Below are 47,625 nucleotides of genomic sequence, written 5' to 3' on the forward strand. Positions count from 1 at the left end.
TGCCCCTGGTACGGGTCAGAGCAGTCTTGAGATGCGCTTCACCACCGCCCTGAAGGGCGGCGCACTGCGCAAGATCAGAGGTAGACCGGGGCCGCCCGGGACCGCGTTGTCAGTGCCGTGTGCGACGGTGGAGTCCCGGAGCCGAACCCGACCGGACACTCACCCGAACCGAAAGACGCGCGCCGTGAACCACGCTCAGCTGACCGCCCTGGGCCGCGCCCTCCGCCTCCTCGGCGAGCACGGCGAGGCCCTCACCGCCGACACCCCGGACGCCCGGCTGCACGAGATCAACGCCGATCTCAAGCGCGCCGTGGACCTGCTGGAGGAGAGCGTCACCGGCACCGCGCCCAGCACGCGCTGCCCGGAGCACCCCACCGGACCGGTCGACGAGAGCGCGCCCGACCTGTGCCTGCTGTGCGAGACCCGGCGCCGCGCGGCCCGCCGCGCCGAGTTCAACGGCCCGGTCCCGCGCCCGCACCCGGCCGACCCGGTCCCGTCCCGGTACGGGGTGAGCGGTGACCGCCCCCAGCCCCAGCAGCGCTGGCTGCCGGAGCTGTGGAACGGCCAGGCGTGGCAGCTGTGCGGCACCCCGCGCCGGGACCGCCGCGAGGCCGAGCAGTATCTCGCCGCCCAGCGGCGCGGCACCCGGCCCGCGATGGCCTACCGGCTCGTGCACGAGTTCACGGACTACGAGGTGCTGCGCGTGTGGGGCACGCCCGTGCGGATCGACATCGAGCCGATGGGCAACCTGTAGGCACGGCCGGGCGCGTCACGTCAGCAGCGGCAGCTCCGGGAAGTCGTACCCCTCCCACAGGCGGCGTGACGCCTCCTCCGGGTACGGCGTGACCTTCGGTTCGGCGTCCAGCACCTGCACCAGCCGCTGCTCCGGGCCGTACGCCGGCCAGCCTGGGTCGCCGCTCCGGGCGAACTCCGTCCAGGACGCGCGGAAGCGGGCCGACAGCGCCTCGCCCTCGGGTGTGGGCTCGCCGCCGGGGAACAGCAGGAGGCCGAGGTCGGCGGCGAACGTGCCGAAGAGCAGGGGGATGTCCAGGCCGTGGCAGGCGCCGAAGGCTCCGTCCTGGCCGGGGGCCGGCCAGGTCAGCTCGTAGACGTGGGCGTGTCCGCCGCCGGTCACCTGCGCCTCGGCCAGGTGGAGGGAGGGCATGCCGAACAGCCAGTCGGTCAGGACGCGTTCGTACAGCTCGCTCGGTGTGGCCCCGGGGTGGGCGGCGCGGTAGGCCCGGTCGCCGTCCGGGCCGGGGGCGAACAGGCGCAGGGTCGCCGTCGCCTCGTCGTCGGGGATCCGGCCGAGCTTGCCCGCGAGGGCGAGAAAGAGGCGGTACTCGTCGCGGTTGTGGCCGGTGACCAGGTCGATGTCCCGGGCCGACCCGGCCGCCAGCGCCCGCCACGGGGTGGCCGGCAGCACCTCGCCGTCGACCACCGGGGAGAAGGGGGTGACGGTGGGGGCGACCTGGCCCCAGCGGTCCTGGTACTGGAGCATCTTCGCGCTCAGCGCCTCGCCCGCCGCCGTCAGCCGGCGCGGGTCCACGGCCGACAGGTCGGCTGCGGTCGGGCGCAGGCCCGCCTCGGCGGCGAGGGCGGTGCCGATGTCCCGGGCCAGCTCGTCGGAGAAGTACGTCCCCGGCACACTCTGCGCGATCGCGCGCCGGAACAGGCCCGCCGCGCTCGGCATGGCCAGCAGCGCGGCGACGGACCCGGCGCCCGCCGACTCGCCGAACACGGTCACCTGCCCGGGGTCGCCGCCGAACGCCGTGATGTTGTCCCGCACCCACTCCAGGGCGGCCACCTGGTCGAGCAGGCCGCGGTTGGCGGGCGCCCCCTCGATGCGGGCGAAACCCTCCATGCCGACGCGGTAGTTGAGAGTGACGACGACCAGGTCGCCGTCGCGGGCGATCAGGCGGGCGTCGTAGCCGGGGCTGCCGGAGTGGCCGAGCTTGTAGGCACCGCCGTGGATCCACACCATGACCGGGCGGCGGGCGGCCGGGTCGGGGTCGGGGGTCCAGACGTTGACCGTCAGCCAGTCGTCGCCCTCCGGCGCGTCCAGGACGCCGGTACGGCCCTGGACGCCGGACTCCTGCGGGGGCGGCGGGCCGAAGGCGGACGCCTCCCGTACGCCGCCCCAGGCGGAGGCGGGACGCGGCGCGGCGAACCGGGCCTCCCCCACGGGCGGCTGGGCGAACGGGATCCCGCGGAACACCGCGAGTCCGTCCTCTTGCCGCCCGCGCACCGCACCGGCGGCGGTGCGCACGACGGGCTCGGCGGAGCCGGACTGCGGCGGGCGGGACTCGCTGGTCGTCATCGGGGCTCCTCACTACGGGAGTCCCACCGTAGTTGAGTTACTCAATCAAGGGGAGGTCAGCTCAGCGACTTCAGCGACGCCGGGTCGTACGCCCGCAGCTCGCCGAAGCGACCGCCCAGCACCTTCGCCGCCCACTCCGGGTCCTGCAGCAGCGCACGCCCCACCGCGACCAGCTCGAACTCGTCCCGCTCCAGCCGGTCGAGCAGGTTCTCGAGGCTGCCCACCTCCGACCCCTGCCCCTGGAACGCCTGGAGGAAGTCCCCGTCCAGTCCCACCGACCCGACCGTGATCGCGGCCTTGCCCGTCAGCTTCTTCGTCCAGCCCGCCAGGTTCAGGTCCGACCCCTCGAACTCCGGCAGCCAGTAGCGCCGCGTGGAGGCGTGGAAGGCGTCCACACCGGCCGCCGTAAGCGGGCTCAGGATCGCCTCCAGTTCCTCCGGGGTCCCGGCGAGCCGGGCGTCATAGGCGTCCTGCTTCCACTGCGAGTACCGGAAGATCACCGGAAACTCCGGGGAGACCGTCTCCCGTACGGCGGCGACGATCTCCGCCGCGAACTTCGTACGGGCCACGGGGTCGCCGCCGTAGGCGTCGGTGCGGCGGTTGGTGCCGGCCCACAGGAACTGGTCGACGAGGTAGCCGTGGGCGCCGTGGATCTCCACGCCGTCGAAGCCGATGCGCTCGGCGGCAGCGGCGGCCTCGGCGAACGCGCCGATCACGTCGTCCAGGTCGCGCTGGGTCATGGCCCTGCCGGTGCCCTCGGTGCCGTCGAGGCGCAGCCCGGAGGGGCCGAGGGCGGGCGCCTCGGGGTACGGCGGCTGGCCCTGCTCGCGCACCATGCCGATGTGCCACAGCTGCGGCACGATCGTGCCGCCCCCCGCGTGCACGGCCTCGGCGACCTTGGCCCACCCCGCGAACTGCTCCGCCCCGTGGAACCGCGGGACACTGTCGCTCTGCCCGGCAGACTCGTGCCCGACGTACGTGCCCTCGGTGACGATCAGACCGACGCCTGCGGCGGCGCGGCGGCCGTAGTACGACACGACATCCTCACCCGGGACGCCGCCCGGCGAGAACATCCGGGTCATCGGCGCCATCACGATGCGGTTCGGGACGGTCAGGCCGTTGATCGAGGCGGGCCGGGAGAGGATCTCGGCCGCGCGGTCAACGGCGGACTCGGAGGCGGTGACGGTCACTGGGCTCCTTCGGTGACGGACGTGGACCAGCCGGTATATGCACGCGCATAAAACGCGTCCACCGGGTCAACAGCCCCCACACACCGGTCATTCCAGCCCCACGGCGCCATCGCTGTGATCCTGGCCACGAGGCGGCCATTTACCCCTCCTCCGGCAACGCCCGAGGGCGGCACCCCCTGTCTCCAGGGAGTGCCGCCCTCGTACGAAGGACGGATCCGATCCTCGTGAGGATCAGAAGTCCATGTCGCCACCCGGCATGCCGCCGCCGGCCGGGGCGGCGCCCGCCTTCTCCGGCTTGTCGGCGATGACGGCCTCGGTGGTGAGGAACAGCGCGGCGATCGACGCGGCGTTCTGCAGGGCGGAACGCGTGACCTTCGCCGGGTCGATGATGCCCTCGGCGATCATGTCGACGTACTCACCGGTCGCGGCGTTCAGGCCGTGGCCGATCTGAAGGTTGCGGACCTTCTCCACGACGACGCCGCCCTCAAGACCACCGTTGACGGCGATCTGCTTGAGCGGGGCCTCCAGGGCGAGCTTCACGGCGTTGGCGCCGGTCGCCTCGTCACCCTCGAGGTCCAGCTTCTCGAAGACCGTGGCGGCCTGGAGCAGGGCCACGCCGCCACCGGCGACGATGCCCTCCTCGACGGCCGCCTTGGCGTTGCGCACCGCGTCCTCGATGCGGTGCTTGCGCTCCTTCAGCTCGACCTCGGTTGCGGCACCGGCCTTGATGACGGCCACGCCGCCCGCGAGCTTGGCCAGGCGCTCCTGGAGCTTCTCGCGGTCGTAGTCGGAGTCGCTGTTCTCGATCTCGGCGCGGATCTGGTTCACGCGGCCGGTGACCTGCTCGCTGGCGCCGGCACCGTCGACGATGGTGGTCTCGTCCTTGGTGATGACGACCTTGCGGGCCTTGCCCAGCAGGTCGATCGTGGCGTTCTCCAGCTTGAGGCCGACCTCCTCGGAGATGACCTCGCCGCCCGTGAGGATGGCGATGTCGCCGAGCATGGCCTTGCGGCGGTCACCGAAGCCCGGTGCCTTGACGGCGACGGACTTGAAGGTGCCGCGGATCTTGTTGACGACCAGGGTCGACAGGGCCTCGCCCTCGACGTCCTCGGCGATGATCAGCAGCGGCTTGCCCGACTGCATGACCTTCTCCAGGAGCGGGAGCAGGTCCTTGACGTTGGAGATCTTGGAGTTGGCGATCAGGATGTACGGGTCGTCGAGGACGGCCTCCATACGCTCCATGTCGGTGGCGAAGTACGCCGAGATGTAGCCCTTGTCGAAGCGCATGCCCTCGGTGAGCTCCAGCTCCAGACCGAAGGTCTGGGACTCCTCGACGGTGATGACGCCTTCCTTGCCGACCTTGTCCATGGCCTCGGCGATGAGCTCGCCGATCTGGGTGTCGGCGGCGGAGATGGACGCCGTGGAGGCGATCTGCTCCTTGGTCTCGACGTCCTTCGCCTGCTCCAGCAGGGCGGCGGAGACGGCCTCGACGGCACGCTCGATGCCGCGCTTGAGGGCCATCGGGTTGGCGCCGGCGGCGACGTTGCGCAGGCCCTCCTTGACCAGCGCCTGAGCCAGGACCGTAGCGGTCGTCGTGCCGTCACCGGCGACGTCGTCCGTCTTCTTCGCTACTTCCTTGACCAGCTCGGCGCCGATCTTCTCGTACGGGTCCTCGAGCTCGATCTCCTTGGCGATGGAGACGCCGTCGTTGGTGATCGTGGGGGCGCCCCACTTCTTCTCGAGGACGACGTTGCGGCCCTTCGGGCCGAGGGTCACCTTGACGGCGTCCGCGAGCTGGTTCATGCCGCGCTCGAGGCCGCGCCGCGCCTCCTCGTCGAACGCGATGATCTTGGCCATGTGAAGTGGTCCTCCCAGGACTGGGGGTGATTACTTCGGACCGCGCCCGCGCCCGCGACGGACGGCCCCGGCCGGTGGTTCCTTGCCCCACCCGGCCCGTGGCCTCACCGACCCGGTCCTTCCAGTTGTCACTCTCACCTTCAGAGTGCTAACGCCAATGATTAGCACTCGACCCCCTCGAGTGCAAGGCGCGCCCGCGAAGCGGGCTCGTTGAGGGGTGGCGGTCGGGCGACGGGTGGGCGCAAGGCGCGCCCGCGAAGCGGGCTCGTTGAGGGGTGGCGGTCGGGCGACGGGTGGGCGCAAGCGGGTCCGGTGTACTCCGCCCCGTCGGGGGCAGCGCGAAGGGCCCGCACCCGGTGGGTGCGGGCCCTTCGCTCCAGAACGTTCAGGCGGTGACGCGAACCATGTCGGCCTGCGGGCCCTTCTGGCCCTGCGAGATCTCGAACTCGACCCGCTGACCCTCTTCAAGGGTGCGGTACCCGTCCATCTGGATCGCGCTGTAGTGGACGAAGACGTCCGCACCACCGTCGACCGCGATGAAGCCGTACCCCTTCTCCGCGTTGAACCACTTGACGGTGCCCTGAGCCATGCCTAACTCCCCTATTACTGGCCCTTGCACAGATCCACACTTCGCGGATCCGGGTCAGACCTCACCCCCCAAATCGTTGGGGGCGTGCGCCGGAACGCGTCGACCGCGGCTGAATGTATCTGCCCAACTGCCGTCTGCAACAGGTCAATCGGACGAGAATTCCGGGCACACCGGGTCCGGAATCTACCGAGAATTCGCCAGACTTCCGGGCAAGTCGGACCCCGCAAAAGGGAACAAAAGACACAAAAGACCTGCACACTTTGGCTACTTCTTGTCGGCCATGGAGCAGGTTTCCGGGCGCTCACCCGCCTGATCGGCAACGCGTTCCCCAACTGTACCGCGCTCAACCATGCAGAATTGCCCCCTCCGTTTCTCTCACGGAGGGGGCACTGCATCGATTGCGGCTGCGCCGCGTGGGATGAACGCTCGGTAATCGCTGTTACCCACGGTTACTACTCGCGGGTATCACGCGCTGTCCCGGGTATCAGCAGCCTCCGGCGACCGCCGGAATGATGGACACGCCCGCACCCGCCGGGGTGGGGGTCTCCAGCCCCTGCTCGAAGCGGACGTCGTCGTCATTCACGTACACGTTGACGAACCGGCGCAGCTTGCCCTGGTCGTCCAGCACGCGGGCGGCGATGCCGGTGTGGTTCTTCTCCAGATCGGCGATGACCGCGGCGAGGGTCGCGCCCTCGGCGCTCACCTCGGCCTGGCCGCCGGTGTAGGTGCGCAGGATGGTGGGGATGCGGACGGTCACGCTCATGCGAGGGCAGCCTCTCGGAAGGAGTCCAGGTTCGGGCGGATGGTGGCGGTGAGGCCGGTGCCGGCCACCGCGTCGAGGGTCTTGAGGCCGTCGCCGGTGTTCAGGACGACGGTGGTCTTGGTGGGGTCGAGGACGCCGTTCTCGATGAGCTTGCGGGTCACGCCCACGGTCACACCGCCCGCCGTCTCGGCGAAGATGCCCTCGGTGCGGGCCAGCAGCTTGATCGCGTCGACCACCTGCTCGTCGGTCACGTCCTCCACCGCACCGCCGGTACGGCGCGCGATGTCGAGGACGTACGGCCCGTCGGCCGGGTTGCCGATGGCCAGCGACTTGGCGATGGTGTTCGGCTTCTGCGGCCGGACGACCTCGTGCCCGGCCTTGAAGGCGGTGGAAACCGGCGAGCAGCCCTCGGCCTGCGCGCCGAAGATCTTGTACGGCTTGTCCTCGACGAGCCCGAGCTTGATCAGCTCCTGCAGCCCCTTGTCGATCTTCGTGAGCTGCGAGCCGGAGGCGATCGGCACCACGAGCTGGTCGGGCAGCCGCCAGCCCAGCTGCTCGCAGATCTCGTACGCGAGGGTCTTGGATCCCTCCGCGTAGTACGGCCGCAGGTTGACGTTGACGAAGCCCCAGCCCTCACCGGCGGGGTCGCCGATCAGCTCGGAGCAGAAGCGGTTCACGTCGTCGTAGTTGCCTTCGATGCCGACGAGGTCGCCGCCGTAGACCGCGGCCATGACGACCTTGCCCTGCTCCAGGTCGTGCGGGATGAACACGCAGGAGCGGAAGCCGGCACGGGCGGCGGCGGCGCCGACGGCACCGGCGAGGTTGCCGGTGGAGGAGCAGGAGAGGGTGGTGAAGCCGAAGACGCGGGCGGCCTCCAGGGCCTGGGCGACGACCCGGTCCTTGAAGGAGTGCGTCGGGTTGCCGGAGTCGTCCTTCACGTAAAGGCCGCCGGTCACGCCCAGCTCGCGCGCGAGGTTGTCGGCCTGGACGAGCTTGGTCCAGCCGGGGTTGATGTTCGGCTTGGTCGCCACGTCCGCGGGGACGGGCAGCAGCGGCGCGTAGCGCCAGATGTTCGCGGGTCCAGCCTCGATGCGCCCCCGGAGCTCCTCGGTGTCGGCCTTCGAGTTGACCGAGAAGTCGTAGGCGATCTCCAGCGGGCCGAAACACTCCTCGCAGGCGAAGACCGGGCCGAGGGGTACCCGGTGACCGCACTCGCGGCAGGAGAGGGCGGCGGCGGGGCCCAGGTCAACGGAGTCGGTGGTGGTGCTTGCAACAGTCTGCACAGCCATGTGAGGCGAGGCCCTTTCTCCTCATCTTCCTCACGACGCATCTCGCCGTGAGACGGACTTGGCACCTTCCCTAGTCGGGAGCCTCGCTCCTGAACGAGAACCGACTGGAGGGTTGCCGGGGCTTCAACGGGCCGTATCCCTCTGCCCCTCTGGATGAGCTGTATGCGGTTGTCAACAACGGGCGACCCCGGACATGCGATGGTCATCCGCGTTGTTCAAGACTGTAACCGACGGCCAGGACAGTTGAGATAGTCGTCCGAACCGCGAGATGGATCACAGGGTGATCCTCGTGACTCCGAACAGTGAGGAGCCGCTGACCGTGCTGGAAGAAGTCGAGCGCTGGCTGCGCACCCGCTCCTGGTCCGTGACCGATCGCCCGCTCCATCAGATCATGGCGGCCAAACGCGCCACCGGCCAGTCGGTCAGCGTCGTGCTGCCCGCGCTCAACGAGGAGGGCACGGTCGGCGACATCGTCGCGATCATCCGCCACGACCTGATGCAGCAGGTGCCGCTGGTGGACGAGATCGTCGTCGTCGACTCCGGCTCCACCGACCGCACGTCCGAGGTGGCGGCGGCCGCCGGCGCGACGGTGGTCCACCGGGACGGGATCCTCCCCCGTATCCCCACGGTCCCCGGCAAGGGCGAGGTCCTCTGGCGCTCGCTGCTGGCCACCCGCGGGGACATCGTCTGCTTCATCGACGCGGACCTGAAGGAGTTCTCCTCCGACTTCGTCTCCGGCATCGTGGGCCCGCTGCTGACGACCCCCGGGGTCGACCTGGTGAAGGCGATGTACGACCGCCCCCTCGGCGCTGCCGCGGGCCAGGGCGGCCGCGTCACGGAACTCATGGCCCGCCCCCTGCTCAACATGCACTGGCCGCAGCTCGCGGGCTTCGTCCAGCCGCTGGGCGGCGAGTACGCGGCCCGCCGCACCCTCCTCGAACAGCTCCCGTTCCCCGTCGGCTACGGCGTGGAGCTGGGCATGCTGGTCGACGCCCTGCACCTGGTGGGCCTGGACTCCCTGGCCCAGGTCGACGTGGGCGTGCGCAAGCACCGTCACCAGGACGGCCAGGCCCTCGGCCGGATGTCCGCCGCGATCTACCGCACGGCCCAGCTCCGCCTGGCCCGCGGCCACCTCATCCGCCCCTCCCTCACCCAGTTCGAACGGGGCGAGGACGGCTTCGAGCCGCGGACGTACTCCGTGGACACCGAGGAGCGGCCGCCGATGATCGAGATCGCGGAGTACGCGGCACGGAAGGCGGCGTGAGGACGCAGGGGCGGGCAGGCCTGAGGCAATTGAGGGGCGCGTGTCAGCCGGGCCGGCCGTCCGACCACCGCCAGACGCCGGCGGAGTCCTGCTCGCAGGTCAGGTACACAACCCACAGGACGGTACTGCTGTCACACCGGGCGTACAGGAACCAGCCGACTCCCCCGCGAAGCCGCGCCGAACGTTTGAGCGTTTCGGGGCCGGGCTAGGTTGAGGCGTATGGCTTCCACACGCGGTGCTGATCAGAAGGCTCAGGTACTGGTCGCGTCCAACCGCGGCCCGGTGTCCTACGAGGTGCGCGAGGACGGATCGCTGCACGCCAAACGCGGCGGCGGCGGGCTGGTCTCCGGCCTCTCGGCGATCGGCGCCGACGCCGACGCGCTGTGGATCTGCTCGGCGCTGTCCGACGGCGACCGCGAGGCGGTCCGGCGCGGGGTCGGCGAGCGGGGCGTGCGCATGCTCGCCATCCCCGCGGACGTGCACGCGGACGCGTACAACGGCATCGCGAACTCGGTCCTGTGGTTCGTGCACCACATGCTCTACCAGACCCCGCTGGAGCCGGTCTTCGACGCGGAGTTCCGCCGCCAGTGGGCGTCGTACGAGACGTACAACCGCGCCTTCGCCGAAGCACTGGCGGAGGAGGCGGCGCAGGGGGCGTCGGTGGTGGTCCAGGACTACCACCTCACCCTGGTCCCCGGCATGCTCCGCGCCCTGCGCCCGGATCTCCGCATCGGCCACTTCTCCCACACGCCCTGGGCGCCCCCCGAGTACTTCCGGATGCTACCGGACGACGTGGCCGGCCAGGTCCTGCGAGGCATGCTGGGTGCCGACCGGCTGGGCTTCCTGACGCGCCGCTGGGCAGACGCGTTCGAGGCGTGCGCCACGGCGTTCGTGGGCGGCCTCGGGGACACGCGGGTCGGTGTGCACGGGCTGGGGGCCGACGCGGACTTCCTGCGGAAGCGTTCGCATGAGGCGGACGTCGAGGAGAGGCTGCCCACGCTGCGCGCCGAGATCGGTACGGGTCCCGACGGACGCCTGCGCCACACGATCGTCCGCGTCGACCGCACGGAACTCTCGAAGAACATCGCGCGAGGCCTACTGGCCTACCGAGAGTTGCTGGCGTCCCACCCGGAGTGGCACGAACGCGTCGTCCACGTCGCCTTCGCCTACCCCTCCCGGCAGGACCTCGCCGTGTACCGCGACTACACGGCGGAGGTGCAGCGGCTGGCGGAGTCGGTCAACGACGAGTACGGCACCCCGGACTGGCGCCCCGTCGTCCTCCACGTCCAGGACGACTTCGCCCGCTCCCTGGCCGCGTACCGGCTGGCCGACGTGGCGCTGGTGAATCCCATCCGGGACGGCATGAACCTCGTCGCCAAGGAGGTTCCGGTCGTCTCCGACGAGGGGTGCGTGCTGGTGCTGTCGCGGGAGGCCGGGGCGTGGGAGGAGCTGGCTGACGAGGCGATCGGGGTCAACCCGTACGACGTGACCGGTACGGCGGAGGCGTTGCGGGAGGCCTTGGCCGTGCCGGCGGAGGAGCGGGCCGAGCGCACGAAGAGGCTGGCCGCCGCCGCGACCCAGTTGCCGCCGACGCAGTGGTTCCTGGACCAGCTGGCCGCGCTGAACGACTGACCGGGGGCCGTGGGGTTTGAAGCCGCACAGGCCGCCGCAGGCATATGACACAACCCGCACCCGGCCGGAACTATCGGATGTGGGATGCCAGGGTGCGGAGGAAGGTCACCACGCCCTGCGGGCCGTCGACCACCACGTCGGCCCTCGTGCGCAGCTCGGCGACCTCTTCGCTGCCGCTGCAGACCAGGACGCCGGGGGTGCCGTTGGTGCGGAGTTCGTCGATGGCAGTGTAGGCGGGGAGGTCACCGAGGTCGTCGCCGGCGTAGAGGACGGAGGTGGCGGTGAGGTCGCGGACGTATTCGGTGAGGGCCACGCCCTTGTCCATGCCCGGGGGGCGGAGTTCCAGGACCATGCGGCCCGGTTCGAGGTGGAGACCGTGGTGGGCCGCTAGGTCTGCGAGAGGGGTGCGGAGGGCTTCGAAGGCTGCCTGGGGGTCCGCCGCCCGGCGCGTGTGAACCGCTACCGCCCGGCCGCCCTTCTCCTCGATCCAGACCCCCTCGTCCGCCGCCCCGGCTCTGCGCAGGACCCCCGGCAACTCCGCTCGCGTCGCTGCCACGCCGGGGTGGGGGGCGGGCGCCGTCACCTCACCCGTCGCGGCGTCCCAGCGCTCCGCGCCGTAGTGGCCCAGGACCACCAGGTGCTCCAGGCCCGGCACGCCCGCGAAGCCGCCGTAGCGGACCGCGACCTCCGCCGGCCGGCCGGTGATCACCGCCACCGCCGCCACCTTCGGCGCCAGCGCCGCCAGCGCCGGTACCGCCTCCGGGTGGGCCCGCGCCTGCTCGGGGTCCGGCACGATCGGCGCGAGCGTCCCGTCGAAGTCGAGGGCGATCACCGCGCGGGAGGGGCGGGTGAGGATCGCCTGCAGTCCGTCCCGGCCGGCCGCTGTCGTCGGTGCGGGGAGGGCGTTCTCGGTCGGGTCCTCGTGACTGGCCATACGGCGACCCTATCCACGGAACGGCGCCGGCACGCGCCCGTCCTCCGCCGCGTACGCCCTCACCGCTCCGCCCGCCGCCCCGCCCGCACCCTCCACAGCCGGTGCACCGTCACCGGATCCGCCTTCAGCGCACGCGGATCGTCCAGCAGGGCGTTGAGAAGCTGGTAATAGCGCACCGGCGCCAGCCCCAGCTCCTCCCGTATCGCCCGTTCCTTCGCCCCGAGCCCCGAAAACCCCCGCCGCTCCAGCGCCAGGATGTCCAGCTCCCCGCGCCCCAGCTGCTCCCGTCGCTCATCTCCCATGCCCGGCACCGTAACCCCCGCCACTGACACTCGACCGAGGCCGGGCCGACTGGGCCCGCTACTCCGCGCTCTCCTCCGTCGTAGCCGTCCGCTGGATCTGCCCCAGCACACTCGCCGGATCCCCGCCCGGCGCCACGGCCTGCCCGATGCGGTTCTTGATCTCCGCGCTGACGTCGGCCCACGACGTCTTGCCCACCGGATACAGCTCCGACAGCAACAGCTCGTCCAGGAACTGCTTCAGCGCCTTGTCCTGCTTGGCCCCGCTCATCTTCTCGGACGCGGAGCTGGTGACCGGCAGCAGGTCGTACTCGCGGGAGAACTTGAGCACGTTCTCGTCGTCGTACACGAAGTTGAGGAAGTCACCGATCTCGTCCTGACGGCCGTTCTTCTTGAACGCCATCATCCAGTCGGCGACGCCCAGCGTGGCCTTGCTCTCGCCGTTGATCCCGGGCGTCGGCACCATGCCGAACTTCACGCCCTTGTCGGCGGCCATCTTCATCAGTGACGGATGCCCGTTGAGCATCCCGACCTGACCGTCGGCGAACGCCGCGAACGCGGCCGCCCGGTTCAGCTTCCCCGGCGCCACCGGCCCGGTCAGCCCCTTGCCGACCAGCTCGTCCTTCAGCCAGCGGAACGTCTCGACGTTCTGCGCGGAGTCGATGTCGTACGTGCCGACGGTGTCGGTGTAGCCGCCCCCGCCGCTGAGCATCCACTGCATGGTCTCGGCCTGCGCCTCCTCGGGCCCGAGCGGCAGGGCGTACGGGTACTTCACGCCCTCCGCCTTCAGCGCCCGCGCGTCCGCGGCGAGGCCGGCCCAGGTCTTCGGCGGGGTGATGCCGGCCTTCTCGAACAGCGTCTTGTTGTAGAAGAGCACGCGCGTGGAGGCCGCGAACGGCATGCCGTACTGCACCCCCCTCACCTGCCCCGCGGCGGCCAGCTGCGAGACGAAGTTGGCCTGGGTGGGGATCGACAGCACGTCGTCGGCCCGGTACAGCAGCCCCTTCGCCGCGTAGGCCCCGTACGCGCCGATCTGCGCCAGGTCCGGCGGGTCGCCCGCGTCGACCATCTCCTTGACCTTGCGGTCGACGTCGTTCCAGGAGTACACGCTGACGTCGACGGTCACCCCGGGGTGCTTCTCCTCGTAGGCCTTGACCAACTCGTCCCAGTACTTCCGCGAGCTGTTGGCCGCGCTGTCGCCGTAGTCGGCGGCGACCAGCTTCAGGGTGGTGCCGCTGCCGGAGCCGCCGCCGTTCACTCCGCAGCCGCCGAGGACCACCGTCATGCCCAGTGCGGACACCACCGCGATCGTTCCAGTCCAACGCCGCTGCACAGTCATTGCCCCACCAAGTTCGAAACATTCGAAACGTCATACATAATGCTCTGCAGCTAAGGTCTACACCACACGAGTGGACTAGACCTCTCGCGGGTCCGCGGGCCACACTGTCTCCGTGAGACATGTCATCGCCCTCGACGTGGGCGGCACCGGGATGAAGGCCGCCCTGACCGGGGCCGACGGCGAACTGCTGCACCAGGCGCGCCTGGCCACCGGGCGGGAGCGCGGGCCCGAGGCCGTCGTCGAGGCCCTCCTCGGCTTCGCCGCCGAGCTGCACGCCCACGGCGAGCAGCGCTTCGGTGAGCCCGCGGCCGCCGTCGGCGTCGCGGTGCCCGGCATCGTCGACGAGGCGCGCGGCATCGCCGTCTACGCGGCCAACCTGGGCTGGCGCGACGTACCCCTGCGCGCCCTTCTCGCCGACAAGCTGGGCATCCCGGTCGCCCTCGGCCACGACGTACGCACCGGCGGCCTCGCCGAGGCCCGTGTCGGCGCGGGCCGGGGCGCCGACCGGTTCCTCTTCGTCGCCCTCGGCACCGGCATCGCGGGCGCGATCGGCGTCGACGGCCGGGTGGAGGCGGGTGCGCACGGCTTCGCGGGCGAGATCGGCCACATCGTCGTACGCCCCGGTGGGACCCCGTGCCCGTGCGGCCGGCACGGCTGCCTGGAGCGCTTCGCGTCGGCGGCGGCGGTCAGCGAGGCATGGGCAGCGGCAAGCGGGGACCCGGAAGCGGACGCGGCCGACTGCGCCAAGGCCGTCGCGTCCGGCGACCCGAACGCCGTACGAGTCTGGCAACACGCCGTAGCCGCCCTAGCGGACGGCCTGGTCACCGCCCTCACCCTCCTGGACCCCCGCACCCTGATCATCGGTGGCGGCCTGGCGGAGGCCGGGGAAACCTTGTTCACACCCCTGCGGACCGCCATCCAGCAGCGCCTCACTTTCCAGAAGCTGCCGGAGATCGTCCCGGCGGCCCTGGGCGACACGGCGGGATGCCTCGGCGCCGGGCAACTGGCCTGGGATCTCCTCAACCGAACCGACCGCAAGGAGGTAACTCGCTGATGGCCAACGCCCCAGGGGCGCGGGACGTGACATCTTGCGGCTCCGCCGCGTGTGCGCGACCAGCCCCCACGAGCCTGCACCCCGCAACGCACCGAACCCCCCTGGTGCTCTCCGGCGCAACGGCAGTCCTCCCCGCAGGAACCGTCCAAGACGCCCAAGTGATCGTCGACGGCACCCGCATCACCGGCACAGCTCCAGAAGACGCCCAGGTGATCGACCTCACCGGCCACTACGTGGTCCCCGGCTTCGTAGACATCCACAACCACGGCGGCGGCGGGGCTTCGTTCACTTCGGGCACGGCAGACGACGTGGTCAAGGGCATCCACACCCACCGTCTGCACGGGACCACCACCCTGGTCGCCTCCACGGTCACGGCCGACATGGACTTCCTCACCCAGCGCGCCGGTCTGCTCAGCGAACTCGCCGAGCAGGGCGACATCGCCGGCATCCACTTCGAGGGCCCGTTCATCTCCCCGTGCCGCAAGGGCGCCCATTCGGCGGACCTGCTGCGCGACCCGGACGCGGCGGAGGTGCGCAAGCTGATCGACGCCGCGCGCGGGAAGGCGAAGATGGTCACCCTCGCCACCGAACTGCCCGGCGGCATCGACTCCGTACGGCTGCTCGCTGAGCACGGCGTGATCGCGGCGGTGGGGCACACGGACGCGACGTACGAGCAGACGGTGGAGGCGATCGAGGCGGGCGCGACGGTGGCGACGCACCTGTTCAACGCGATGCCGCCGCTGGGCCACCGCGACCCCGGCCCGATCGCGGCCCTGCTGGAGGACGAGCGCGTCACGGTCGAGCTGATCAACGACGGCACGCATCTGCATCCGGCCGCCCTCCAGCTGGCGTTCCATCACGCGGGCGGGCGGCGGGTCGCGTTCATCACGGACGCGATGGACGCGGCCGGATTCGGCGACGGCCGCTACATGCTCGGCCCGCTGGAGGTCGAGGTGGAGGGCGGCGTGGCCCGGCTGGTGGAGGGCGACTCGATCGCGGGCTCCACGCTCACCCTGGACCGCGCCTTCCAGCGGGCGGTGACGATCGACCGGCTCCCGGTGGAGGACGTGGTGGCGGCCCTGTCGGCCAACCCGGCCCGGCTGCTGGGGATGGACGACGAGATCGGCTCCCTGGAGCCCGGCAAGTACGCCGACCTGGTCGTGCTGGACGCCGGCTTCGGCCTCAAGGGCGTGATGCGGCGCGGCGAATGGGTGGTCGATCCCCAACTGGGCTGAGCCACCCGGCAGTAGAGAATCCGCCGTGCGCACGTTGGCCGACGGCGGGGCTGGGCCGACCGCCGTCTCTTTGGCATGATCGAACCTCCGGAACTTACGGCAAGCACATTTTCGGGGGAGGTCGGGCCAGGTGATCCTCACGGTCACGCTGAACACCGCTCTCGACATCACGTACCGCGTGCGGTCCCTCACGCCGCACGCCTCCCACCGGGTCTCCGAGGTGACGGAACGGCCCGGTGGCAAGGGTGTCAACGTGGCCCGGGTCCTGGCGGCCCTCGGGCACGAGGTGACGGTCACCGGCTTCACGGGCGGCGCGACCGGGAGGGTCGTACAGGACCGCCTCAGGGCCGTGCCGGGTGTGGTGGACGCACTGGTACCGGTCGGCGGCGCGACCCGGCGCACCATCGCGGTCGTGGACGAGCGGACCGGCGACACGACCCAGCTCAACGAGCCGGGGCCGACCATCTCGCCCGCCGAGTGGGGCGCCTTCCAGGAGGCGTACGAGGATCTGCTCGCCGGTGCCTCCGCGGTGGCCCTGTGCGGCAGCCTGCCGCCGGGTGTGCCGGTGGGCGCGTACGCCGGGCTGGTGCGGATTGCTCGCGCCGCCGCGGTCCCGGTGCTGCTGGACACCAGCGGGGAGGCGCTGCGCCGGGGGGTCGCCGCCCGGCCGGACCTGGTGAAGCCGAACGCGGAGGAGCTGGCGGAGCTCACCGGTTCGCACGAGCCGCTGCGGGCCACGCAGGACGCCCGCAGGCGCGGCGCCCGGGCCGTGGTCGCCTCGCTGGGCACGGAGGGGCTGCTCGCGGTGACCCCGGAAGGCCGCTGGCGCGCCGCTCCGCCCACCGCTGTCCGGGGCAACCCGACGGGCGCCGGCGACTCGGTGGTCGCGGGCCTGCTCTCGGGCCTGGTGGAACGCCTGCCGTGGCAGGAGCGGGTGTCCCGTGCGATGGCCCTGTCCATGGCGACCGTACTGGCGCCGACGGCGGGGGAGTTCAGATTCAGCGTCTACGAAGACCTGTTGCCGCAGATCACCGTCACCGACCCGTCCGAGGCGGCCTGAGGGAACGTCGGTCGCCGCTGCCCGTCCTGCCGCGCCCGGCGGATCAGCTATTGACCCACCCCTTCACCAGCCACAGCTGGTCGATGAGGGCATCGCACTGATTGCCCTCCTCACACGAGAGCTTGATGGTGTTCGTGTTCTTGTTGAGCTGGATCCAGTTGTAGGTCTTCGTCCAGCCCTTCTCGTAGTCGCCCTCGGGAGCCTTCGCGTAGTTCTTCAGGTTGACCGGCGAGTTGGCGGCAGTGCCGTTGACCGTGAGCGTGGCGGTGGCGTCCTTGCCCGGGACGCTGTAGCCGACGTAGACGCTGTACTTGCCGGACTTCGGGATGCGGTTGACGGTCCAGGTGACCGAGGAGCCGACCTGGTTGAAGCCCGCGACGTAGAACCCGCCGTCCGCCTTGGCGCCCTTGACGTCGGACGCCACGGTCGCGCCGCCGTCCAGGCGCAGCGCCTTCGCGTCGACCGTCGGCAGCTTCACCTCGGCCTGGCTGTCGCTGGGCGACGGGCTCGGCTTGTTCTCCTGCGACTGCTCGGGGGTGGCGCCGGCCTCGCTGCCGGAGCCGCTGTCCTTGTTGTTGCCGCCCAGCATCGCCACACCGATACCGATCACCACCGCGGCGACCACGGCGACGGCGCCGATCAGCAGTCCCTTGGTGTTGGGGCCGCGGCTCCGGCCGCCGCCGCCCGGTACGGACTGCTGGGTCGTGGGCGCCCCGCCCGGGAACGTCTCCGGCGCCGCGTAGTGCGCGTTCGGCTGGCCGTAGGCGCCCTGCTGCTGCGGCGCCTGACCGTACGCGGCGGTCGCCCCGGGCTGCGCGGGCTGGCCGGCGTTCGGGCCGGGCTGGCCGTACTGGCGTGTGCCGACCGTATGCACTCTGTTGACCGAGTTCGGATAGCCGTAGCCCCCGGAGGGCGGCTGGGCCCCGTTGGCCTGACCGTCGGCGTAGAGATAGCCGAACGGGTCGTCGTCCTCGGGCGTGCTCGCGCCGTTGTTGCCGGGCGTCATCCCTTGGTCTCCTCAACAGGTGCGGTGGTGATGCGGTACGAGTGGTGAGAGGGCGAGCCTACCCGCTCTTCCTGAGCCAAACGGGTGACTCGCACCGCATCGATGCGCTGACCTGGGGGTCATCCGGCACGGCGGTGCTGTTTGGGACGAGATCGTTTCTCGACGTACATCCGCTCGTCAGCGGATTTCAACACTTCGTCCGCAGTCATGCCGCAGTGTGCCCAGCCGATCCCGAAGCTGGCGCCGACCCGCACGGCCCGTCCCTCGGCCCGGATGGGCTGGATGATCTCGTTGCGCAGCCGCACGGCGAGATCCTGGGCGTCGGCCCGGCCGAGCCCGTCGGCGAGGATCACGAACTCGTCGCCGCCGAGCCGGGCGACGGTGTCGCCGTCGCGCACGCCGCCGGAGAGCCTGCGCGCGACCTCGATGAGGACGGCGTCGCCGGCGTTGTGCCCGAACCGGTCGTTGATCGACTTGAAGCCGTCGAGGTCGCAGAAGAGGACCGCGAGGCCCTTGGTGCCGTCGTCCCGGTCGGCGGGCGGGGTGACGGTGTGCACATGGTGGTCGTAGGCGTCGTACGGCTCGCTGCCCGGCCGGAAGTCGAAGCCGTGGCCGCCGTGGGCGGGGTGGCCGTAGGCGGCGTCGATGGAGTCGACCGCGGCCGGGTGCGGGAACTGCGGGCGCCGGCACAGGCGGGCGGACAGACGCGAGCGCAGCTCGGCGGAGTTGGGCAGGCCGGTGAGCGAGTCGTGCGAGGCGCGGTGGGCGAGCTGCAGCTCGCGGCGCTTGCGCTCCTCGATGTCCTCGACGTGGGTGAGCAGGAAGCGGGGACCGTCGGCGGCGTCGGCGACGACGGAGTTGCGCAGGGACACCCACACGTACGTGCCGTCGCGGCGGCCCAGGCGCAGCTCGGCGCGGCCGCCCTCGGCGGAGGTCCGCAGCAGCGTGCCGATGTCCTCGGGGTGGACGAGGTCGGAGAAGGAGTAGCGGCGCATCGCGGAGGCGGGGCGGCCCAGCAGCCGGCACAGGGCGTCGTTGGTGCGCAGGATCCGGCCGTGCTGTTCGCCGCCCATCTCGGCGATGGCCATGCCGGAGGGGGCGTACTCGAAGGCCTGCCGGAAGCTCTCCTCGCTCGCCCGCAGGGCCTGCTGCTCCCGCTCCAGGCGGACCAGGGCGCGCTGCATGTTGGACCGCAGGCGGGCGTTGCTGATCGCGATGGCGGCCTGGAAGGCGTACATCTGGAGGGCCTCGCGGCCCCAGGCGCCGGGCCGCCGGCCGTTGCGCGGCCGGTCCACGGACAGCACGCCGATCAGCTCGCCGCTGGATCCGCCGCCCTGGGGTCCGGGCGCGTACATCGGGGCGAAGAGCCGGTCGGCCGGGTGCCACTCGTCCTCGAAGCGGGGCGCGGGGCCGTCGGTGTACCACTGCGGGACGTCGTCGTCGTCGAGGATCCAGCCTTCGGTGTGGGGTATGAACACCAGGTCGCCCCACTGCTCGCCCATGGCCAGGCGCCGTTCCCAGGAATCGCGGGAGCCGACCCGGCCGGTGATGAGGGCCTCGGCTGCCGGGTTGCCGGCGAGGGCGGCGACGACCAGGTCGCCGTCGGGGCGGACGAGGTTGACGCATGCGAGCTCGTACCCGAGGCCGTCGACCACGCCGTCGGCGACGGTCTGCAGTGTGTCCGCCAGGCTGCGGGCCGTGTTCATGTCCGCCATGACCTGGTGCAGCTGTCGCAAGGAGGCAAGACGGACGTACGGCTCCGACTCGGTCTCCATGCTCGCCCTCCCCCCGAGACCTCGTAGCGAATCAAGGGTTCTCTTCGGCGCCTTTACTGGGTGTGCCCTATCAGCTTCCCCGCCACTGAATCACAGCGCGCTGCCCACTCGGTACACAGGGTCAACAATTCTCGCCCCTTGTGACTCAAGTCACATGCGACCAGGAGCAATTGAGTGGAGTTTCCACGGACTTCCGGTGTACTTACCGAACGCAAACTTTGTGGGGTTCCGCCAGGAGTCCTAGGTCCCGCTCGGGAGTCCTAGGACCCGATTCGGGCCGTAGGCCGATGCGGGGCGCGCAAGGCGGGGACTAGCGTCTCCGGCGTGCCGAACACTCCCCCTTTCCCCCTCCCGCCCATCACCGCCGCGCCCGCCGCCGGGCATGCTGTGGGGGTGAGCAACGACGAGTTCCGCGCCGCCATGTCCCGGCTGGCCGCGGGCGTGGTCCTGGTGACCGCGCAGGAGCCGCCGCTCGACCCGGACGACCCGAGCGCACCGGGCAGCGAGGACGTGGGCATGACGGCCACGGCCTTCATGTCGGTGTCCCTGGATCCGCCCCTGGTGCTGGTCAGCCTGCGCGACGGCTCCCGTATGGACGACCTGCTGGCCGAGCAGCCGCTGTGGGCGGTCTCGGTGCTCTCGCAGAGCCAGCGGCACATCGCCGGCCGCTTCGCGATGAAGGGCCGGCTCAGCGACCGGCTGCTGTTCCAGGACATCCCGTACGTCCGCGGCGAGCACTCCGGGGCCCCGCTGGTCGGCGGCGCCCTGGCCGTCCTGGAATGCCGCACCGAGCAGCGGGTGCCGGCCGGGGACCACACGCTGGTGATCGGCCGGGTGCTGAGCGCGCGGGTGCCGAGTTCGGACGGGAGGCCGTTGGCTTATTTCCGGGGGCGGTACCGGCAGTTGGGGTGAGCCGGTAATCCCGTGGCCCGCCGCCGGTCGGCGCGCCTAGGGTGCGCGGGTGACGGCACCCACTCTGGAAGAGATCACTCCCGCAAACCTCGACGCCGCCGTCGGCATCCGGGTCCGCCCCGACCAGGAACACGCGGTCTCACCGGTCGTGCAGACCCTCGCGGAGGCGTACGTCCATCCCGCCGACGTCGCCTGGCCCCGCCTGATCGTCGACGGGGGCCGCGCGGCCGGCTTTCTGATGGCCTTCTTCAACATCGACTGGCACGGCGACGGCAGCCTCTTCCGCTCGGGTCTGTGGCGGCTGAACATCGCTGCCGACGCCGTCCGGTCCCATGCCGCTGTCCGTTCAGTTCCAGTGCTTGGGCGAGTCAGTTCCAGTGCTTGGGCGAGCGCCCGCGTTTGGTCTCCGCCCGCTGCTTCTTCTCCCGCAGCCGCCGCTCGTTGATGCCGCGCGGGACCCGGGTCGGCTTGCGCGGCCTGGGCGGGGGTGCGGTGGCCTCCGCCAGGAGCGCGGCGAGGCGCACGGCGGCCGTCTCGCGGTTGCGCCACTGGGACCGGTGCTCGGCGGCGCGTACGGTGACGACCCCGTCGGCCAGCCGTCCCGCCAGCCGCGTCAGCGCCCGCTGCTTCCACACCTCGGGCAGCGCCTCGGTGCGGGCCAGGTCGAACCGCAGTTCGACCTGGGTGTCACTGGTGTTGACGTGCTGTCCGCCGGGTCCCGACGAGCGCGAGAAACGCCACATCAGCTCGGCCTCGGGCAGGGAGACGGAGCCACGGATGACATAGGGACCGGACATGCCGTACATGTTCCCGCCTCTGTCCGGTCCACGTCACGCGAATATCCCTGACTCCGGTCTTCGGTAAAGAAAGTAAAGAGACCTGGAACCTCGCGTCCGCCCCTCGCGTTCATAGGGGTAGCTGTAGCTTCTTGCCGTACGTACACGAGGGAAGGGACTCCCGAACCATGGCTGTAAGCCTGTCCAAGGGTGGCAACGTCTCGCTCACCAAGGAGGCGCCGGGCCTGACCGCCGTCACCGTGGGCCTCGGCTGGGACGTCCGCACCACCACCGGCACGGACTTCGACCTCGACGCGTCCGCGATCGCGGTGAACACACAGGGCAAGGTCTACTCGGACGCGCACTTCGTCTTCTTCAACAACAAGCAGACGCCGGACAACACCATCGTCCACACCGGCGACAACCGCACCGGTGAGGGCGAGGGCGACGACGAGGCGATCAACGTCAACCTCGCCACCCTCCCGGCCGACATCGACAAGATCGTCTTCCCGGTCTCGATCTACGACGCCGAGAACCGCAGCCAGAACTTCGGCCAGGTCCGCAACGCCTACATCCGCATCGTCAACCAGGCCGGCGGCACCGAGATCGCCCGCTACGACCTCTCCGAGGACGCCGCCACCGAGACCGCCATGGTCTTCGGCGAGCTCTACCGCAACGGCGCGGAGTGGAAGTTCCGCGCGGTCGGCCAGGGCTACGCCTCGGGCCTGGTGGGCATCGCCCAGGACTTCGGCGTGAACGTCTGACGACGCCCCGACCTCGAAGGCCCCCGGTGACACCGGGGGCCTTCGTGTGTGTGGCCCGCGCCCACTCGGCTCTCGCCCCTCGCTCCTCGCTGTGGACCCTTGTGCTAACCGATCGAATCTCGATAGGTTTCTCTCGTGAATCGATGGATGGTGGCGGGCAGGGGGAGACGATGCGGGTAGCCATGGGTCAGGCGCTGGGGAAGGTGACCGTGCTGGCGCTGCGCCCCGTGATCGCGGCGCTGCTGGCCGGCTCGGTGTTCGTGCAGGCGATGATGGTTCCGCTGCTGGCCGTCGACATCTGGGGCCCCGATCCGGACATGGCGCACCTGCGCATCCCGTTCCTCGCGATCGCCGTCCTGGGTGTCGTGGCCGCCCAGGTCGTGCTGCTCTGCGTATGGCGGCTGGTGACGATGGTGCGGCGCGGCACGGTGTTCTCCCCCGCCGCTTTCCGGTACGTGGACGTCATGACCGGCGCCTTCGTGGCGGCCGCCGCCCTGGTGTTCGCGCTCGCGGTGGTCCTGGCGCCGGGCGAGGCCGTCGCCCCGGGTGTCGTCCTGCTGGTCTGCATGGTCAGCCTGGCGGTCCTGGGGGTGGCGCTCATCGTGCTGGTGCTGCGGATGCTGCTCGCCCAGGCAGTGGCGCGCGAGATCGAGGCGGCGCGGATGCGGGCCGAGCTGGACGAGGTGATCTGATGCCGATCGCCGTCGACATCGCGTTGATGCTGGCCAAGCGGAAGATGTCCGTGGGCGAGCTGGCCGACCGCGTCGGGATCACGCCCGCCAACCTGGCGGTGCTCAAGAACGGCCGCGCAAAGGCGGTGCGCTTCACGACCCTCGCCGCGCTGTGCGAGGTGCTCGAGTGCCAGCCGGGAGACCTGCTGCGCTGGGAGCCGGAGGCCGCCGCGGAAGGGGACGCGGCAGAGGGGGACGCCGCATGATCCTGGAGCCCCTCCCCTTCACCCCCGGCCAGGGCATCCCGGACCCGCTGCTCACCGAACTCACCGCCCTGTACGCGACCAACCGCGAGTTCCACGCGCTCAGCGGCGACTTCCCGGACCCGGACGACATCCGCCCGGAGCAGGTGGCGGGCGCGCTCGCCGGTGAGCTGGTGAATCCGGACGTGGAGGTGCTGCTGGCGCGCGGCGAAGCGCGCCTGGTGGGGATCGCGATCACCCTCGCCCGGCATCCCGACCCGCGCGACCCGGACCCGTGGATCGGCCTGCTGATGGTCGACGCGCGCCGGCACCGGCAGGGACACGGGCGGCGGCTCGCCCGGCTCGTCGAGGACCGGTTCCGCGCCGCCGGACGCTCCGCCGTCCGCCTCGCCGTCCTCGACACCAACCCCAAGGGCCTCGCCTTCTGGACCGCCCTCGGCTACGAGACCATCGACCACCGGGAAGACCGACAGCTCGGCCGGCCGTGCGCGGTGCTGCGCAAGGAGCTGCGCACCGCCGCCTGAGCCGGCCCACGCACCCGGCCCGCGCACGCCCCGACCGGCCAGGCGCGCCCGGTGGGCGGTGGGCGCACCCCGCTCCCCCTGATCGGCCGACGCGCCCCGAGCCGCCCGTGGCTCAGCTCACCCGCGGAAAGCGCGCCTGGAGCGTCCAGATCGCCGGGTTCTCCGCCAGGTCCTCGTGCAGGTCGCACAGGTCGGCGATCAGATCCTGCAGGAAGTCGCGGGCCTCGCGGCGCAGTTCGGCGTGGGAGAAGGACAGGGGCGGCTCGCCCGACGGCTGCCAGTCCGCCGTGATGTCCACCCAGCCGAAGCGGCGCTCGAACAGCATCCGGTCGGTGGACTCGGTGAAGTCCAGCTCGGCCCGCTGCGGGCGGGCGGCGCGGGAGCCGGCGGGGTCCCGGTCGATGCGCTCCACGATGTCGCAGAGCGCCCAGGCGAAGTCGAGCACCGGCACCCATCCCCAGGCTGTGGACAGCTCCCGGTCCTTCCCGGTGCCGGCGAGATAGACGTCCCCGCAGAACAGGTCGTGCCGCAGTGTGTGGACGTCCGCGCGGCGGTAGTCGGCCTGGGGCGGATCGGGGAAACGGGTGGAGAGGGCGTAGCCGATGTCGAGCACCCGGTGATGGTGTCACGGCGCTCATAGGATCGCTGCGTGCGCACCCCCCGCCTCCTCGCCGTCACCGTCGCCCTCGCCGCCCTCGCCGGGTGCGGCGGCGGGGTCGACGGCAGCCCGGGCGGGTCCGGTGTGCGCGACCCGTACTTCCCGAAGGCGGGCAACGGCGGCTACGACGTCACCCACTACGCCCTCGGACTCGCCTACGACCCGGACGCCCACCACCTCACCGGCACGGCCACCCTCACCGCCCGCGCGACCCGTGACCTGTCCGCCCTGAGCCTCGACCTGAAGGGCCTGGACGTCGAGAAGGTCACCGTCGAGGGCCGCACCGCCCGCTTCAACCGCGCCGGCCAGGAACTGACCGTCCGCCCCCGCGACGACCTCGACGAGGGCCGCACCTTCCGGCTGACGGTCCGTTACTCCGGCTCCCCGCAGGCGCTCACCGACCCGGACGGCTCCTCGGAGGGCTGGCTGCGCACCGCGGACGGCGCACTCGCGCTCGGCGAGCCCGTGGGGTCGATGACGTGGTTCCCCGGCAACCACCACCCCTCCGACAAGGCGTCGTACACCGTCGAGGTCACCGTGCCGCAGGACCTGCGGGCCGTCTCCAACGGGGAGCCCGCCGGCGAGCGCACCGCGCACGGCCGTACGACGTTCACCTGGCGCACCGCCGAGCCGATGGCGAGCCACGTCGCCACGCTCGCCATCGGCACCTACGACCTCCGCCGGTCCACGACCCCTGCCGGCCTACCGGTGTACACGGCCGTCGACCCGGACCAGGCGAGCGCGAGCCGGGCGGTCCTCGCGCGGATTCCCGAGGTCATCACCTGGGCGGAGCGGTACTTCGGCCCGTACCCCTTCTCCTCCGCCGGCGCGATCGTCGACCGGGTGGGCGACGCCGGGTACGCCCTGGAGACCCAGAACCGGCCCGTCTTCCCCGGCGCCCCCGACACCGCGCTCCTCGTCCACGAACTCGCCCACCAGTGGTACGGCAACTCCGTCACCCCGAAGACCTGGCGGGACATGTGGCTGAACGAGGGCTTCGCCACGTACGCGGAGTGGCTGTGGCAGGAGGACCACGGCGGCGACAGCGCCCAGCAGACCTTCGACGCCCTCTACGCCGGCGACTACTTCGACACCGCCGAGGCCGACGCCGACGTCTGGTCCTTCCCGCCCGCGCAGCCGCCCCGCGCCGCCGACATCTCCGGCAGCCCCGTCTACTGGCGCGCCGCGATGGTCCTCCACCAGATCCGCCGCACCGTCGGCGACCCCGCCTTCCGCGCCCTCCTGCGCGGCTGGGCCACCGCCCACCGCCACGGTAACGCCGACACCGCCGACTTCACGGCGTACGTCGAACAGAGCGCCCCGGACAAGGACTTCGAGCCGATCTGGCGGGACTGGCTGTACGGCGACGGAAAACCAGAACACCTCTGACCACCACACCCCGCGACGGCGCACAACCACATCCGCAAGCCGCGGGCATGCATGCCTCCCCAGTGCCTCAAGGGCCTGGGAGTCACCCCACCCGCACCCCCAACTCCGCCGCGAACACCTCCGCCAACTCCACCAGTTGCCCCGGACTGATCACCGCCCCCGCCAACCGGTCCACTCCCCGCGCGATATCCAGCGAAGCGGCCCCGCGCAGGTCGACGTCCGTCAGGGTCGCCGCGTTGAAGTCCGCGCCCTTGACCGCGCAGTCGGTGAACTCGACCCGCTCCAGACGGGCGCCTGCGAAGTCCGGTTCGACCAGGACGCAGGAGTCGAAGACGACGTCTCTGAGGCGAGCCGCGCGCAGGTTCAGGTAGTCGATCTTGCCGCCGCGGATCACCACCCGCTCCAGGACGGCGCCGTGCAACTGGATGCCTCCCAGGCGGGCGTCGGTCAGCTCGACGTCGCGCAGGGTTGCCTCGGCCAGGTCCGTGCCGACGCCACGCGGGGCGGTGAGGACCGAGTCGAGGAAGCGGGCGCGGGTCAGGCGGGTCTCGTCCAGCGCGCAGCCGGCAAGCGCGCAGTCCATGAAGCGGGCGCCCCCGCCGTCCTGCCCGGCGAGGTCCGCGTCCCGGAACTCCAGCCCGTCGTAGTCCCCGTCCGGCTCCAGCCCGCCGCCGTACGGCACGAGTGGTGGCAGCCGGATCTCCGGGCGCCGGGCCGCCTTCACCACCGTACTCCCACCGGATTCACCGGTCACTCTCCTCGCCATGACCCCATGCTGCACCCCGCCACTGACAATCGCCGTGACCTGCGAAAACTCCCTCGCTGAGGTCCCGATGTCACATTCCGGGCCCCTCAAACAGTCGTACAGGCAGAACCACCAGGCGACCGAGCCGCAGACCACGACCCGAGGGGGAACCCAGCCATGCACCGCATCACCGTCATCGGCGGCGGCTTCGCCGGACTGACCGCGGCCATCACGGCCGCCGAGGCGGGCGCCAAGGTCACCGTGTACGAGGCCCACCACACCCTGGGCGGGCGGGCACGGACCGCCGAGGGCCCGTACCGACGAACGACGGACCGCACGCCCTCTACCGCGGCGGCCCGCACTGGACCTGGCTCAAGCAGCGCGACCTCATCGGGCCGCTGGCCCCGATCCCGCCCCTGGAGGCGGCGCGGCTGCGGCTGCGCCACCGCGGCGAGCTGCGCCGCACCCCGCCCTTCGCGATGCTGCAGCTGCTGCGGCGCGGCGTGCCGCCCGCGCCCGTCGACGCCGACTTCCTGACCTGGGCCACGGGCGTCGCGGGCGAGGAGGGCGCCCGCGCGGCCGCGCACTACTCGGCCGTCGCGCTGTTCCACCACGACCCCGGTTCGCTGTCCGCGGCGTTCGTGCAGGAGCGGCTGCGCCGATCGGCCAAGCTGCCACCCGAGGCGCAGTATCCGCGCGGCGGCTGGGCCAGTGTCATCGAGCGCCGAGCAGCTCCTCGACGTCGGCTACGACGGCTGGCGCCCGCGCGTGACGTGGCGGCGCGAGGCCGTCGCGAACGGCCGTACCGGCGCCGTCGACCTGCCCGGCACCAGCTGGCGCGACCGCCCGGCCGTCGACCGCGGCGACGGCGTCTGTCTCGCCGGCGACCAGGTCGCCGCCCCCGGCGTGCTGTCGGAGGTCTCCTTCAACAGCGCGCTGACCGCCGTGTCGCTGGCGCTGGGCCGGGCCACCCTTGACCTCAAGCATGCTTGAGGTCGTGGACTGGCCCTCCGAGCGGCACCAAGCCACATGTCACCGCTGGGGGACCCCGCCATGTACGCCATCCGCCTGCACGCCTTCGGACCGGCCGAGAACCTGACCCACGAGCAGGTGAAGGACCCGCGGCCGGGTCCGGGCCAGGTCCGTGTCGCCGTGCGGGCGGCGGGCGCCCACCTCCTGGACACCGCGCTGCGCGAGGGTATGCAGGGCCCGGCGCCCGAGCCGACCGTCCTGCCCCCCATCCCGGGCCGCGAGGTCGCCGGTGTCGTCGAGTCTCGGCCCGGCAGCGGCGGGCGGCATCGGCACGCCTGTTGGTGCAGTACGCCAAGAACGCCGGAGCCACCGTCATCGGCCTCGCGGGCGGCCCGGAGAAGACCGCCCGCGTCCTGGCGAACGGCGTCGACCTCGCCGTCGACTACACCGACCCCGGCTGGTCCGAGCAGGTCGCCGGCCACCAGGGCAAGGTCACGATCGTCTACGACGGCGTGGGCGGCGACGCGGCCCGCACGGCCGTCGGCCTCCTCGCACCGGGCGGCAGGCACATCGTCTTCGGCTGGTCCGGCAAGGGCCTGCACGACGGCGAGCCCTACCTCGTCGACGGCGTCTCCCAGCAGGTCCTCGGTCCCGTGATGCTGCAGCGGGCCGGCGGCCCCAACCCCGTCCGCACCCTGGAGCTGCGCGCCCTCACCGAGGCCGCCGCCGGCCGGCTCACCCCGGCCGTGCAGTGCTTCCCGCTCGCCGAGGCGGCCGCCGCGCACCGCGCCCTTCAGACGCGCGGGACGACCGGGAACGTGGTATTGGAGCCATGACCAGGCGCAGGAGAAACAGGGATGCGATACGCCCCGATTCGTGGTCTTCTGGCCAGATGAGTGTCACCCGGAAAGGTGAATCCAGCCCTCCGAACGGCCCTCACGCGGCCCCTCCCGCGGACACCGGCCCCCGCCGCTGGTGGGGCCTGGTCGTCATCGCCCTCGCCCAGCTGATGGTCGTCCTCGACGCGACGATCGTGAACATCGCACTGCCCTCCGCGCAGCGCGCGCTGGACATCTCCGACGGCAACCGCCAGTGGGTCATCACCGCCTACACCCTGGCCTTCGGCGGCCTGCTCCTGCTCGGCGGCCGGATCGCCGACCTGGTGGGCCGCAAGCGGACCTTCGTCATCGGGCTCGTCGGCTTCGCGGCCGCCTCCGCACTCGGCGGCGCCGCAACCACGTCCGGGATGCTGTTCGGCGCCCGCGCCCTGCAGGGCGTGTTCGCCGCCCTCCTCGCCCCGTCCGCGCTCAGCCTGCTGACCACGACGTTCACGGACCCCAGGGAGCGCGGCAAGGCCTTCGGCATCTACGGCGCCCTGGCCGGCAGCGGCGCGGCGATCGGCTTCATCGTCGGCGGCGTACTCACCGAGTACCTGAACTGGCGCTGGTGCCTGTACGTCAACGTGCCCATCGCGATCGTCGCCGTCATCGGCGCCCTCGCCCTCCTGCACGACCGCCCCGGCCGGCCCGGCGCCCGCCTCGACGTGCCCGGCGTGGTCCTCGGCTGCGGCGGCCTCGTCACGCTCGTCTACGGCTTCAGCGAGGCCGAGTCGCGCGGCTGGAGCGACACGCTGGTGCTGACGATGTTCGCGCTGAGCGTCGTCCTCCTCGCCGCATTCGTGTGGTGGCAGAAACGGGCGCCCAAGCCCCTGCTGCCGCTGCACATCATCCGGGACCGCGACCGCGCCGGCTGCTTCCTCACCATGGCGCTCGCCGTCATCGGCATGTTCGGCCTGTTCCTGTTCATGACCTACTACCTCCAGGTCGTCCTGGAGTACTCGCCGGTGAAGGCCGGCCTGGCCTTCCTCCCGCTGACCGCCGCGATCATCACCGGCTCCACCCAGATCTCCGCCCGGCTGCTCGGGCGCGTGCCGCCGCGCATGCTGATGGTCCCCGGCATGCTCCTGGCGGCGAGCGGCATGATGCTGCTGACCCGGATGACGGTGCACTCCACCTACGTCACCGACATCCTGCCCGCGCTGATCCTGATGGGCCTCGGCATGGGCCTGACCTTCATGCCGGTGTTCGCCACCGCCACCGCCGGCGTCGCCCCGCACGACTCGGGCGTGACCTCCGCGACCGTCAACACCTCACAGCAGGTGGGCGGTTCCATCGGCACGGCCCTGCTCAACACCATCGCCACCACCAGCGGCGCCGCCTACATCACCGCCCACCTCCACGACCCCGCCCAGCGGGCCCTGATCACCCGCGAAGGCGTCGTCCACGGCTACACCGTAGCCATCTGGTGGGCGGCCGGCTTCATGCTCCTGGCCGGCCTGGTCGCAGGCCTGATGGTCACCGCCAAGGCCCCGAAACACGGCACCCCGGCCGAGACACCGGTACCGGAGACGGTCACCTGAGTCAGCCGGGCGACCTGAGCATCGGGCCGCTGGGCGGCACCCCGGCGACGATCACCGGGGTGCCGCCCGCGATCACACGGCGATGAACCGCGCCTCGGCAGCCAACTGCGCCGCACTAGTGGCCACTTCGAGCACCCCGCCCTTCCGCAACCAGAAGGACACACCGCCGTTGACGACACTGCTGGTCGAGCTGCTCATGGCCGGTGACATCAACGCCTGACCGCCCCCGGCCAATTCATCTGCCCCTGCTCCCGCCCACCGCTAGGGTCCGAACCGTGACGATGGACATCCCACCGGAGCTGGCGGCGACACAGGAGAAATACAACGGCGCCACGGGACGCGCCTTCATCGCCCGGCTACCCGACACGGCAGCCGAGTTCCTCAACCGCTGGAACCTCCGCCTCGACGGCCCGCCCATGCACGGCGTGGCCGCACTGGTCCTCCCCGTCGTACGCCACGCCGACAGCACCCCCGCCGCTCTCAAACTCCAACTCCCCGACGAGGAAAGCGAAGGCGAACCGACCGCCCTGCGCATCTGGAACGGCGACGGCGCCGTACGCCTCCTCGACCACGACGTACCCACCGGCACCATGCTGCTCGAACGCCTCGACCCCACCCGCATGCTCAGCCACGTGCCCGACGTCCACGACGCCGTCGAAACCATCGCCGCACTCCTCGCCCACCTCACCGCGTTCCCCGCCCCCAAGGGCATGCGCCGCCTCGCCGACATCGCCCACGCCATGCTCGACGACACCCCCCAGGCCCTGCCCCGGGTCCCCGACCCCAAGGCCCGCCGCCTCCTCACCGACTGCGCCGCCGCCGTACGCGAGGTCGTCCCCGACCCCGGCGACCGCCTCCTGCACTGGGACCTCCACTACGACAACGTCCTCGCCTCCGACCGCGCCCCCTGGCTCGCCATCGACCCCAAACCCCTCGCCGGAGACCCCGGCTTCGACCTCCTCCCCGCCCTCCACAACCGCTACGACCCCACCGACACCCGCTGGCGCTTCGACGCGATGACCGACGTCCTGGGGCTGGACCGGGAGCGGGCGCGGGCGTGGAGCCTGGGCCGCGTCCTCCAGAACTGTTTGTGGGAGATCGAGGACGGGCGGCCGCTGGAGGGGGTGCAGTTGGAGATCGGGGCGTGTCTTCGCGGTCGCACGCTCGGCTGAGACATAAGAATGCCCAGGCCGGAGCGGCTCTGACCTGGGCATTGAGCCCCCTGTCGGACTCGAACCGACGACCTACGCATTACAAGTGCGTTGCTCTGGGCCAGCTGAGCTAAGGGGGCAACGCGCACAACATCACAGTGCGCGAGGGCTGCTCCACTGTACAGGCGGCGGAAAGCGAGTTTGAACGAGGCGAGGTGGTTTTCTGGCTTCTCACTCCACTTCGTACTCGAAGCTGTACGCCACGGAAGGCTCCCCGTGCCGGGCGATGAAGCTGCCGCTCCCCCGCAGCCCCGTCAGCTCCCCGGAGCCCGAGCCGGGGACGACCTCGAACGTGCAGTGGACGGTGCCGTCGGCGTCGAAATGGCCGCGTTCCTCGACGGCGAAGGTGCCCTCGCGGCCGTCGAGCCGGCCGTGGATCAGCTCCATGCCGGTGAAGGTGCCGGTCTTTTCCGTAACGTAGACGATCGAGTACTCGCAGCGGGTGTCGGCGGCCTCGATGCCGCCGGTGAAGGTGTTGGTGACGGAGGCGTGGGCCAGGCGGGGGCTGGTGTCGGCCGGGCCGATCGGGTGCTCCTTCCAGTCGGCGAAGGTGAAGTGGCCGGTGGTCTGCGTGTTCGTAGGCATGGGTGCAGCATCGGCGCCGTACCTGACATCTCCTGTCAGGTAGGGCGGGACAATATGCGCCATGCGTGCCGACCGGCTTCTCTCCTTGCTTCTGCTGCTCCAGAACCGTGGGCGGATGACGGCGCCCGAGCTGGCCGCGGAGCTGGAGGTGTCGGTGCGGACGGTGTACCGGGACATCGAGGCGCTGGGTGCGGCGGGTGTTCCGGTCTGTGCCGATCGGGGGCCGGCCGGTGGGTATCGGTTGATGGACGGGTACCGCACGCGGCTGACCGGGCTCACCGATGCCGAGGCTGGTTCGTTGTTCCTGGCCGGGGTGCCGGGACCGGCGCGGGAGCTGGGGCTGGGTGCGGTGCTGGCCAGCGCCCAGCTGAAGGTGCATGCGGCTCTTCCGGCCGGGCTCGGCGAGCAGGCCCGGCGGGTGCAGGAGCGGTTTCATCTGGACGCGCCGGCGTGGTTCCGGGACGCCGACCGGGTGCCGCTTCTGGCGGCGATCGCGCGGGCGGTGTGGGAGCAGCGGGTGCTGCGGGCGCACTACCGGCGCTGGCGCGGCGAGGTGCACCGGGAGCTGTGTCCGCTGGGGCTCGTCCTCAAGGGGGGCATCTGGTACCTGGTGGCGCTGGCCGAGGAGACGGTACGGACGTATCGCGTGGCGCGGTTCGTGACGGTGGTGGAGACGGGGGAGGCCTTCGAGCGTCCGGCCGGGTTCGACCTGGCCGCGTCCTGGGCGGAGTCCGCGCGGCGGCTGGAGGCCTCGATGTACCGGGGAACGGCCCGGCTGCGGATTTCGCCGCGGGCACGACGGCTGCTGCCGATGCAGTTCGGTACGGCGGGCGTGCGGGCTCTGGAGAGCGCCGGGCCGCCGGACGGGGAGGGGTGGGTGGAGGTGGAGATGCCGGTGGAGGCGGAGGCCGTCGCGGTGACCGACCTGCTGCGGCTGGGCACGGAGGCGGAGGTGCTGGGCCCGCCCGAGCTGCGCAGGGCTGTCGCCGAGGCGGTGTCGGTGCTGGCGCGGCGTTACGGCGACGGGGCTTCGTCGTTCGGCCCGTCGGCTGGATCTTCGTCCGTCGAGAATTTCCGCGAAGTTCACAGGCCCGGAGGTACTGACAGAACACGTGAACGCCAGGTACCGTCCTGACCCAGTTCACTGCGTGGACTACACCACAACAGAACCACACGGAATTCCCCGTCGTGGCGACCACCTTCCTACAACGGATCGTCCGGCACGTTCCTGCCGGTAGAAGGGGGCCCATTCACCATGGCCACTGTCTCGTTCGACAAGGCGACCCGGATCTACCCGGGTTCCGAGAAGCCCGCCGTAGACGCGCTGGACATCGAGATCGAGGACGGGGAGTTCCTCGTTCTGGTCGGCCCGTCCGGCTGCGGTAAGTCCACCTCCCTCCGGATGCTCGCGGGCCTGGAGGACGTGAACTCCGGCGCCATCCGCATCGGCGAGCGTGACGTCACGCACCTGCCGCCGAAGGACCGGGACATCGCCATGGTGTTCCAGAACTACGCGCTGTACCCGCACATGTCGGTCGCCGACAACATGGGCTTCGCGCTCAAGATCGCCGGCGTGAACAAGGCGGAGATCCGGCAGAAGGTCGAGGAGGCGGCGAAGATCCTCGACCTGACCGAGTACCTGGACCGCAAACCGAAGGCGCTCTCCGGTGGTCAGCGTCAGCGTGTGGCGATGGGTCGCGCGATCGTGCGTGAGCCGCAGGTGTTCCTCATGGACGAGCCGCTGTCCAACCTGGACGCCAAGCTCCGTGTGTCGACGCGTACGCAGATCGCGTCGCTGCAGCGCCGCCTGGGCATCACCACCGTCTACGTCACCCACGACCAGGTCGAGGCCATGACGATGGGCGACCGCGTGGCCGTCCTCAAGGACGGTCTGCTCCAGCAGATCGACACCCCGCGCGCCATGTACGACAAGCCCGCCAACCTCTTCGTGGCCGGCTCCATCGGCTCCCCGGCGATGAACCTGGTCGAGGTGCCGATCACCGACGGCGGTGTGAAGTTCGGCAACTCGGTCGTGCCGGTCGACCGCGACGCGCTGTCCGCCACCACCGACAAGACGGTCACCGTCGGTGTCCGCCCCGAGCACTTCGAGGTGGCAGGTTCGGACTCCGAGCAGGGCCTCGCCGTCACCGTGAACGTCGTCGAGGAGCTGGGCGCCGACGCCTACGTCTACGGCACCGCGAAGGTCGGCGACGACTCCAAGGACCTGGTGGTCCGGGTCAGCGGCCGGGACGTGCCGGACAAGGGCAGCCGGCTGCACGTCGTGCCGCGCCCCGGCGAGGCCCACGTGTTCTCGACCTCCACGGGTGAGCGTCTCTCCGACTGACGGCTGCCGGCCGACGCGCAAAAGGAGTCACAACCCCGGGTAATTCACCCAGGTTGACCAAGAGGGCCCCGCAGCCTGCTGCGAGGCCCTTCTCGTTGTCGACAAATACCCCGGCATAAGGGGCGTTTCGATCCGTGTACGTCAACCCTCTACCCAGTTCGCGGCACCACTTCATCCCCCGAACCGGTGACTAAATGTCTCCAAATCAGCACTGAACGCTACCCTCACACGCGTGAAGCACTCCACTACCCAACAGACGCGACGCGGCCGGGGCCCCGCCCGCCGGATCGGCCGCTCCCTCGCCCTCGTCCTGCCCGTCGTCCTGGTGCTCTCCGGGACTCTCGCGGTCACCCGAGTCAGCTGGTCGGGGAACTCCTCGCACTCGGTGCTCGCGGCCTCGGACGCCTCCGTGTCCGATGCCAAGCCGCGAAGCGTGCGCCGAGCCCCGCAGGACGTGCTGCGCGACAAGCTGCTGACCGAGCTCCAGGAGGAGAACCCGGGCGTCGCGCTCACCCACCTCCAGCAGGCCGTCAACGACCGCCCGTCGCTGGCCGGCCACTGCGTCTCCATCGCCCGCGCTCTCGGCCGCGCCGCGGTCCGGGTGTACGGGCCGACGCGCGCGCAGTCGTACGCGCGTCCCGTCTGCGACACCGCCTTCGCCACCGGCGTCGCCGCCGCGCACGGCTGACGCCGGGATCGCGGCTTCGGAAGGGGGGCGGCCGATCTTCGGAAGCCGGTAGACGTCAGGTCAAGGACCGGCTGTCGTCCATGGTCTGGGGCGGGGCGCCGCGTACAGTTCGGTCATGACCGATCCGAGCGCCGCGTCCCGCCCCGTTCAAGCTGTGGTCCTGGCCGGGGGCCAGGGCTCCCGGCTGCGCCCGTACACCGACGACCGGCCCAAGCCGATGGTCGAGATTCCCGGCACGGGCACGCCGATCATCGGCCATCAGCTCACCTGGCTCGCCGAGGAGGGCGTCACGGATGTCGTGGTCTCCTGCGGCCATCTCGCCGAGGTCCTGCAGAAGTGGCTGGCGACCGCGGATCTGCCCGTCTCCGTCAGCACCGTCGTCGAGACGGAGCCGCTCGGCCGCGGCGGCGGTCTGAAGTACGCCGCCGCGCATCTTCCTCATCCCGACCGGCCCTGGTACGCGACGAACGGTGACATCTGGACGCGGTTCTCGCTGCGGGACATGGCCGACTTCCACGCTGAGCGGGATGCCGTGGCGACGCTCGCGTTGGCGCGGCCGCGGATTCCGTGGGGGGCCGTGAAGACCGACGGGTTCGGGCACATCACGGACTTCATCGAGGCGCCGCCGTCCACGTTCGAGATCAACGCGGGTGTGTATGTGTTCTCGCCCGAGTTCGCCGGGATGCTGCCTGCGCGGGGGGATCATGAGCGGACCACGTTTCCGGGGCTGGCCCGTGAGCGGCGGCTGGCTGGGTTTCCGATTCCTCAGGGGTCTTACTGGCGGGCCATCGATACCGCGAAGGATCTGAGGGAGGCCGCGAAGGAGTTGGCGGCGGTTCGGGGGCAGTGAGGTCGTAGCGCGGCTGCGGGTTGTGTGTGGTTGCTCGTGCCCACGCGGCGGAGCCACACATCGATACAGCCCCGCGCCCCTTTGGGGGCGCTACAGCCCCGTAGTCCTAAAAGGTCCCCGCACGTCACAAGGGGTCCCGCACATCTTCTGCGCGGGACCCCTTCGGCGTCGTACGGGGGCGTCGTACGGCCCCCGGCTCGACTACCCCAACAGGCCGCCCACCAGGCCCGGCTGGCCGGAGGAGGACTCTCCGTCGCCGTCGCCGCCGCTCGGGGCGCCGCCGCTGGTGCTGCCGCCGGAGGTCGGGCCGGAGGTGGTGCCGGGGGCCTGGTCGGCCGGCGAGGACTGCTGGGGCGGGGCCTGGCCCGCGGTGGAGCCCTGGGTCTGGCTGGGCATGTTGCCGCCGGGGGCGGTGCCGGTGTCGCGGGTCGCGCCCGGCGAGGCGGAGGTGCCGGCGGTGGGGCCGGACGTGCCGGCGGTGGCGCCCTGGGTGGGTGAGGTGGAGGCGGACGGGGCGCGCCCCTCGCGCTGGCCGGGTTCCTGCGGGAGCGGGGAGCCGGGCAGTTCGTTGCGCGGGGCCTCGCCGGGGCCGGGGACGACCACGTGGTCGGAGTCCCGGACGGCGCCGCCGAGCAGCGAGCCGGTCAGGAGGGTGAGGCCGGTGACGAGGGCGGTGACGAGGGTGCCGCGGCGCAGGACGTAGCGGCGCAGGTCCCAGATGTTGGCGCGCGGTCCGAGACGGCGCCAGGCGCTGCCGGCGAGGCGGCCGTCGATGGAGTAGACGGGGGCGCCGGCGGTGATCAGCGGGGACCAGGCGGCGAGGTGGATGATGTCGGTGCTCTCGTAGGCGGGGACGGTCTTCCAGCTGACGGTGACCAGGAGCGCGGCCGACAGCAGGGCGCCCACGACGGCCGCGACCCGCTGCCAGCAGCCCAGCACCGTCAGGACACCGACGATGACCTGCAGGAAGGCGATGACGAGCCCGGAGCCGACGGGGTGGGCGAGGGCGAACTGGCGCAGCGGCTCAGCGACTTCCCAGGGGTGCAGGGTGTTGAGCCACCTGACCATGGAGCCGCGTTCGCCGCCGTCGAAGTAGACGGGGTCGCACAGCTTGCCCATGCCGGCGTAGATGGAGATGAAGCCGAGGAAGACGCGCAGCGGGAGCAGCACGACGCCGAGGTTCATGCGGCGGCCGGGGTAGTAGGCGTGCCGTGCCGGGTCGTCGCCGTGCCGCCGGTGCTGTCCGGTGCCGTCTGTACCGTCTGTGCCGTCTGTGGCGTCTGTGCCGTCGTCCCGGGCGCCGGTGTCGCCGGGGTCGCCGGTGTCGCCGGGGTCGCCGTGGTCGTCTGCGTCGCCGAAGTGGCCGGTGCCGTAGGCGGGTTCGTCGTAGGCGCTGCCGGCGGTGCGCATGGGGGGCAGCAGGCGGGTCTCGCCGGAGTCGGCGGTGCGCTGGGCGCCGACGACGGGGGTTTCGAGGGTCTGGGCGGTCAGGTCGTCGTCGTAACCCGGGTAGCCCGGGTGGCCGGGGTCCGCGTCGACGCGCGGAATGACCTGGGTGGCTCCGGCGTCGGCGGACTGCTCGTCGGCGTGGCGGACGCCTCCGCGCACGGCCTGGAGCAGCCGGTGGGCGCCGGTGTCGTCCGGGGCGGACCTGCCGCTCCAGACGACCGGGCGGCGGCGGGCTCCGGCGCTCGCGGCGGCGCTGCCGGCCGGGCCGACGACGGGGATGCGGGTGGTGTCCTCGGTGGCGCTCAGGTGCCGTGCGATGCGCGGGGACTGGGCGGGCCGCGTCGAGGTGCCCAACTGCACGCGGAAACTCGCGTGGTTGACGATGACCTGCGCCGGATCGCTCGGCACCTTCACCATGCTCAGCGCGGGAGCCTCGTCGTCGAATCCCGACGAGCGGCGCCCCGTGGGTGTGCGGGGTGTTCTGGTGTCCACACGCAACTAACCGAGTGACATGTGCTTAGGACACTGCTTTGACCCGCTGGATCTGTCCGGACCCCGTCAAGCTTGCCCGACCCGCCCGGAATACACCGTACGGGTGATGCGTACGAACATCCGTGCAGGCCGGGCGGGGTGGTGTTCAGACGCGCCTGCGGGCCGCCTCGTACAGCACGATGCCCGCCGCGACACCGGCGTTGAGGGACTCGGCGCCGCCCGGCATGGGGATCCGTACCCGGAAGTCGCAGGTCTCCCCGACGAGCCGGGACAGCCCCTTGCCCTCACTGCCGACGACGACGACGACCGGCCCTTCCAGGGCGTCCAGGTCGCCGAGTTCTACGTCCCCGTCCGCGGCGAGCCCGACGACCACGACGCCGGCCTTCTTGTAGGCCTCCAGGGCGCGCGTGAGGTTGGTGGCGCGGGCGACGGGCGTGCGGGCGGCGGTTCCGGCGGAGGTCTTCCACGCGCCGGCGGTCATCCCGGCGGCCCGCCGCTCGGGTACGACGACGCCGTGTCCGCCGAACGCGGCGACGGACCGGACGACGGCGCCGAGGTTGCGCGGGTCGGTGACCCCGTCGAGGGCGACGATCAGCGGGTCCTCGCCGTCGTCGAGGGCGGCGTCGGCGAGGTCCTGCGGGTGGGCGTACTCGTACGGCGGGACCTGGAGGACGAGCCCCTGGTGGTTGAGGCCGTTGGTCATCCGGTCGAGCTCGGGGCGGGGGGCCTCCATGAGGTTGATGCCGCCGCGCTCGGCGGCGAGTTGGAGCGCCTCGCGCACCCGCTCGTCGTTGTCGATGAACTGCTGGACGTACAGCGTGGTGGCGGGCACGCCCTCGCGCAGCGCCTCGACGACGGGATTGCGGCCGACGACCAGCTCGGATGTGCCCTTGCCGCGGGGACCCTTGCTGCGGCTCTGGGCGCGCCGGGCCTTGGCCTGGGCTGCGCGCTGCTTGGCGTGGCCCTTGCGCATCTCTGCGGGCGGGGTCGGTCCCTTGCCCTCCAGGCCCCGGCGTCGCTGGCCGCCGCTGCCGACCTGCGCGCCCTTCTTGCCGGACATGCGGCGGTTGTTCGCGGCCATGAGCTACCCGTCTCCGTGAAGTGTCGTGTCGTACGTACGTTTATGCAGTGTGCCGCCCGGAGGCCCGGGCGGCACAGTCGATCTTTGCGGCCTGCCGGCTCGGCCTGCCCGTTCAGTGCGGGCCGAGGCTCCAGCGCGGGCCCTGTGGGCTGTCCTCGATGACGAGCCCGGCCTGGCCCAGCTGGTCGCGGATGGCGTCCGCGGTGGGCCAGTCCTTGCGGGCGCGGGCGGCCTCGCGCTGGTCGAGGACGAGGCGTACGAGGCTGTCGACGACGCCGTGCAGGTCCTCGCCGCGGTCGGACTCGCCGGCCCAGTGCGGGTCGAGCGGGTCCAGGCCGAGGACGCCGAGCATGGCCCGGACCTCGGCGAGGCGCGCGACGGCGGCCTCCTTGTCGTCGGCGGCCAGCGCGCTGTTGCCCTGCCGGACCGTGGTGTGCACGACGGCCAGCGCCTGCGGAACGCCCAGGTCGTCGTCCATCGCCTCGGCGAAGGCGGGCGGGATCTCGGCAGCCGGTTCGACGGCGTCCCCGGTCAGCTCGACGACGCGCTGCACGAAGCCCTCGATGCGGGCGAACGCGGACTCGGCCTCGTGCAGGGCGTCCTCGCTGTACTCGATGGTCGAGCGGTAGTGCGGGGTGCCCAGGTAGTACCGGAGCACGATGGGCCGCCACTGCTTGACCATCTCGGAGACCAGGACCGAGTTGCCGAGCGACTTGGACATCTTCTCGCCGCTCATGGTGACCCAGGCGTTGTGCACCCAGTACTGCGCGAAGTCGTCGCCGTAGGCCTTGGCCTGGGCGATCTCGTTCTCGTGGTGCGGGAAGACCAGGTCGAGTCCGCCGCCGTGGATGTCGAACGCGGAGCCCAGGTACTTGTGGGCCATGGCCGAGCACTCCAGGTGCCACCCCGGACGCCCGCGGCCCCACGGCGTCTCCCAGTCGGGCTCGCCGGGCTTGGCCGCCTTCCACATGGCGAAGTCGCGCGGGTCGCGCTTGCCGGTGATGCCCTCCTCGGCGGGCTGCCGCATCTCGTCCAGGTCCTGCTTGGACAGCTCCAGGTAGGAGGGCCAGGACCGGACGTCGAAGTAGACGCTGCCGTCGGCTTCGTAGGCATGCCCGCGTTCGATGAGGCCGCGCATCATCTCGACCATCTCCGTCACGTGCCCGGTGGCGCGCGGCTCGTACGTCGGCGGCAGGCAGCCGAGGGCCCGGTAGCCGTCGCTGAAGGCACGCTCGTTCTCGTAGCCGATGGCCCACCAGGGTCGGCCCTGTTCGGCGGACTTGGTGATGATCTTGTCGTCGATGTCGGTGACGTTGCGGACGAACGTGACGTCGTAGCCGCGGTGGGTGAACCAGCGGCGCATGATGTCGAAGTTCAGCCCCGAGCGGATGTGCCCGATGTGCGGTGCGGCCTGCACGGTGGCGCCACACAGGTAGATCGAGACACAACCCGGCGTGAGCGGGGTGAAGTCACGGATCTGCCGGGCGCTGGTGTCGTACAGGCGAATAGTCACGAGACCTAGGGTAGTGGGCCGTGGGGGGTGCGTGGGCCCTCGCGTGGTTTGCCGGCCGCGGGGTCGTGGGGGTGCTCGCAGTTCCTCCCCTCGCCCTCAGCAGGACCGCTCACGTCACGCGCACGACCAACGCCGTTGCCACCGCCATCAAGCCCTCCCCGCGGCCCGGGAAGCCTAGCCCGTCTGTGGTCGCCCCTGATACGGACACCGGCGCTCCCGCCGCCTCTGACAGGATCTTCTGGGCCTCGTCCCTGCGCTTGCCGATCTTCGGTCTCGGGCCGACGACCTGTACGGCGATGTTCCCGATCCGGAAGCCGGCCTCGCGGACGATGCGCGCGGCCTCCGTCAGCAGGGCGACGCCGGAGGCGCCGGACCACTCGGGGCGGCCGGTGCCGAAGTGCTGGCCCAGGTCCCCGAGCCCGGCGGCGGAGAACAGTGCGTTGCACGCGGCGTGCGCGACGACGTCCGCGTCGGAGTGCCCGGCGAGGCCCGGCCCCTCGCCCTCCCACTTCAGGCCGGCGCACCACAGCTCGCGGCCCTCCTCGAAGGCGTGGATGTCGGTGCCGATGCCGACCTGGGGGAGCGGGACCTCGTCAGAAGCCATCGTTGAGCCTCCTGCGCGCCAGGACCGCCTCCGCCAGCACCAGGTCCAGCGGGCGCGTGATCTTGAAGGCCTCCTCGTGCCCGGGGACGGTGACGACCGTCAGGCCGAGCTGTTCGACCATGCTCGCGTCGTCGGTGACGTTGTCGGTCACGGTCGCGTGGGCGCGGACCAGCGTGGCGCGGTCGAAGCCCTGCGGGGTCTGCACGGCGCGCAGCCGGGCACGCTCGGGCGTGGCGACGACCGGCTCGGGCTCGCCCGGGGCCGTGGCCGGGTCGACCTCCTTGACCGTGTCCGCGAGCGGCAGCGCGGGCACCACGGCGGGCGCGCCCTCGCGTACGGCCTCGATCACGGCGTCGACCGTGTCCACGGGGACGAGCGGGCGGGCGGCGTCGTGCACGAGCACGATGTCGAAGTGGGGCGGCAGCGCGTCCAGGCCGAGTTTCACGGACTCCTGGCGCGTCTCGCCGCCCGGGACGACGAGGAAGTCGGTCCGCTCGGGCAGCGCGTGCGCGTCGAGCAGGCTCTTGACCTCGGGCGCGCCGTCGGGCGGCGCCACGACGACGACCAAGGAGACGGCGCGGGAGGCGGCCATCGCGCGGACCGCGTGGATGAGCATGGGGGTGCCGCCCAGCGCGCGGAGCGCCTTGGGGGCGCCCGGGCCGAGGCGTACACCGCGGCCGGCGGCCGGGATCACGGCGGCCGTACGCGCCGCGGACGGCGAAGGTCGCGAATCGTCAGACATCGGTTCCTGCCAGGTTTGTGTGCTTGGCCTACTTGGGTATGGCCACAGCGTGCCGGGCGCGACGGTTTGACCGGACCCTTCCGTGACACTGGTCGAGCCAGCTGCCCGGGCCCGGCACATCAGTATCGGGGGAACCTCCCCGAAGGCGTACGCACGCGGCGTGGTCACGCGAACATGCCGCAGCGCCCGGCGACAAGAGTTACGTCATCGGGCACCGCGGCACTTCTTCAAATCAACACAGCGCTGTGCTGGAGCTGCGTGAGCGGGCTTGCTGCCTGCCTGCGTCAGGAGGCGAGCACCTCGTCGAGCAGGGCCTCGGCCTTGTCCTCGTTGGTGTTCTCCGCAAGCGCGAGCTCGCTCACCAGAATCTGGCGGGCCTTGGCGAGCATGCGCTTCTCACCGGCGGAGAGTCCACGCTCGCGCTCCCGACGCCACAGGTCACGTACGACTTCCGCGACCTTGATGACATCGCCGGAGGCGAGCTTCTCCAGGTTTGCCTTGTAACGACGCGACCAGTTCGTGGGCTCCTCGGCATACGGCGCGCGCAGCACCTCGAAGACCCGGTCCAGCCCGTCCTGACCGACCACATCACGTACGCCGACGAACTCCGCATTGTCCGCTGGCACACGCACCGTCAGGTCACCCTGGGCGACCTTCAGCACCAAGTAGGTCTTGTCCACGCCTTTGATCTGGCGAGTTTCGATGGCCTCGATCAGCGCGGCCCCGTGATGGGGATAGACCACGGTGTCGCCAACCTTGAACGTCATGTGACAGGTACCCCTTCCGTGGCTATCCAGGGTAACACGGATACGGCGTCTTCTGAATGGCGTTTTCGCAGGTCAGGGCACATCTCGGGGCTTGACAACTCCGACAGGAACGTGCTTCGCGGGGTGAGGGGAAGCGGGTATTCGCAGGTCGGAGCGGTTCTTCGGGGCGGTCGAAACGCGGACGTCACACACCTCCGGAGGCCCGCCCACCTGGGCGAATACCCCCATATGTCCGGTTCCAAGTGATCGACTTCCGCTACTCCGTTCGGTACCCCGAGCCGGGTTCCGGTCGAATCCGGAATTGATCACGGCGTGACCGGGCCGAACGTCCGGTGATCAATTCCCGAAGCGGCCGCGCATTCCTGCACGGAAATTTTGCGCGGCCGTGGGGATGTATGCGCGGGGCGCTTATGTGAATGCCGGATAGTTGCCGGACCAATGTGACTCGGGAGTCACTTGTGCGCGTGAAGGCGTGCCGGCCGCGCGCGGCGGGCACCCGATGTCCGCCTTCGGGCATCCTCGAACGCGGCACTCGCGGCGCGCAGGGAGGGTCGGGTGCGGCTGCTCGGGAACGGCTCGGTAACCTGAGGGCCGCTGACAGACACTTAGGACGGCTTTACAGCCGCCTCGCTCAAGTCAAGGAGTTGCCGCCGCCGTGAGCAGCAGCCTTCGACGCGGCGCCCTCGCCGCCGCCGTCATCGCAGTCTCGATCGCCTCGCTCGCCGCGTGCGGCGCCGGCAACAACGCCCAGACCCTGGAGATCCAGCCGGACCACGCGGCGACGGCCGTAGGCGACATCAAGATCCAGAACGCGGTCGTCGTCACCCAGCCCGACCGGGAGTCGACGGGCCCGGCCGTGGTCGCCGCCACCCTGTTCAACACCGGCCGCAGCGACCAGAGGCTGGAGTCCATCACCCTGCCGGGCACCGGCAGGACCGCCAAGCTGGCCCCCGCCAAGGGCGGCAGCCTGACCGTCCCGGCCGGCGGCTCGCTGATCCTCGGCGGCAAGGACAACGCCTCCGCCACGCTGGCCAGCAGCCGCGAGGCCCTGCAGGACGGCAACGCGCAGCGGGTCACGTTCACCTTCAGCAAGACCGGTGAGGTGAGCCTGCGCGCCTTCGTCGTCCCGGCCAGGAGCTACTTCTCCTCGTGGGGCCCGAGCGAGGTCCCGGCCGCGCCGGGCGGCAACGGGTCGCCGACGCCGACGCCGACCGGGGGTGCCGGAGGCGCGGACAACCGGAACGGTGACGCGGGCAACGGCGCGACGCCGACCACCCCGACCGACGCGGCGTCCGCGAGCACGACGCCTACGACGCCGGAGAGCGGCGCCGGTCACTGAGCGGCCGGTACTGAGCGGTCGTACGGCTCGGACGTCCCTACGTCAGGAAGGGCGGGCCTCCCGGAGTGTTCCGGAGAGATCCCGCCCTTCCTGACGCAAAGCAGGCTGTTATGTGGGGGCCGGCCTACGGCTCGAACTTGTAGCCCAGGCCGCGGACCGTCACCAGGTAGCGCGGGGCGCCCGGGTCCGGCTCGATCTTGGCGCGCAGGCGCTTGACGTGGACGTCGAGGGTCTTGGTGTCACCGACGTAGTCGGCGCCCCAGACGCGGTCGATGAGCTGCATGCGGGTCAGCACGCGGCCGGCGTTGCGCAGCAGCATCTCCAGCAGGTCGAACTCCTTGAGCGGGAGGTCGATCTTGGAGCCGGAGACGGTGACGACGTGCCGGTCGACGTCCATGCGGACCGGGCCGGCCTCCAGCGCGGCCGGGGTGACCTCCTCCGGCTCGCCGCGACGGCGCAGGACGGCGCGGATGCGGGCGACCAGTTCTCTGGAGGAGAACGGCTTGGTGACGTAGTCGTCGGCTCCTATTTCCAGCCCGACGACCTTGTCGATCTCGCTGTCCTTCGCGGTCACCATGATGACGGGGACGTTGGAGCGGCCGCGCAGCTGGCGGCACACCTCGGTGCCCGGCAGGCCGGGCAGCATCAGGTCGAGGAGGACGAGGTCGGCGCCGTTGCGCTCGAACTCGTCGAGTCCGTCGGGCCCGGTGGTCGCGACGGCGACCTCGAAGCCCTCCTTGCGGAGCATGTACGACAGGGCGTCGGAGAAGGACTCCTCGTCCTCGACGACGAGCACTCGGGTCACGGAAGGACCTCCGGGGCGGGAAGCGTTGCGTACGCGGATGTGTCGGGGGATGTGGTGGACCGCCCGGCCTCCTCGTCGAGGCCCGCGCCTTCCGCGCGTTCTTCTCGGGCGGAGTCCTGCTGTGCCCGGTCGCGGGCAGCGCCCGCCTCCGGCAGCCGCAGGGTGAAGGTGGAGCCCTGGCCTTCGGCGCTCCACACCGTGACCTCCCCGCCGTGCGAGGCGGCCACGTGCTTCACGATCGCAAGGCCCAGGCCGGTACCGCCGGTCGCCCGGGAGCGGGCCGGGTCGACGCGGTAGAAGCGCTCGAAGATGCGCTCCTTGTCCTTGTCGGAGATGCCGATGCCCTGGTCGGTCACGGCGATCTCGATCAGGTCGCCGCCGGTCGCGGTCACCCTGCGGGCGGCGATGCCGACGCGGGTGCGGGCGGGCGAGTAGTTGACGGCGTTCTCGACGAGGTTGCCGAGGGCGGCGGCGAGCTGGCCACGGTGGCCCCAGATGCTGAGGTCGGCCGTTCCCGCCCGTCGCCCACCACCACCCTCATTCGAAGGCCCTTCGGGCCCCTCTACTGAGGCGGCCATGGTGATCTGCTTGGTGCCGGCCTGGTGCCGGCAGCGGTCGATGGCCTCAGCGACGAGCTCGTCGACGCGGACGGGCTCGGCGTCCTCGAGGGGGTCGTCGTTCTGCACCCGGGAGAGGTCGATCAGCTCCTGGACCAGGCTGGTCAGCCGCGTGGCCTCGATCTGCATCCGGCCGGCGAAGCGCTCGACCGCCTCCGGGTCGTCGGAGGCGTCCATGACGGCCTCGGACAGGAGGGAGAGCGCGCCGACGGGCGTCTTCAGCTCGTGGCTGACGTTCGCGACGAAGTCACGTCGTACGGCCTCGATACGGCGGGCCTCGGTGAGGTCCTCGACGAGCAGCAGCACGAGCCGGGACCCGAGCGGCGCGACGCGCGCGGAGACGGCAAGCGCCTCACCGCGCCCGCTGCCGCGCCGCGGCAGGTCCAGCTCGACCTGGCGTATCTCGCCGTCTCTCCTCGTGTCCCGGGCCATCCGCAGCATGGGCTCGACGGCGAGCTTGCCGCCGCGGACGAGCCCGAGGGCGTACGCGGCAGAGCTGGCCTTGACGACGGCGTCCGACTCGTCGAGAACGACGGCCGAGGAACGGAGCACGGACAGGACGGTGTCCACGCCCGGCGGAAGCACCGGGTCCGTGTGCAGGGAGGTGCGCGTGGGGCGCTGTTGCTCCCTTTCACTCCAACGGAACGCCAGCATGGCGATGACGCCGGTGAGCACTCCGGCGATCGCTGCCGCTGCGGCGACCGCCGCGTTCACGTCCATGCATCCAGGTTAGGCATGGGATATGGGCTACCCACAGCGGTCCGACTGCGACCTCGAACACTCGTCGCCCAGAGTTCACCTTGGAGCCAGTGATGGTTCATTTGGGATGCCGGAAACGGACGCGTACGGGCCGGATCGTGGGAGCGTGGGGGGTGCGAACCCCTGAACAAGGGCGGTTACGAACCCCTGACCAGCACGTACGAGAGGGAACCCTGATGCGGGACGCGTACCACGAGGAACTTGACTCGATCAGCGACAGCCTGGTGGAGATGGCCCGCCTGGTCGGATCGGCGGTCGGGCGCGCCACAACCGCCATCCTCGACTCCGACCTGAGGCTGGCCGAGAGCGTGATCGAGGCCGACCAGAAGGTGGACGAACTCCAGCACGACCTGGAGGCCCGGGCGATAGCCCTGCTGGCCCGGCAGCAGCCGGTGGCGACGGACCTCAGGATCGTCGTCACGTCCCTTCGCATGTCGGCCGACCTGGAGCGCTCCGGCGACCTTGCCCAGCACGTGGCGAAGCTGGCCCGGCTGCGCTACCCCGATCGCGCGGTCCCGCGCGACCTGCACGCCACCATCCTGGAGATGGGCCAGCTCGCCCAGCGCCTGATGGCCAAGGCGGCCGAGGTGATCATCACCAAGGACGTCGACCTGGCCCTCCAGCTGGAGCAGGACGACGACGCGATGGACCTGCTGCACCGCACCCTCTTCCAGCACCTGATGGACGACCGCTGGAAGCACGGCATCGAGACGGCCGTCGACGTGACCCTGCTCGGCCGCTACTACGAGCGGTACGCCGACCACGCGGTGGCGGTCGCCAAGCGGGTGGTGTACCTGGTGACCGGCGAGCACGCGGACGAGATCCAGCCGGAGATCCAGGCGGTGGCGGGGGCCGAGGGGGCGTAGCTGCGGAGCCGGGGGCGTAGCTCCGGCCCTCCGGAGGGGCGCCGGCGCTGCACCGGGCGGGGAGCGTGGCGCCGTACTGGACGGGGGCGTGAAGCCGACCGGCCAGGGCGCGCGTAAGCCACTGTGCGCCGTTGATGCGACCACCCGAATGGGCATCCAATGGGCACAGGCACCAGCCTTGAGGAGGGACCATGGCCGAATCCCCCACCACCCCCGGCACGACACCCGACCCCACCCGGGAACACCCGACCGAGCAGCCCGCCGAGATCAGGAACCTGACCCTGGTAGCGGCGTGCGGCTGCGGCTCGGGCTGCGGCTGCGGGTGCCAGTCGGGCAACCCGTGCCAGTGCGGCTGAACACCTACGACGCCGCCGATCTCGTCCGGCAGTGAGGGCCCCGGTACAACGCCGGGGCCCTCTGCCGTGCGCTGGGAACCCCACTCGCTCCGCGGGTCGTGCGGGCGCAGCATGGAAGGTGTAGGGGGAAAGCTGGCGAGCGCACTCGGAAGGAGGTGCGAGGCCATGGCCAAGTTCATGGATGTCCACCACAGCATGAAGGGCATCACAGCCGAGCAACTGCGTGAAGCCCACAACGCGGACCTCGCCATAGAGAAGGAAGAGCGCGTCCACTTCGAGAAGGCGTGGGCGGACCCGGAGTCCGGCGTCGTCTACTGCCTCTCCGAGGCCCCCTCGGCCGACGCGGTCCAGCGCATTCACGAACGCGCCGGTCACAAGGCGGACGAGATTCATCCGGTGCCGTTGTCGGTCTGACCGGCATGGAAGCCCGGCATAGGAGCAGAGCAGCTGCAGCAGGGACACGATGCGGTTGCCGCGACCGGGAAGGAGGAAAGGGGCGGGCGCACATCGAGCACGCCTGGGCAGACCCGGAGGCCGGCCTCGTCCACTGCCTCACCGAGGGCCCCACGCCGGAGGCGGTCGCGCGCGCCCACGAACGCGGAGGCGGCGCCAAGCCCGACGAGATCCACCCGGTCCCCCTGACCGTGTGAGACCTCGCCCCATCCGGGCCGCAGCCCCCTGCCGGCGGAACAACCGCGGGCAGGGGGCTCGGTCACGGGGCCTTGCGCAGGTCACCGGCCCTCTCGCGCAGGCTCTCAGGCCGCCTCTGAGCTTGACTCTGTCGGGGATCTTGGAACTGGAGAGGTCAGCTGCCGAGAGTTCGCCAGGACTTGAGGCGAGGGATCGCGCGTTGATCAA

The 47,625-nt window shown here is 71.2% G+C and carries 47 protein-coding genes, 1 tRNA gene, 3 pseudogenes and 1 riboswitch; of the genes and pseudogenes, 26 read left to right on the top strand and 25 right to left on the bottom strand.

The window, feature by feature from the left end:
• The first annotated feature begins 184 nt into the window (after positions 1-184).
• Positions 185-754, top strand: a complete 570-nt coding sequence (locus tag H8R17_RS30000) for a hypothetical protein (protein WP_187826367.1) — start codon at positions 185-187, stop codon at positions 752-754.
• A 15-nt stretch (positions 755-769) separates the two neighbouring features.
• Here H8R17_RS30000 and H8R17_RS30005 read toward each other — a convergent pair whose 3' ends face one another.
• The 6 genes from H8R17_RS30005 to thrC form a co-directional block, all read right to left on the bottom strand.
• Positions 770-2,320, bottom strand: coding sequence for a carboxylesterase/lipase family protein (locus H8R17_RS30005; protein ID WP_187826368.1), 1,551 nt, complete (start codon positions 2,318-2,320; stop codon positions 770-772).
• A 56-nt stretch (positions 2,321-2,376) separates the two neighbouring features.
• Positions 2,377-3,510, bottom strand: a complete 1,134-nt coding sequence (locus H8R17_RS30010) for an NADH:flavin oxidoreductase (RefSeq protein WP_187826369.1) — start codon at positions 3,508-3,510, stop codon at positions 2,377-2,379.
• 231 nt (positions 3,511-3,741) lie between these two features.
• Positions 3,742-5,367, bottom strand: coding sequence for a chaperonin GroEL (gene groL / locus H8R17_RS30015; protein ID WP_187826370.1), 1,626 nt, complete (start codon positions 5,365-5,367; stop codon positions 3,742-3,744).
• Positions 5,368-5,752: 385 nt separating this feature from the next.
• Positions 5,753-5,956 carry a cold-shock protein gene (locus H8R17_RS30020; protein WP_004986573.1) on the bottom strand — a complete coding sequence of 68 codons (204 nt, stop codon included), beginning with the start codon at positions 5,954-5,956 and terminating at the stop codon, positions 5,753-5,755.
• A 484-nt stretch (positions 5,957-6,440) separates the two neighbouring features.
• Complete coding sequence (locus H8R17_RS30025) at positions 6,441-6,719, bottom strand: MoaD/ThiS family protein (RefSeq protein WP_187826371.1); 279 nt, start codon at positions 6,717-6,719, stop codon at positions 6,441-6,443.
• A complete protein-coding gene (gene thrC, locus H8R17_RS30030; RefSeq protein WP_187826372.1) occupies positions 6,716-8,008 on the bottom strand; it encodes a threonine synthase in 1,293 nt (430 codons plus the stop codon). The genes H8R17_RS30025 and thrC overlap by 4 nt, the downstream gene beginning before the upstream one ends.
• 18 nt (positions 8,009-8,026) lie before the next feature.
• Positions 8,027-8,168, bottom strand: a riboswitch (SAM riboswitch).
• Between the two features lie 159 nt (positions 8,169-8,327).
• On the opposite strand from thrC, the gene H8R17_RS30035 reads away from it, so the two are divergent.
• Positions 8,328-9,272: a glucosyl-3-phosphoglycerate synthase gene (locus H8R17_RS30035; RefSeq protein WP_187826406.1), complete on the top strand. Its 945-nt coding sequence runs from the start codon at positions 8,328-8,330 to the stop codon at positions 9,270-9,272.
• 219 nt (positions 9,273-9,491) lie between these two features.
• Positions 9,492-10,904: a trehalose-6-phosphate synthase gene (locus H8R17_RS30040; RefSeq protein WP_187826373.1), complete on the top strand. Its 1,413-nt coding sequence runs from the start codon at positions 9,492-9,494 to the stop codon at positions 10,902-10,904.
• 70 nt (positions 10,905-10,974) lie between these two features.
• Here the strand turns inward: H8R17_RS30040 and otsB are convergent, their stop codons facing one another.
• The 3 genes from otsB to H8R17_RS30055 are packed head-to-tail and all read right to left on the bottom strand — an operon-like array spanning position 10,975 to position 13,476.
• Positions 10,975-11,838, bottom strand: a complete 864-nt coding sequence (otsB, locus tag H8R17_RS30045; RefSeq protein WP_187826374.1) for a trehalose-phosphatase — start codon at positions 11,836-11,838, stop codon at positions 10,975-10,977.
• A gap of 59 nt (positions 11,839-11,897) precedes the next feature.
• Positions 11,898-12,140 (bottom strand): DUF3263 domain-containing protein, encoded by a 243-nt coding sequence (locus tag H8R17_RS30050; protein WP_187826375.1) that lies wholly within the window; start codon positions 12,138-12,140, stop codon positions 11,898-11,900.
• Between the two features lie 58 nt (positions 12,141-12,198).
• Positions 12,199-13,476: an ABC transporter substrate-binding protein gene (locus tag H8R17_RS30055; RefSeq protein ID WP_262505618.1), complete on the bottom strand. Its 1,278-nt coding sequence runs from the start codon at positions 13,474-13,476 to the stop codon at positions 12,199-12,201.
• A 112-nt stretch (positions 13,477-13,588) separates the two neighbouring features.
• On the opposite strand from H8R17_RS30055, the gene H8R17_RS30060 reads away from it, so the two are divergent.
• From H8R17_RS30060 to H8R17_RS30070, 3 genes are all read left to right on the top strand, one after another.
• Positions 13,589-14,530 (top strand): ROK family protein, encoded by a 942-nt coding sequence (locus tag H8R17_RS30060; protein ID WP_187826376.1) that lies wholly within the window; start codon positions 13,589-13,591, stop codon positions 14,528-14,530.
• Positions 14,531-14,634: 104 nt separating this feature from the next.
• A complete protein-coding gene (nagA, locus tag H8R17_RS30065; protein WP_316959566.1) occupies positions 14,635-15,765 on the top strand; it encodes an N-acetylglucosamine-6-phosphate deacetylase in 1,131 nt (376 codons plus the stop codon).
• Positions 15,766-15,895: 130 nt separating this feature from the next.
• Entirely contained in the window at positions 15,896-16,825 is a 930-nt protein-coding gene (locus H8R17_RS30070) for a 1-phosphofructokinase family hexose kinase (protein WP_187826378.1), read from the top strand.
• Positions 16,826-16,868: 43 nt separating this feature from the next.
• On the opposite strand, the gene H8R17_RS30075 is transcribed toward H8R17_RS30070, so the two are convergent.
• Both H8R17_RS30075 and cdgB read right to left on the bottom strand, forming a co-directional pair.
• The gene (locus H8R17_RS30075; protein WP_187826379.1) at positions 16,869-17,831 is read right to left on the bottom strand and encodes a CBM35 domain-containing protein; all 963 of its coding nucleotides are present in this window, start codon (positions 17,829-17,831) and stop codon (positions 16,869-16,871) included.
• 119 nt (positions 17,832-17,950) lie between these two features.
• Positions 17,951-19,606: a diguanylate cyclase CdgB gene (gene cdgB, locus H8R17_RS30080; protein WP_187826380.1), complete on the bottom strand. Its 1,656-nt coding sequence runs from the start codon at positions 19,604-19,606 to the stop codon at positions 17,951-17,953.
• A 324-nt stretch (positions 19,607-19,930) separates the two neighbouring features.
• Between cdgB and H8R17_RS30085 the strand changes: the two genes are divergently transcribed.
• Both H8R17_RS30085 and H8R17_RS47530 read left to right on the top strand, forming a co-directional pair.
• Positions 19,931-20,518 (top strand): flavin reductase family protein, encoded by a 588-nt coding sequence (locus H8R17_RS30085; protein ID WP_187826381.1) that lies wholly within the window; start codon positions 19,931-19,933, stop codon positions 20,516-20,518.
• Positions 20,519-20,567: 49 nt separating this feature from the next.
• Positions 20,568-20,834 (top strand): annotated as a pseudogene (locus tag H8R17_RS47530) (GNAT family N-acetyltransferase); the annotation flags it as partial.
• A gap of 52 nt (positions 20,835-20,886) precedes the next feature.
• On the opposite strand, the gene arfB reads toward H8R17_RS47530, so the two are convergent.
• Complete coding sequence (gene arfB, locus H8R17_RS30090; RefSeq protein ID WP_187826382.1) at positions 20,887-21,324, bottom strand: alternative ribosome rescue aminoacyl-tRNA hydrolase ArfB; 438 nt, start codon at positions 21,322-21,324, stop codon at positions 20,887-20,889.
• A 158-nt stretch (positions 21,325-21,482) separates the two neighbouring features.
• Here arfB and H8R17_RS30095 point away from each other — a divergent pair, with 158 nt between their 5' ends.
• The 4 genes from H8R17_RS30095 to H8R17_RS30110 all read left to right on the top strand — a co-directional run bounded on the left by H8R17_RS30095 (position 21,483) and on the right by H8R17_RS30110 (position 23,516).
• On the top strand, positions 21,483-22,058 hold the full coding sequence (locus tag H8R17_RS30095) for a TerD family protein (RefSeq protein ID WP_187826383.1): 576 nt from the start codon (positions 21,483-21,485) through the stop codon (positions 22,056-22,058).
• Positions 22,059-22,252: 194 nt separating this feature from the next.
• Positions 22,253-22,750 (top strand): DUF2975 domain-containing protein, encoded by a 498-nt coding sequence (locus tag H8R17_RS30100; RefSeq protein ID WP_187826408.1) that lies wholly within the window; start codon positions 22,253-22,255, stop codon positions 22,748-22,750.
• Positions 22,750-22,995 carry a helix-turn-helix transcriptional regulator gene (locus tag H8R17_RS30105; RefSeq protein WP_187826384.1) on the top strand — a complete coding sequence of 82 codons (246 nt, stop codon included), beginning with the start codon at positions 22,750-22,752 and terminating at the stop codon, positions 22,993-22,995. Before H8R17_RS30100 ends, H8R17_RS30105 begins: the two co-directional genes overlap by 1 nt.
• Positions 22,992-23,516, top strand: a complete 525-nt coding sequence (locus H8R17_RS30110) for a GNAT family N-acetyltransferase (RefSeq protein WP_187826385.1) — start codon at positions 22,992-22,994, stop codon at positions 23,514-23,516. Before H8R17_RS30105 ends, H8R17_RS30110 begins: the two co-directional genes overlap by 4 nt.
• A gap of 112 nt (positions 23,517-23,628) precedes the next feature.
• Here H8R17_RS30110 and H8R17_RS30115 read toward each other — a convergent pair whose 3' ends face one another.
• Complete coding sequence (locus tag H8R17_RS30115) at positions 23,629-24,129, bottom strand: hypothetical protein (RefSeq protein WP_187826386.1); 501 nt, start codon at positions 24,127-24,129, stop codon at positions 23,629-23,631.
• Positions 24,130-24,165: 36 nt separating this feature from the next.
• Between H8R17_RS30115 and H8R17_RS30120 the strand changes: the two genes are divergently transcribed.
• On the top strand, positions 24,166-25,563 hold the full coding sequence (locus H8R17_RS30120) for a M1 family metallopeptidase (RefSeq protein WP_187826387.1): 1,398 nt from the start codon (positions 24,166-24,168) through the stop codon (positions 25,561-25,563).
• A gap of 82 nt (positions 25,564-25,645) precedes the next feature.
• Here the strand turns inward: H8R17_RS30120 and H8R17_RS30125 are convergent, their stop codons facing one another.
• Positions 25,646-26,329, bottom strand: a complete 684-nt coding sequence (locus H8R17_RS30125; RefSeq protein ID WP_187826388.1) for a pentapeptide repeat-containing protein — start codon at positions 26,327-26,329, stop codon at positions 25,646-25,648.
• Between the two features lie 156 nt (positions 26,330-26,485).
• On the opposite strand from H8R17_RS30125, the pseudogene H8R17_RS30130 reads away from it, so the two are divergent.
• The 3 genes and pseudogenes from H8R17_RS30130 (at position 26,486) to H8R17_RS30140 (ending at position 29,699) form a co-directional block, all read left to right on the top strand.
• Positions 26,486-27,301: pseudogene (locus tag H8R17_RS30130) on the top strand (NAD(P)-binding protein).
• Between the two features lie 60 nt (positions 27,302-27,361).
• Positions 27,362-28,116 (top strand): annotated as a pseudogene (locus H8R17_RS30135) (zinc-binding dehydrogenase).
• Positions 28,117-28,172: 56 nt separating this feature from the next.
• Positions 28,173-29,699: an MFS transporter gene (locus tag H8R17_RS30140; protein WP_187826389.1), complete on the top strand. Its 1,527-nt coding sequence runs from the start codon at positions 28,173-28,175 to the stop codon at positions 29,697-29,699.
• A 72-nt stretch (positions 29,700-29,771) separates the two neighbouring features.
• Here the strand turns inward: H8R17_RS30140 and H8R17_RS47535 are convergent, their stop codons facing one another.
• Positions 29,772-29,897 (bottom strand): hypothetical protein, encoded by a 126-nt coding sequence (locus H8R17_RS47535; RefSeq protein ID WP_262505619.1) that lies wholly within the window; start codon positions 29,895-29,897, stop codon positions 29,772-29,774.
• 83 nt (positions 29,898-29,980) lie between these two features.
• On the opposite strand from H8R17_RS47535, the gene H8R17_RS30145 reads away from it, so the two are divergent.
• Positions 29,981-30,871: an aminoglycoside phosphotransferase family protein gene (locus H8R17_RS30145; RefSeq protein WP_187826409.1), complete on the top strand. Its 891-nt coding sequence runs from the start codon at positions 29,981-29,983 to the stop codon at positions 30,869-30,871.
• Between the two features lie 44 nt (positions 30,872-30,915).
• Here the strand turns inward: H8R17_RS30145 and H8R17_RS30150 are convergent.
• Together H8R17_RS30150 and H8R17_RS30155 are read right to left on the bottom strand one after the other, a co-directional pair.
• Positions 30,916-30,990 (bottom strand) — tRNA-Thr (locus H8R17_RS30150).
• 91 nt (positions 30,991-31,081) lie between these two features.
• Positions 31,082-31,495 carry a DUF3224 domain-containing protein gene (locus H8R17_RS30155; protein WP_187826390.1) on the bottom strand — a complete coding sequence of 138 codons (414 nt, stop codon included), beginning with the start codon at positions 31,493-31,495 and terminating at the stop codon, positions 31,082-31,084.
• 61 nt (positions 31,496-31,556) lie between these two features.
• Here H8R17_RS30155 and H8R17_RS30160 point away from each other — a divergent pair, with 61 nt between their 5' ends.
• The 4 genes from H8R17_RS30160 to H8R17_RS30175 all read left to right on the top strand — a co-directional run bounded on the left by H8R17_RS30160 (position 31,557) and on the right by H8R17_RS30175 (position 35,377).
• The gene (locus H8R17_RS30160; protein WP_187826391.1) at positions 31,557-32,630 is read left to right on the top strand and encodes a YafY family protein; all 1,074 of its coding nucleotides are present in this window, start codon (positions 31,557-31,559) and stop codon (positions 32,628-32,630) included.
• 120 nt (positions 32,631-32,750) lie between these two features.
• A complete protein-coding gene (locus H8R17_RS30165; RefSeq protein WP_187826392.1) occupies positions 32,751-33,839 on the top strand; it encodes an ABC transporter ATP-binding protein in 1,089 nt (362 codons plus the stop codon).
• A gap of 232 nt (positions 33,840-34,071) precedes the next feature.
• Positions 34,072-34,527 (top strand): hypothetical protein, encoded by a 456-nt coding sequence (locus H8R17_RS30170; RefSeq protein WP_187826393.1) that lies wholly within the window; start codon positions 34,072-34,074, stop codon positions 34,525-34,527.
• 115 nt (positions 34,528-34,642) lie between these two features.
• Positions 34,643-35,377 (top strand): nucleotidyltransferase family protein, encoded by a 735-nt coding sequence (locus H8R17_RS30175; protein WP_187826394.1) that lies wholly within the window; start codon positions 34,643-34,645, stop codon positions 35,375-35,377.
• A gap of 201 nt (positions 35,378-35,578) precedes the next feature.
• On the opposite strand, the gene H8R17_RS30180 is transcribed toward H8R17_RS30175, so the two are convergent.
• The 6 genes from H8R17_RS30180 to H8R17_RS30205 form a co-directional block, all read right to left on the bottom strand.
• Positions 35,579-37,318, bottom strand: coding sequence for a DoxX family membrane protein (locus H8R17_RS30180; protein WP_316959567.1), 1,740 nt, complete (start codon positions 37,316-37,318; stop codon positions 35,579-35,581).
• Between the two features lie 145 nt (positions 37,319-37,463).
• Positions 37,464-38,399 (bottom strand): 23S rRNA (guanosine(2251)-2'-O)-methyltransferase RlmB, encoded by a 936-nt coding sequence (rlmB, locus tag H8R17_RS30185; protein ID WP_187826395.1) that lies wholly within the window; start codon positions 38,397-38,399, stop codon positions 37,464-37,466.
• A 112-nt stretch (positions 38,400-38,511) separates the two neighbouring features.
• Positions 38,512-39,912 (bottom strand): cysteine--tRNA ligase, encoded by a 1,401-nt coding sequence (gene cysS, locus H8R17_RS30190; protein WP_187826396.1) that lies wholly within the window; start codon positions 39,910-39,912, stop codon positions 38,512-38,514.
• A 109-nt stretch (positions 39,913-40,021) separates the two neighbouring features.
• Positions 40,022-40,516, bottom strand: coding sequence for a 2-C-methyl-D-erythritol 2,4-cyclodiphosphate synthase (gene ispF, locus H8R17_RS30195; RefSeq protein ID WP_187826397.1), 495 nt, complete (start codon positions 40,514-40,516; stop codon positions 40,022-40,024).
• Positions 40,506-41,258, bottom strand: a complete 753-nt coding sequence (gene ispD, locus H8R17_RS30200; RefSeq protein ID WP_187826398.1) for a 2-C-methyl-D-erythritol 4-phosphate cytidylyltransferase — start codon at positions 41,256-41,258, stop codon at positions 40,506-40,508. Before ispD ends, ispF begins: the two co-directional genes overlap by 11 nt.
• Positions 41,259-41,542: 284 nt before the next feature.
• On the bottom strand, positions 41,543-42,025 hold the full coding sequence (locus H8R17_RS30205; protein ID WP_003953493.1) for a CarD family transcriptional regulator: 483 nt from the start codon (positions 42,023-42,025) through the stop codon (positions 41,543-41,545).
• Positions 42,026-42,680: 655 nt separating this feature from the next.
• Here H8R17_RS30205 and H8R17_RS30210 point away from each other — a divergent pair.
• Positions 42,681-43,364 carry a DUF461 domain-containing protein gene (locus tag H8R17_RS30210; protein ID WP_187826399.1) on the top strand — a complete coding sequence of 228 codons (684 nt, stop codon included), beginning with the start codon at positions 42,681-42,683 and terminating at the stop codon, positions 43,362-43,364.
• A 124-nt stretch (positions 43,365-43,488) separates the two neighbouring features.
• On the opposite strand, the gene H8R17_RS30215 is transcribed toward H8R17_RS30210, so the two are convergent.
• Together H8R17_RS30215 and H8R17_RS30220 are read right to left on the bottom strand one after the other, a co-directional pair.
• On the bottom strand, positions 43,489-44,169 hold the full coding sequence (locus tag H8R17_RS30215) for a response regulator (protein WP_187826400.1): 681 nt from the start codon (positions 44,167-44,169) through the stop codon (positions 43,489-43,491).
• Positions 44,166-45,506, bottom strand: a complete 1,341-nt coding sequence (locus H8R17_RS30220; protein ID WP_187826401.1) for a cell wall metabolism sensor histidine kinase WalK — start codon at positions 45,504-45,506, stop codon at positions 44,166-44,168. Before H8R17_RS30220 ends, H8R17_RS30215 begins: the two co-directional genes overlap by 4 nt.
• 215 nt (positions 45,507-45,721) lie before the next feature.
• On the opposite strand from H8R17_RS30220, the gene phoU reads away from it, so the two are divergent.
• From phoU to H8R17_RS30240, 4 genes are all read left to right on the top strand, one after another.
• Entirely contained in the window at positions 45,722-46,411 is a 690-nt protein-coding gene (gene phoU, locus H8R17_RS30225; protein ID WP_187826402.1) for a phosphate signaling complex protein PhoU, read from the top strand.
• 191 nt (positions 46,412-46,602) lie between these two features.
• On the top strand, positions 46,603-46,767 hold the full coding sequence (locus tag H8R17_RS30230; protein WP_187826403.1) for a hypothetical protein: 165 nt from the start codon (positions 46,603-46,605) through the stop codon (positions 46,765-46,767).
• A gap of 165 nt (positions 46,768-46,932) precedes the next feature.
• A complete protein-coding gene (locus H8R17_RS30235) occupies positions 46,933-47,181 on the top strand; it encodes an SCO4226 family nickel-binding protein (protein WP_187826404.1) in 249 nt (82 codons plus the stop codon).
• A 5-nt stretch (positions 47,182-47,186) separates the two neighbouring features.
• Complete coding sequence (locus tag H8R17_RS30240) at positions 47,187-47,417, top strand: nickel-binding protein (protein ID WP_187826405.1); 231 nt, start codon at positions 47,187-47,189, stop codon at positions 47,415-47,417.
• Positions 47,418-47,625 lie beyond the last annotated feature (208 nt).

The sequence above is a fragment of the Streptomyces sp. TRM68367 genome (genome assembly GCF_014495685.1).
GTDB lineage: Bacteria > Actinomycetota > Actinomycetes > Streptomycetales > Streptomycetaceae > Streptomyces.

What these genes read in the sequence shown, in the direction of transcription:
- H8R17_RS30005 (WP_187826368.1), bottom strand. Translation starts at nt 2,320, where the DNA reads ATGACGACCAGCGAGTCCCGCCCGCCGCAGTCCGGCTCCGCCGAGCCC.
- groL (WP_187826370.1), bottom strand. Translation starts at nt 5,367, where the DNA reads ATGGCCAAGATCATCGCGTTCGACGAGGAGGCGCGGCGCGGCCTCGAG.
- H8R17_RS30020 (WP_004986573.1), bottom strand. Translation starts at nt 5,956, where the DNA reads ATGGCTCAGGGCACCGTCAAGTGGTTCAACGCGGAGAAGGGGTACGGC.
- H8R17_RS30025 (WP_187826371.1), bottom strand. Translation starts at nt 6,719, where the DNA reads ATGAGCGTGACCGTCCGCATCCCCACCATCCTGCGCACCTACACCGGC.
- thrC (WP_187826372.1), bottom strand. Translation starts at nt 8,008, where the DNA reads ATGGCTGTGCAGACTGTTGCAAGCACCACCACCGACTCCGTTGACCTG.
- H8R17_RS30040 (WP_187826373.1), top strand. Translation starts at nt 9,492, where the DNA reads ATGGCTTCCACACGCGGTGCTGATCAGAAGGCTCAGGTACTGGTCGCG.
- otsB (WP_187826374.1), bottom strand. Translation starts at nt 11,838, where the DNA reads ATGGCCAGTCACGAGGACCCGACCGAGAACGCCCTCCCCGCACCGACG.
- H8R17_RS30050 (WP_187826375.1), bottom strand. Translation starts at nt 12,140, where the DNA reads ATGGGAGATGAGCGACGGGAGCAGCTGGGGCGCGGGGAGCTGGACATC.
- H8R17_RS30055 (WP_262505618.1), bottom strand. Translation starts at nt 13,476, where the DNA reads ATGACTGTGCAGCGGCGTTGGACTGGAACGATCGCGGTGGTGTCCGCA.
- H8R17_RS30075 (WP_187826379.1), bottom strand. Translation starts at nt 17,831, where the DNA reads ATGACGCCCGGCAACAACGGCGCGAGCACGCCCGAGGACGACGACCCG.
- cdgB (WP_187826380.1), bottom strand. Translation starts at nt 19,606, where the DNA reads ATGGAGACCGAGTCGGAGCCGTACGTCCGTCTTGCCTCCTTGCGACAG.
- arfB (WP_187826382.1), bottom strand. Translation starts at nt 21,324, where the DNA reads ATGTACGGCATGTCCGGTCCCTATGTCATCCGTGGCTCCGTCTCCCTG.
- H8R17_RS30095 (WP_187826383.1), top strand. Translation starts at nt 21,483, where the DNA reads ATGGCTGTAAGCCTGTCCAAGGGTGGCAACGTCTCGCTCACCAAGGAG.
- H8R17_RS30105 (WP_187826384.1), top strand. Translation starts at nt 22,750, where the DNA reads ATGCCGATCGCCGTCGACATCGCGTTGATGCTGGCCAAGCGGAAGATG.
- H8R17_RS30110 (WP_187826385.1), top strand. Translation starts at nt 22,992, where the DNA reads ATGATCCTGGAGCCCCTCCCCTTCACCCCCGGCCAGGGCATCCCGGAC.
- H8R17_RS30125 (WP_187826388.1), bottom strand. Translation starts at nt 26,329, where the DNA reads ATGGCGAGGAGAGTGACCGGTGAATCCGGTGGGAGTACGGTGGTGAAG.
- H8R17_RS30140 (WP_187826389.1), top strand. Translation starts at nt 28,173, where the DNA reads ATGAGTGTCACCCGGAAAGGTGAATCCAGCCCTCCGAACGGCCCTCAC.
- H8R17_RS47535 (WP_262505619.1), bottom strand. Translation starts at nt 29,897, where the DNA reads ATGAGCAGCTCGACCAGCAGTGTCGTCAACGGCGGTGTGTCCTTCTGG.
- H8R17_RS30145 (WP_187826409.1), top strand. Translation starts at nt 29,981, where the DNA reads ATGGACATCCCACCGGAGCTGGCGGCGACACAGGAGAAATACAACGGC.
- H8R17_RS30155 (WP_187826390.1), bottom strand. Translation starts at nt 31,495, where the DNA reads ATGCCTACGAACACGCAGACCACCGGCCACTTCACCTTCGCCGACTGG.
- H8R17_RS30160 (WP_187826391.1), top strand. Translation starts at nt 31,557, where the DNA reads ATGCGTGCCGACCGGCTTCTCTCCTTGCTTCTGCTGCTCCAGAACCGT.
- H8R17_RS30165 (WP_187826392.1), top strand. Translation starts at nt 32,751, where the DNA reads ATGGCCACTGTCTCGTTCGACAAGGCGACCCGGATCTACCCGGGTTCC.
- H8R17_RS30175 (WP_187826394.1), top strand. Translation starts at nt 34,643, where the DNA reads ATGACCGATCCGAGCGCCGCGTCCCGCCCCGTTCAAGCTGTGGTCCTG.
- rlmB (WP_187826395.1), bottom strand. Translation starts at nt 38,399, where the DNA reads ATGGCCGCGAACAACCGCCGCATGTCCGGCAAGAAGGGCGCGCAGGTC.
- ispF (WP_187826397.1), bottom strand. Translation starts at nt 40,516, where the DNA reads ATGGCTTCTGACGAGGTCCCGCTCCCCCAGGTCGGCATCGGCACCGAC.
- ispD (WP_187826398.1), bottom strand. Translation starts at nt 41,258, where the DNA reads ATGTCTGACGATTCGCGACCTTCGCCGTCCGCGGCGCGTACGGCCGCC.
- H8R17_RS30205 (WP_003953493.1), bottom strand. Translation starts at nt 42,025, where the DNA reads ATGACGTTCAAGGTTGGCGACACCGTGGTCTATCCCCATCACGGGGCC.
- H8R17_RS30220 (WP_187826401.1), bottom strand. Translation starts at nt 45,506, where the DNA reads ATGGACGTGAACGCGGCGGTCGCCGCAGCGGCAGCGATCGCCGGAGTG.
- phoU (WP_187826402.1), top strand. Translation starts at nt 45,722, where the DNA reads ATGCGGGACGCGTACCACGAGGAACTTGACTCGATCAGCGACAGCCTG.
- H8R17_RS30230 (WP_187826403.1), top strand. Translation starts at nt 46,603, where the DNA reads ATGGCCGAATCCCCCACCACCCCCGGCACGACACCCGACCCCACCCGG.
- H8R17_RS30235 (WP_187826404.1), top strand. Translation starts at nt 46,933, where the DNA reads ATGGCCAAGTTCATGGATGTCCACCACAGCATGAAGGGCATCACAGCC.
- H8R17_RS30240 (WP_187826405.1), top strand. Translation starts at nt 47,187, where the DNA reads ATGGAAGCCCGGCATAGGAGCAGAGCAGCTGCAGCAGGGACACGATGC.